Source organism: Paenibacillus gallinarum (assembly GCF_014836635.1).
GTDB classification, from domain to species: domain Bacteria; phylum Bacillota; class Bacilli; order Paenibacillales; family Paenibacillaceae; genus Paenibacillus; species Paenibacillus gallinarum.
On sequence record NZ_JACSQL010000002.1, the window covers coordinates 516544 to 574214 of the forward strand.

Annotated in this window: 60 protein-coding genes (2 of these 60 only partly in view); 54 read left to right on the top strand and 6 right to left on the bottom strand. The window is 41.6% G+C overall.

Annotation, left to right across the window (positions count from 1 at the left end; all coding sequences use genetic code 11):
• Positions 1-886 carry the 3' portion of a Gfo/Idh/MocA family protein gene (locus H9647_RS07490; RefSeq protein ID WP_191799118.1) on the top strand. It extends 65 nt beyond the left edge of the window, so 886 of the gene's 951 nt are visible here — the last part of the coding sequence; the start codon falls outside the window, past its left edge; it ends in the stop codon at positions 884-886.
• Between the two features lie 37 nt (positions 887-923).
• Positions 924-1235, top strand: coding sequence for a hypothetical protein (locus H9647_RS07495; protein ID WP_191799119.1), 312 nt, complete (start codon positions 924-926; stop codon positions 1233-1235).
• Here the strand turns inward: H9647_RS07495 and H9647_RS07500 are convergent.
• A complete protein-coding gene (locus H9647_RS07500) occupies positions 1232-2053 on the bottom strand; it encodes an AraC family transcriptional regulator (protein ID WP_191799120.1) in 822 nt (273 codons plus the stop codon). The two genes, H9647_RS07495 and H9647_RS07500, sit on opposite strands and share 4 nt — an antisense overlap.
• Before the next feature lie 162 nt (positions 2054-2215).
• On the opposite strand from H9647_RS07500, the gene H9647_RS07505 reads away from it, so the two are divergent.
• From H9647_RS07505 to H9647_RS07545, 9 genes are all read left to right on the top strand, one after another.
• The gene (locus tag H9647_RS07505) at positions 2216-3331 is read left to right on the top strand and encodes a Gfo/Idh/MocA family protein (RefSeq protein ID WP_191799453.1); all 1116 of its coding nucleotides are present in this window, start codon (positions 2216-2218) and stop codon (positions 3329-3331) included.
• Between the two features lie 40 nt (positions 3332-3371).
• Entirely contained in the window at positions 3372-4136 is a 765-nt protein-coding gene (locus tag H9647_RS07510; protein ID WP_191799121.1) for a sugar phosphate isomerase/epimerase family protein, read from the top strand.
• Positions 4129-5211 (top strand): Gfo/Idh/MocA family protein, encoded by a 1083-nt coding sequence (locus H9647_RS07515; RefSeq protein WP_191799122.1) that lies wholly within the window; start codon positions 4129-4131, stop codon positions 5209-5211. The genes H9647_RS07510 and H9647_RS07515 overlap by 8 nt, the downstream gene beginning before the upstream one ends.
• A 146-nt stretch (positions 5212-5357) precedes the next feature.
• Complete coding sequence (locus tag H9647_RS07520; protein WP_191799123.1) at positions 5358-6326, top strand: sugar phosphate isomerase/epimerase family protein; 969 nt, start codon at positions 5358-5360, stop codon at positions 6324-6326.
• Positions 6327-6347: 21 nt separating this feature from the next.
• Positions 6348-7076 carry a ThuA domain-containing protein gene (locus H9647_RS07525; protein ID WP_191799124.1) on the top strand — a complete coding sequence of 243 codons (729 nt, stop codon included), beginning with the start codon at positions 6348-6350 and terminating at the stop codon, positions 7074-7076.
• Between the two features lie 315 nt (positions 7077-7391).
• The gene (locus H9647_RS07530) at positions 7392-7709 is read left to right on the top strand and encodes a winged helix-turn-helix transcriptional regulator (RefSeq protein ID WP_191799125.1); all 318 of its coding nucleotides are present in this window, start codon (positions 7392-7394) and stop codon (positions 7707-7709) included.
• Between the two features lie 180 nt (positions 7710-7889).
• Entirely contained in the window at positions 7890-8210 is a 321-nt protein-coding gene (locus tag H9647_RS07535) for a hypothetical protein (protein WP_191799126.1), read from the top strand.
• Positions 8211-8292: 82 nt separating this feature from the next.
• A complete protein-coding gene (locus tag H9647_RS07540; RefSeq protein ID WP_191799127.1) occupies positions 8293-8541 on the top strand; it encodes a hypothetical protein in 249 nt (82 codons plus the stop codon).
• A 178-nt stretch (positions 8542-8719) separates the two neighbouring features.
• Positions 8720-9430 carry a hypothetical protein gene (locus tag H9647_RS07545; protein ID WP_191799128.1) on the top strand — a complete coding sequence of 237 codons (711 nt, stop codon included), beginning with the start codon at positions 8720-8722 and terminating at the stop codon, positions 9428-9430.
• Between the two features lie 78 nt (positions 9431-9508).
• Here H9647_RS07545 and H9647_RS07550 read toward each other — a convergent pair whose 3' ends face one another.
• Complete coding sequence (locus H9647_RS07550; RefSeq protein ID WP_191799129.1) at positions 9509-10228, bottom strand: Crp/Fnr family transcriptional regulator; 720 nt, start codon at positions 10226-10228, stop codon at positions 9509-9511.
• 318 nt (positions 10229-10546) lie between these two features.
• On the opposite strand from H9647_RS07550, the gene adhE reads away from it, so the two are divergent.
• From adhE to H9647_RS07605, 11 genes are all read left to right on the top strand, one after another.
• The gene (adhE, locus tag H9647_RS07555; RefSeq protein ID WP_191799130.1) at positions 10547-13159 is read left to right on the top strand and encodes a bifunctional acetaldehyde-CoA/alcohol dehydrogenase; all 2613 of its coding nucleotides are present in this window, start codon (positions 10547-10549) and stop codon (positions 13157-13159) included.
• Between the two features lie 421 nt (positions 13160-13580).
• Positions 13581-15842 (top strand): formate C-acetyltransferase, encoded by a 2262-nt coding sequence (gene pflB, locus H9647_RS07560; protein WP_191799131.1) that lies wholly within the window; start codon positions 13581-13583, stop codon positions 15840-15842.
• Positions 15843-15891: 49 nt separating this feature from the next.
• Positions 15892-16641 carry a pyruvate formate-lyase-activating protein gene (gene pflA / locus H9647_RS07565; RefSeq protein WP_191799454.1) on the top strand — a complete coding sequence of 250 codons (750 nt, stop codon included), beginning with the start codon at positions 15892-15894 and terminating at the stop codon, positions 16639-16641.
• Positions 16642-17003: 362 nt separating this feature from the next.
• Positions 17004-19256 (top strand): stalk domain-containing protein, encoded by a 2253-nt coding sequence (locus H9647_RS07570; protein ID WP_191799132.1) that lies wholly within the window; start codon positions 17004-17006, stop codon positions 19254-19256.
• A gap of 158 nt (positions 19257-19414) precedes the next feature.
• Positions 19415-19882 carry a Fur family transcriptional regulator gene (locus H9647_RS07575; RefSeq protein ID WP_191799133.1) on the top strand — a complete coding sequence of 156 codons (468 nt, stop codon included), beginning with the start codon at positions 19415-19417 and terminating at the stop codon, positions 19880-19882.
• A gap of 2 nt (positions 19883-19884) precedes the next feature.
• Complete coding sequence (yidD, locus tag H9647_RS07580; protein ID WP_191799134.1) at positions 19885-20118, top strand: membrane protein insertion efficiency factor YidD; 234 nt, start codon at positions 19885-19887, stop codon at positions 20116-20118.
• A 434-nt stretch (positions 20119-20552) separates the two neighbouring features.
• Positions 20553-22553 carry a methionine--tRNA ligase gene (metG, locus tag H9647_RS07585; RefSeq protein WP_191799135.1) on the top strand — a complete coding sequence of 667 codons (2001 nt, stop codon included), beginning with the start codon at positions 20553-20555 and terminating at the stop codon, positions 22551-22553.
• Positions 22554-22782: 229 nt separating this feature from the next.
• The gene (locus tag H9647_RS07590; protein WP_191799136.1) at positions 22783-23838 is read left to right on the top strand and encodes a metal ABC transporter substrate-binding protein; all 1056 of its coding nucleotides are present in this window, start codon (positions 22783-22785) and stop codon (positions 23836-23838) included.
• 58 nt (positions 23839-23896) lie between these two features.
• Positions 23897-24646 carry a metal ABC transporter ATP-binding protein gene (locus H9647_RS07595; protein ID WP_191799137.1) on the top strand — a complete coding sequence of 250 codons (750 nt, stop codon included), beginning with the start codon at positions 23897-23899 and terminating at the stop codon, positions 24644-24646.
• Positions 24647-24667: 21 nt separating this feature from the next.
• Positions 24668-25471 (top strand): metal ABC transporter permease, encoded by an 804-nt coding sequence (locus H9647_RS07600; RefSeq protein ID WP_191799138.1) that lies wholly within the window; start codon positions 24668-24670, stop codon positions 25469-25471.
• Positions 25472-25515: 44 nt separating this feature from the next.
• Complete coding sequence (locus H9647_RS07605; RefSeq protein ID WP_191799139.1) at positions 25516-26229, top strand: cytochrome c biogenesis CcdA family protein; 714 nt, start codon at positions 25516-25518, stop codon at positions 26227-26229.
• A gap of 98 nt (positions 26230-26327) precedes the next feature.
• On the opposite strand, the gene splB is transcribed toward H9647_RS07605, so the two are convergent.
• A complete protein-coding gene (splB, locus tag H9647_RS07610; protein ID WP_191799140.1) occupies positions 26328-27398 on the bottom strand; it encodes a spore photoproduct lyase in 1071 nt (356 codons plus the stop codon).
• 199 nt (positions 27399-27597) lie between these two features.
• Between splB and mntR the strand changes: the two genes are divergently transcribed.
• Together mntR and H9647_RS07620 are read left to right on the top strand one after the other, a co-directional pair.
• On the top strand, positions 27598-28023 hold the full coding sequence (gene mntR, locus H9647_RS07615) for a transcriptional regulator MntR (protein ID WP_160033477.1): 426 nt from the start codon (positions 27598-27600) through the stop codon (positions 28021-28023).
• A 132-nt stretch (positions 28024-28155) separates the two neighbouring features.
• Positions 28156-29736: a family 10 glycosylhydrolase gene (locus tag H9647_RS07620; RefSeq protein ID WP_191799141.1), complete on the top strand. Its 1581-nt coding sequence runs from the start codon at positions 28156-28158 to the stop codon at positions 29734-29736.
• Positions 29737-29833: 97 nt separating this feature from the next.
• On the opposite strand, the gene H9647_RS07625 is transcribed toward H9647_RS07620, so the two are convergent.
• Positions 29834-30169, bottom strand: coding sequence for a hypothetical protein (locus H9647_RS07625; protein WP_191799142.1), 336 nt, complete (start codon positions 30167-30169; stop codon positions 29834-29836).
• 8 nt (positions 30170-30177) lie between these two features.
• Positions 30178-31182 (bottom strand): DUF1385 domain-containing protein, encoded by a 1005-nt coding sequence (locus tag H9647_RS07630; protein WP_191799143.1) that lies wholly within the window; start codon positions 31180-31182, stop codon positions 30178-30180.
• Positions 31183-31334: 152 nt separating this feature from the next.
• On the opposite strand from H9647_RS07630, the gene H9647_RS07635 reads away from it, so the two are divergent.
• The 4 genes from H9647_RS07635 to H9647_RS07650 all read left to right on the top strand — a co-directional run bounded on the left by H9647_RS07635 (position 31335) and on the right by H9647_RS07650 (position 35280).
• The gene (locus H9647_RS07635) at positions 31335-31820 is read left to right on the top strand and encodes a YqhR family membrane protein (RefSeq protein ID WP_318245275.1); all 486 of its coding nucleotides are present in this window, start codon (positions 31335-31337) and stop codon (positions 31818-31820) included.
• Between the two features lie 307 nt (positions 31821-32127).
• A complete protein-coding gene (locus H9647_RS07640) occupies positions 32128-33198 on the top strand; it encodes a M24 family metallopeptidase (protein WP_191799145.1) in 1071 nt (356 codons plus the stop codon).
• A gap of 23 nt (positions 33199-33221) precedes the next feature.
• Positions 33222-33779: an elongation factor P gene (gene efp / locus H9647_RS07645; RefSeq protein ID WP_191799146.1), complete on the top strand. Its 558-nt coding sequence runs from the start codon at positions 33222-33224 to the stop codon at positions 33777-33779.
• Positions 33780-34026: 247 nt separating this feature from the next.
• A complete protein-coding gene (locus H9647_RS07650) occupies positions 34027-35280 on the top strand; it encodes an aspartate kinase (RefSeq protein ID WP_191799147.1) in 1254 nt (417 codons plus the stop codon).
• A 62-nt stretch (positions 35281-35342) separates the two neighbouring features.
• On the opposite strand, the gene H9647_RS07655 is transcribed toward H9647_RS07650, so the two are convergent.
• Positions 35343-36077 carry a 2-phosphosulfolactate phosphatase gene (locus H9647_RS07655; protein ID WP_191799148.1) on the bottom strand — a complete coding sequence of 245 codons (735 nt, stop codon included), beginning with the start codon at positions 36075-36077 and terminating at the stop codon, positions 35343-35345.
• Between the two features lie 174 nt (positions 36078-36251).
• Between H9647_RS07655 and H9647_RS07660 the strand changes: the two genes are divergently transcribed.
• The 26 genes from H9647_RS07660 to spo0A form a co-directional block, all read left to right on the top strand.
• Entirely contained in the window at positions 36252-36515 is a 264-nt protein-coding gene (locus tag H9647_RS07660) for a YqhV family protein (protein WP_404822593.1), read from the top strand.
• Between the two features lie 120 nt (positions 36516-36635).
• Positions 36636-37610: a stage III sporulation protein AA gene (spoIIIAA, locus tag H9647_RS07665; RefSeq protein ID WP_191799149.1), complete on the top strand. Its 975-nt coding sequence runs from the start codon at positions 36636-36638 to the stop codon at positions 37608-37610.
• Positions 37603-38121 (top strand): stage III sporulation protein SpoIIIAB, encoded by a 519-nt coding sequence (gene spoIIIAB, locus H9647_RS07670; RefSeq protein ID WP_191799150.1) that lies wholly within the window; start codon positions 37603-37605, stop codon positions 38119-38121. The genes spoIIIAA and spoIIIAB overlap by 8 nt, the downstream gene beginning before the upstream one ends.
• A 16-nt stretch (positions 38122-38137) precedes the next feature.
• Positions 38138-38341: a stage III sporulation protein AC gene (gene spoIIIAC / locus H9647_RS07675; RefSeq protein ID WP_191799151.1), complete on the top strand. Its 204-nt coding sequence runs from the start codon at positions 38138-38140 to the stop codon at positions 38339-38341.
• A gap of 30 nt (positions 38342-38371) precedes the next feature.
• Entirely contained in the window at positions 38372-38761 is a 390-nt protein-coding gene (gene spoIIIAD, locus H9647_RS07680; RefSeq protein ID WP_191799152.1) for a stage III sporulation protein AD, read from the top strand.
• 23 nt (positions 38762-38784) lie between these two features.
• On the top strand, positions 38785-39975 hold the full coding sequence (spoIIIAE, locus tag H9647_RS07685; RefSeq protein WP_191799153.1) for a stage III sporulation protein AE: 1191 nt from the start codon (positions 38785-38787) through the stop codon (positions 39973-39975).
• 94 nt (positions 39976-40069) lie between these two features.
• Positions 40070-40801 carry a stage III sporulation protein AF gene (gene spoIIIAF, locus H9647_RS07690; protein WP_191799154.1) on the top strand — a complete coding sequence of 244 codons (732 nt, stop codon included), beginning with the start codon at positions 40070-40072 and terminating at the stop codon, positions 40799-40801.
• Positions 40802-40829: 28 nt separating this feature from the next.
• Entirely contained in the window at positions 40830-41471 is a 642-nt protein-coding gene (gene spoIIIAG, locus H9647_RS07695; protein ID WP_191799155.1) for a stage III sporulation protein AG, read from the top strand.
• 65 nt (positions 41472-41536) lie between these two features.
• Complete coding sequence (locus H9647_RS07700) at positions 41537-42247, top strand: SpoIIIAH-like family protein (protein ID WP_191799156.1); 711 nt, start codon at positions 41537-41539, stop codon at positions 42245-42247.
• Between the two features lie 139 nt (positions 42248-42386).
• Entirely contained in the window at positions 42387-42884 is a 498-nt protein-coding gene (gene accB / locus H9647_RS07705) for an acetyl-CoA carboxylase biotin carboxyl carrier protein (protein WP_191799157.1), read from the top strand.
• A 67-nt stretch (positions 42885-42951) separates the two neighbouring features.
• Complete coding sequence (gene accC / locus H9647_RS07710) at positions 42952-44295, top strand: acetyl-CoA carboxylase biotin carboxylase subunit (RefSeq protein WP_191799158.1); 1344 nt, start codon at positions 42952-42954, stop codon at positions 44293-44295.
• Positions 44296-44412: 117 nt separating this feature from the next.
• Positions 44413-44826: an Asp23/Gls24 family envelope stress response protein gene (locus H9647_RS07715; protein ID WP_191799159.1), complete on the top strand. Its 414-nt coding sequence runs from the start codon at positions 44413-44415 to the stop codon at positions 44824-44826.
• Positions 44827-44931: 105 nt separating this feature from the next.
• Positions 44932-45471: an alkaline shock response membrane anchor protein AmaP gene (gene amaP / locus H9647_RS07720; RefSeq protein WP_191799160.1), complete on the top strand. Its 540-nt coding sequence runs from the start codon at positions 44932-44934 to the stop codon at positions 45469-45471.
• A 13-nt stretch (positions 45472-45484) separates the two neighbouring features.
• Positions 45485-45718, top strand: a complete 234-nt coding sequence (locus H9647_RS07725) for a DUF2273 domain-containing protein (protein ID WP_191799161.1) — start codon at positions 45485-45487, stop codon at positions 45716-45718.
• A gap of 145 nt (positions 45719-45863) precedes the next feature.
• Positions 45864-46313 (top strand): transcription antitermination factor NusB, encoded by a 450-nt coding sequence (nusB, locus tag H9647_RS07730; protein ID WP_191799162.1) that lies wholly within the window; start codon positions 45864-45866, stop codon positions 46311-46313.
• Positions 46314-46336: 23 nt separating this feature from the next.
• A complete protein-coding gene (gene folD, locus H9647_RS07735; RefSeq protein ID WP_191799163.1) occupies positions 46337-47194 on the top strand; it encodes a bifunctional methylenetetrahydrofolate dehydrogenase/methenyltetrahydrofolate cyclohydrolase FolD in 858 nt (285 codons plus the stop codon).
• Positions 47195-47208: 14 nt separating this feature from the next.
• The gene (gene xseA / locus H9647_RS07740; RefSeq protein WP_191799164.1) at positions 47209-48570 is read left to right on the top strand and encodes an exodeoxyribonuclease VII large subunit; all 1362 of its coding nucleotides are present in this window, start codon (positions 47209-47211) and stop codon (positions 48568-48570) included.
• Positions 48560-48814: an exodeoxyribonuclease VII small subunit gene (xseB, locus tag H9647_RS07745; protein WP_191799165.1), complete on the top strand. Its 255-nt coding sequence runs from the start codon at positions 48560-48562 to the stop codon at positions 48812-48814. Before xseA ends, xseB begins: the two co-directional genes overlap by 11 nt.
• Complete coding sequence (locus H9647_RS07750; protein ID WP_404822594.1) at positions 48811-49713, top strand: polyprenyl synthetase family protein; 903 nt, start codon at positions 48811-48813, stop codon at positions 49711-49713. Before xseB ends, H9647_RS07750 begins: the two co-directional genes overlap by 4 nt.
• A 127-nt stretch (positions 49714-49840) precedes the next feature.
• Positions 49841-51748 (top strand): 1-deoxy-D-xylulose-5-phosphate synthase, encoded by a 1908-nt coding sequence (dxs, locus tag H9647_RS07755; protein ID WP_191799166.1) that lies wholly within the window; start codon positions 49841-49843, stop codon positions 51746-51748.
• Positions 51749-51784: 36 nt separating this feature from the next.
• The gene (locus H9647_RS07760; RefSeq protein ID WP_191799167.1) at positions 51785-52612 is read left to right on the top strand and encodes a TlyA family RNA methyltransferase; all 828 of its coding nucleotides are present in this window, start codon (positions 51785-51787) and stop codon (positions 52610-52612) included.
• Between the two features lie 106 nt (positions 52613-52718).
• Positions 52719-53201, top strand: coding sequence for a hypothetical protein (locus H9647_RS07765; RefSeq protein WP_191799168.1), 483 nt, complete (start codon positions 52719-52721; stop codon positions 53199-53201).
• A 36-nt stretch (positions 53202-53237) separates the two neighbouring features.
• On the top strand, positions 53238-53687 hold the full coding sequence (gene ahrC / locus H9647_RS07770; RefSeq protein ID WP_160033425.1) for a transcriptional regulator AhrC/ArgR: 450 nt from the start codon (positions 53238-53240) through the stop codon (positions 53685-53687).
• A gap of 155 nt (positions 53688-53842) precedes the next feature.
• Complete coding sequence (recN, locus tag H9647_RS07775) at positions 53843-55582, top strand: DNA repair protein RecN (protein WP_191799169.1); 1740 nt, start codon at positions 53843-53845, stop codon at positions 55580-55582.
• A gap of 100 nt (positions 55583-55682) precedes the next feature.
• Entirely contained in the window at positions 55683-57017 is a 1335-nt protein-coding gene (gene spoIVB, locus H9647_RS07780; protein WP_191799170.1) for a SpoIVB peptidase, read from the top strand.
• Between the two features lie 186 nt (positions 57018-57203).
• Positions 57204-57671 carry the 5' portion of a sporulation transcription factor Spo0A gene (gene spo0A, locus H9647_RS07785; RefSeq protein ID WP_191799171.1) on the top strand. The gene runs 342 nt beyond the window's last position, so the window shows 468 of its 810 coding nt (coding positions 1-468); its start codon is at positions 57204-57206; its stop codon lies beyond the right edge, outside the window.

Sequence of the window (57671 nt, forward strand, 5' to 3'; positions counted from 1 at the left end):
TCTGCCTATATTATCAGTACATCCGAGTGTTGAAATTGTAGGTGTGATGAATCGATCCTTTACCAAAGTTCAAGAAGCAATGCATCTGTACCGGATCCCGAAAGGGACATCTTCAATGAAGGAACTGCTCAGTTGGGAACTGGATGCTGTGTTTATACATAGTTCTACTGAATCGCATTTTGAGATCGTTATGGCTTGTATTGAACAAGGAATTGCTGTTTACGTAGACAAGCCTTTATCCTATCATTTGAATGAATCAATAGAAATGGTTGCTTTTGCGGAATCCATGAATGTTCTTTTGGCTGTAGGCTTTAACCGAAGATTTGCGCCCCTCTATAGAGAGGCAAGGGATTGGATCGCTGAAAAGGGAAGTATCGAAAATATGTCTCTAAGCAAACACCGTAGTAAACAAAGTACGGATTCTGCTCGGATAACCGTATATGATGATTTTATTCATATGATCGATACTTTATTGTGGCTTAGTGGTGAAGATGTTGAATGGATATCGCACGGACTTCATATGAATTCAAGCGGCAGTCTGCTGCAAGGTTATGGTCATATCCGTTTTGGTGAGAAAAAAGAAAATTTCGGAACGATATCTACTCACCGCTTGGCAGGAACTGATCTTGAGAGAGTAGAACTGCACGGGCATAATCGTTCGATCGTGGTTGAACAGATGGAAACTGCGAGAAGATGGGAACCCAATTTCGGTGAAAGCATTCGAACGTTTGGAAGTTGGGATTCCATTCTTGATCGAAGAGGGTTCACTTTTGCAGTACAGCATTTTCTGGATCATATAGGTAAAGAGCCAGAACAGTGCGAACTGCATGCTGCGCATGTACTGGCAAGTCATGAACTGGCAGAACAAATACTAAGCAAAGCGTAACTTCATATTATGGAAGTAAATACAGGAGGAATTTTATATGGATCATAAAACAAGAGAAGAACAAATTATTGAAAGCTACAGACAAGATGAAGATATGATGATTCTGGTGTTTGCACAGTGGTGTGTAAACAACGGACTAAACCCCGAAGAGTTGTATCAACAAGCGTATCCTGATCAAAAACATAACGAGAGACTCCAACATGTGCTAAGTCTTGTTGTTCCTAAGGAAGAAGCAGGAGAAATTCCTGATGATACACTCCTCGGTGTCTTATCTTTATATGGTAATGAAGATCTTGCGATGGTGGTAACTGAGGTTATTGCAAACCAGAAGAACAAACAGAAAAATTAAAGTAGTTGTTCCCGGTGTATGGTGCGAAACTCTCTAGGAGCCATACCATATTTTGAGCGAAATACCCGGTGGAAATAAGTATAGCTGTTAAATCCGCAGGATTCGGCAATATGTTCAAGCGGCATGGGACTAAATATAATGCGTTCCCGGGCCATATTCAGCCGAACATCCATTGTGTACTGCATAATGCTGGTATCAAAAGCTTCTTTAAATAAGTGAACGGCTCTAGAGACACTAATCCCTACACTGGATGCTACATCTTCTAGTTTGAAGAGAGTAGAGGCGTTTTCCACAATATAATTTTTTATCTGAAAGGCAAGATACCCGTTCTGTGTAGATGTAGGCTGCTCTGAGAGAAGTCGATCGATTTCAAGACACAAGATACGCATATAGTAACTTGGGATTTCCGGGTAAGGATTGGCGATCCGCCGCTGTTCAAGTACGATTTGACGGAATAAAGTAAGTAAGTTTTCCGTTAAATCAACCTTAATCAGCGTCGGACGCCTTTTTTTATTCCACCATTCATCAACCCACTGCCCGCTAAAAAAAATGTGATAATCCCCACTTTCTACGAGGACATCTCCTAATTTATTCTCTTCATTGTCGATTTTTAATTCATATGGTTCGGTAGGATGATATAAAAGAAGATCCCCTGATTCAATATACGTTAGTTTACCATTAACTTTTGCACGGCAGCGACCATCCGTTTGCAATCGTAATAAATAATTCTTAACTCCTTCTGGCTGTGAAAAATAGTAAGGTTTACGGTGAAATGAGAAGCCTGCTGTAAGAACCTGGCAGATTTGATCGACTGACATATACGAGATCTCCTTGAATAAAAATTATGACCAGATTGTTCATGTTTTTATCATATACTTCATTTTAATTTAAAACGAAATCGAATACTATAGAACCAGGATTTAATGAGTTATATTTTTCCAAAGGCTACTTACGTCAGAGGAGTGACACAACTCGTGGAAGTGAAAAAAATGAAAGCAGGCATCATCGGGTGTGGTAATATCAGCAGCATCTACCTTACCAACCTGAAGAATAGCCCTGTAATTGAAGTCGTGGCGTTAGCGGATCTGATCATGGAACGCGCCGAGGCGAGGGCAGCTGAATTTAGTATAGAAAACGTTTACACAGTAGATGAGATGCTGAATAATAACGAAATTGAATTGATTTTAAATTTGACGGTACCCGGCAGTCATGCCTTAACCAATATTGCGGCTCTGCAAGGGGGAAAGCATGTTTATGGCGAGAAGCCTTTTGCGATCTCACTTGAAGACGGTCGTAAGGTAATAGAACTTGCGGAAGAAAAGGGGCTCTATGTTGGATGTGCTCCGGATACATTTATGGGTTCTGGTATTCAGACTTCGATTCAAGCTATTCAAAACGGTCTGATCGGCACCCCGGTATCCGCTACTGCATTTTTTATGGGAGGCGGACCTGAATCCTGGCATCCGGATCCAGAATTTTTCTACGCTTACGGCGGTGGACCGATGCTTGATATGGGACCGTACTATTTAACGGCACTCGTCAAATTGCTTGGGCCGATTAGAAGGATTAGCGCTTCTACAGGAATTCAGATTCCAGATCGTGTTATCGGTTCTGGGCCAAAACAAGGGCAGAAGCTTCAGGTACAGACTCCGACGCATTTAGCAGGAACCATTGATTTCATGAATGGAGTTATAGGAACCATGATAGCGAGCTTTGATATTCCTGCGGGATCTAATCTGCCATTGATTGAAATTCATGGTACGGAAGGTACACTGCAAGTTCCAGACCCGAACTTTTTTAATGGAGAAGTCAAACTAAGAAAATATGGATCAGCGGAATGGGTAACGCTCGAACCTGTGTTCGTGAGTGAGCAAAATGAGCGCGGAGCAGGACTGAATCAAATGGTAGAAGCCATTCATAGTCAGACACCTGCCGAAGCAAGCGGGCAGCTTGGTTATCATATTCTTGAAGCAATGCATGCTTTTGAGCGCTCTTCCTTGGAAGGAAGACATGTCCTTTTAGAAAGTGCTTTGCCAGAATCTAAAGTGGATCAGCAAGTAATGAAACTAAACTTTGTAAATGAGATCGTTTCATAGCTTATGTAATAACTAATCCAATCAGCAGAGGTGGCTCCTAATGTTAAAACTCGGGCTTCAATTGTACACACTACGTGATTTATTGGAACAAGATTTCAAAGGAACGTTAGCCAAAGTTGCAGAACTCGGATATCAAGGAGTGGAGTTCCATCATTTTTATGGACACTCAGCGGAAGAAGTTAAGTCATTTCTTGATGAGTTTGGTCTCGAAATGGTAGGTACGCATGTACAGTACGATAGTTTGGTAAACGATTTTGATCAAGTGGTTTCTTATCACAAAGCGATCGGAAATCGCAACATTATCGTACCTCATTTATCTGAAGAACAGCGCAGCGACTGGAGTTCAATCTTTGCGAATCTCAAGGAGATTAGTAATAAATTGAAACAACACGATATGGTGCTTTTATATCATAATCATGATTTTGAACTGACTGAGAAAATTAATGGAAAAACAGCACTGGATACGTTATTCTCTACACTCCCTGAAGAGGTGTTAGCTGAGCTTGATACTTGCTGGATACACTATGCTGGTTACGATCCAGTCGAATATATCGCTGCATATGAAGGACGACTGCCGATTGTTCACTGGAAAGATCTAAAACGTATAGATGGAAGTCCGCTAACTGTCGAGCTTGGTCAAGGTGAAGTAGATATAGCAGCAGTAGGTGATGCAGCTGATAAAGCAGGGGTAGAGTGGATTGTTGTTGAGCAGGACCTTTGTACGAATCCCCCCTTACAAAGCATTGAAACCAGCCTAAATTGGATCAAACAATATGTGAATAACGGAGGAAAAGTAAATGTCTAAAACAGTAAAAGTAGCCATTATCGGTTGCGGAGGTATTGCAAACGGTAAACACATGCCAGCTCTATCTAAACAGAAAAATGCAGAAATGATTGCATTCTGTGACATTGAAAAATCTCGTGCAGAGGAAGCCGCTGAAAAGTTTGGTGTAGAGGGTGCCAAAGTATATACAGATTATAAAGAACTATTAAAAGATCAATCTATTGATATTGTTCATGTTTGTACACCTAACGATTCTCACTCGGTTATTACCGTAGCAGCACTTGAAGCAGATAAACACGTCATGTGTGAAAAGCCAATGGCGAAAACGACAGAACAAGCACAAGAAATGATTGATGCCGCAAAACGTACGGGCAAAAAGCTGTCGATCGCCTATCAAAACCGTTTCCGTAATGATAGTTTGTATCTGAAACAACTCATAGAAGAAGGAGATCTAGGGGATATTTACTATGGTAAAGCGATCGCTCTTCGCCGCCGCGGCGTTCCTACTTGGGGAGTATTCCTGGATGAAGAGAAACAAGGCGGCGGGCCGCTGATTGATATTGGTACACATGCACTCGACTTAACTTTGTGGTTGATGGATAACTATAAGCCGAAGAGTGTGATGGGATCTGTGTTCCATAAACTAAGTAACCGTGAAAATGCGGCGAATGACTTTGGTCCTTGGGATCCAGAAGAATTTAAAGTAGAAGATTCTGCCTTTGGTTTTGTAACCATGGAGAACGGAGCAACAATTCAGGTGGAAGCAAGCTGGGCACTAAATATCGTAGAACAAGGTGAAGCTCAAACCCTTCTGGCGGGTACAGAAGGCGGAGCGGATATGAAAAATGGTCTTCGTTTGAATGGAGAGAAACTAAGCAGATTATATGATCAAAATATTAACCTTAACGCAGGTGGAGTTGCTTTCTTCGAAGGTTCAAGTGAAACAGAGTCGGATCGTGAAGCAAGAATGTGGATCGAAGCTGTTACTGAGGACAAAGAACCGCTGGTAAAACCAGAGCAGGCACTGGTTGTTACTCAAATACTTGAAGCCATTTACGAATCTGCACGTACAGGTAAAGCAGTGTATTTCGACTAATACAAACGAACATAAATGCAATTAATTATTGGGTAATAGAAAGTAGAGCCCGAAGTAAGCAGGTAAGAATCAAGTTACAAGCTCGCTTCGGGTTTTCTATACCCGGCTTAAAACCTACTTAACATAGAACTAGGAGGGAATTTATTATGAAATTAGGCGTATTCGCTGTACTATTTGGTGACAGAAAATTGGAAGAAGCACTCGACTATATCGCTTCTCAGGGACTCGGTGCAATTGAAATCGGCACAGGCGGAAACCCAGGGGATGCACATTGTAAACCAGCAGAACTTCTAGAGAACGAGACGAAATTAAAAGAATTTAAAAAGGCCGTTGAATCTCGCGGTTTAACCATCAGTGCACTAAGCTGTCATGGAAATCCGCTTCATCCTCAAAAAGATATCGCTAAGAAATTTCATGATGATTTTGTGAATTCGGTAAAACTTGCTGAAAAACTCGAAGTACCCGTCGTCAACACCTTCTCTGGATTACCGGGTGATCATGAAGATGCTAAATATCCGAACTGGCCTGTAGCTCCTTGGCCAAATGATTTCCAAGAAGTATTGAAATGGCAGTGGGAGAACAAACTGATACCTTACTGGACGGAATGGGGAAAATTCGCATCCGATCATGATGTTAAAGTTGGTTTAGAACTGCATGGCGGATTTTCAGTACACACACCAGCGACTTTGCTGCGTTTGCGTGAAGCAGCCGGAGAAGCGATCGGAGCAAACCTTGATCCGTCTCACATGTGGTGGCAAGGAATTGATCCTGTAGAGGCGATCAAGATTCTTGGACGCGAGGGCGCGATTCACCATTTCCATGCGAAAGATACAACAATAGATCCAGTAAACGTAAATATGTATGGTCTGACTGATATGCAGTCTTATACGAATATGCAGACTCGTGCTTGGCAGTTCCGTACGGTTGGATACGGTCATGATATAAAAACGTGGGCAGATATCATAAGTGCCCTTAGACTTGTAGGTTACGATTATGTTGTCAGCATTGAGCATGAAGATGGCTTAATGTCTATTGAAGAAGGTTTCTCAAAAGCCGTCCACAATCTCAAACAGGTTCTAATTGAAGAGCCTATTGGCGATATGTGGTGGGTGTAAATATTTTAGGGGGCAATAAACATGGTTAACGTCACGATTTGGAATGAATTTGTCCATGAGAAAATTCATGATGAGGCTAAAGAAGTTTATCCGGAAGGGATTCATAAAGTGCTTGCTGATGGTCTAGCGAGTGAGGGATACGCCATTCGCACGGCTACGCTTGATCAACCTGATCATGGATTATCCGATGAAGTCCTAAATACGACAGATGTACTTATCTGGTGGGGACACATGGCACATGATCGAGTAAATGATCAGGTTGTAAGTAAGGTAGTGAAACGGGTATTAGACGGCATGGGTTTTATCGTACTTCATTCGGGTCATTTCTCTAAGCCTTTTAAAGCCTTGATGGGAACATCTTGCGATCTCAAGTGGCGGGAAGCAAAAGAACAAGAAATTATTTGGTGTGTGAATCCTAATCATCCGATTGCAGAAGGAATTGAAAGTCATATCCTACTGGAACATGAAGAAATGTATGGTGAGTTTTTTGATATTCCAACGCCAGATGAACTTATTTTCCTGAGTAACTTTGCAGGTGGCGAAGTATTTAGAAGTGGATGTACTTTTAAGCGGGGCGAAGGTAAAATCTTTTACTTCCGTCCGGGTCATGAGACATATCCAACCTATTACAATCCGCAAGTGATGAAGGTCATCAGCAATTCCATCAGATGGGCTTATCCTACTCCGCACACTAAACCTGTGTATGGTTACAGCGAACCAGTAAGACCGTTAGGAGATATTCTTGTTTAATACAGTAGTACGATGTTGAACGTATTCCTTACCCGATCCAGCAGTGTTTAACTAAACTATATAGACACTATTTGGAGACGCGGGATACGATCATAAGCTTTGTAGCGCCACGGGTGGAGGGCCGTCTTAGGACGGTCCTTTTTATTGATCACTTCGAAAAGAGTCATCCTATTCCATATTAGGTAATAATTGTAATAGGTTCTTTTCTATCTATTTTTAATATTTCGTTTTCTTTCGGGTTAAAATATGTTAATATGAAATATACTAACTTATAGTAAGTTGTTTTTTCATGGAATTTCTAAAGAGGTGAAAATAATGGAAAATCCACATCTTAAGATGTGTCCAAGGTTCGAAACCGCTTTTTCTTTTTTAGGTAAAAGATGGAACGGACTAATTATTAAAACATTGTTAGACGGGCCTAAACGGTTTAAAGATATTTCCAATCTAATTCCACAGATGAGTGACAAAATGCTATCTGAACGAATGAAAGATTTAGAAGCAGAAGGTATACTAACACGTCATGTTTATCCTGAGACTCCAGTTCGTATTGAATATGAACTTACAGAGAAGGGAAAGGCATTAAATCCAGTCATGTCCCAGATTCAAAACTGGGCTGAAGAATGGATTGACTAGTACAAAGAATGATTTGAAGTAAGACAAAGCACAGTACAATAAGTTTTGCTCCTAAGACTCTTTATTTTCCTAAACCGAAAATAAGGAGTTTTTTTTCAATAGAAGTAGTCCATGCACCTCTAGGCGAATTTTCGAGTATAATTTCGAAGAAGCTAATTATGGCGTAGGGAGGCTGATCACATGAATAAAATGTTTGTGTCCCGTAAAGTGGGTTACCTAAAACACGAAGTTGACGTGCTCGAACGTGCATCCTTACAAGTTCAGTCGATCTATGACAGAGCAGCCACTATGGCTAAACACTATTATTTTTCATTAGACCTCAGTTACCCAACCGCTTTACAGCAGGTTCCACGTACTTATTTTCAAAAATGGATATATACAACAAAGGGATGGAAGTTTATTGGGAGTGAGTATACGCTAGAAAGCACAAAGAATCCCTCTACAATGGCTCCGCTTATTAGTCTATGTTTACAAGCACTGATTTATTTGGTCACAATATGAAGAAATAAGGCTGTTACATCCTTTCCTCGGGGAAGATAGCTTTTATTCAGAAGAGGAACTTGATATTATAGCAGCTTATTTTGTGCCTACTTATTTTTCAGAGAGACCTTTACGTACTTGTGGTAAAGCGTATCGTAAACGAAATCTGTCTATTCCCATTTATCAGGAGAATTTACGTACTTCTTCGCTTGTTTATTCCGGTAAATCTGGAATGATAGAGGAGTGGTTAACGACGGGAGTTTATATATCAGATCGGCAGTTTAAGGGGCTTGAACCTTACATAAAGAATAGGTCTGGAACGCGGATCATTATGCAAGCGGCAGTAGAATAATTTCATTTAAAAATGTGAGCCCTTGATAGGGCTTTTTTTGTCATTAGTTGATCTCAGGGCATAGATAATAGTATGCTAGAGTTATGTGATTGACGGATATTGTCAAATTTTAGCGATCATCAAATGAACCACACAATTGCTCATAGACTGAGGCCAAAAAAAGTAAGGTGGTGTTAGCATGAAAGTGCGAAATCCAATTACATTCCCATCTATCATTCTGCTCATGCTCGTTATGTTGATTTCGGGTTGCAGTACATGGAATGAAGACGTAGGTGGAGCCGAGGAAGGAACACCAGGTGAGGTGAACATGATTGTGGAAGGTGGATCTTTTATACCGTCTATGAATCAATCCTTGCATTTACGTTATGATGAAGGTATGACGGTTTACGAAGCGCTTGATCGTGTAGCGAGTCTATCGAAGGAGTCAAATCAGATTATTTCGGTCGGATCTACTGTACTTGATGATACGTTACAGTGGAAGGTAGAGAAAAACAACAAAGAAATCAGTGCTGATATGTGGGGACAATCCATAAAAGACAAAGATTCACTGAAACTGTCTGTAGTACCTGCTACACCTATAGATATGAGTCAAACAGGTGGTTCAGGTGTTACTCTGGAGTTAAGTGGTGGATCGAATAATCCAGAATTACGATTAACAATGGCCAGGTTGTATGATCCTACGCTCACGGTTAGAGATCTGCTAATGAGTACAGATTATGTGCAGTTGTCCGATAATAAGAAGCATCTTCAATCTATAGATGGTTATACTCCTCGGATTTCAGAGAGATGGATTATGAAGGTGAATAACAAGGAACTTGCTGAACATGGACTTGATATGGTTTTAGATCCAGGCGATGAAGTATGGGTTGAAATTGTAGAGAAAATCTAGTAAAACACAGAATCGTGTAAAGAATGAGTGAAAATTAAAGAAGCCGATTCCTCCCAGAGGAACCGGCTTCTTTCTATTCTAAATACGGCAGATTTCGATGGGGCATTGTTCACATCTGCAAATTTCACGAAGAGAATTTAGTTCTTTAATGATAATGTAGCCACCTTCATAAGCAAGAGAACCTTTTTTTCGAAGCTCCCCGAGCATTCGGTTTACGCTTTCTCTGGTAGCTCCAATCATGTTAGAGAGGTCAGTATGTGTCAATTTCCTACTAATGCGGATACTTCCATCGGCTTGTTGCTCACCGTACGTATTGCCGAGGCGAATCAATGTAGAACATAGAGCTCCTTGCTTACCATACATCATAAGATCACGGAATTTAGTCTGTGTTATACGGTGATAAATTCCCATCCATTTCATAAAGTCAATTGCAAAGTCACCGTATAAACCAATTAACAATTCAAGATCAGCCGTTTCTATAATACCAACTTCACTTTCCTCAAGCACTTCTGCAGAGAAGCTGTGTCGACTTGAAAAGAAGGGGTCTGCATGACCTGTCATATCTCCATCCTGATGGATGTACATGATGAGTTCTTTTCCTTCATCTGTTGATTTAGTGACTTTGATCCGACCCTTCTTTATATAGAAGAGTTTATCTGCTGTATCTCCTTCCCAGAAAAGATGAGACCCTTGGGGGAAAGTTCGATCTTTCATGGAGTCAAAAAGGCGGTTCAAATTTTCCTTGGAAAAACAGTTGGTATTTCCTTCAGTCTTCTCTAATACATTGATATAAGTCATGTTGATTCCCCCTAGCTTTTATCGTAAATAAGTTCCTTAACATGAGAAGAGTAATTTGTTAATGTGATTTAAGTCTTTGAATACCTCAAGTATATACTTATGAATATGATTTTTGGGCCTTGTAGAGAGGGAAACTGTGACGAAATTCTAAACTTTGTGATTCATTTCACTACTGGCAGATAAAGCCTGAAACTTTGTGAACACATTCACATATTATGTGAAAATAATCACAAACTTAATGTTTTTGTTATGATACGATGATCTCGTAGAAAAGAGAGAAACAAAATATATAGACATTTTGGTAGGAGGATGAATCACATGGCTGTTAATAAAGAAGAAGTAACAAAGGAAGTAACTGCCAAGGATTACATTAATGAAATCGTACTAAAAGGAAAAAAAGCTCTCGAATCTTTTATGAAACTTGATCAAGCTGCAATTGACCGAATTGTTCAGGCTATGGCACTTGCTGGGCTGGATCAACACATGCCTTTAGCTAAGATGGCGGTAGAAGAAACTGGTCGCGGTGTTTATGAAGATAAAATTATTAAAAATATTTTCGCTACAGAATATGTCTACAACGGAATCAAATATGATAAGACAGTTGGTGTCATTGAGGACAACGAATATGAAAACTGCCAAAAAATCGCTGAACCTGTTGGCGTGATCATGGGGATCACACCCGTAACGAATCCAACCTCAACAACAATGTTTAAAGCACTGATTGCGATTAAGACTCGTAACCCAATCGTGTTTGGTTTCCATCCTTCCGCGCAAAATTCGAGCCGTGAGGCTGCACGAATCCTAAGAGATGCAGCGATTAAAGAAGGTGCACCAGCAGACTGTATCCAGTGGATTGATGAACCTACCATGGAGAAGACGAATGAACTTATGAATCATCCTGACATTGCGCTGATTCTTGCTACAGGCGGAGGAGCTATGGTAAAAGCTGCATACAGCTGTGGTAAACCTGCACTTGGCGTAGGACCTGGTAATGTTCCTTGCTTCATCGAAAAAACAGCTGACTTGAAACAAGCGGTGAATGATCTAATCCTATCAAAATCTTTTGATCATGGAATGATTTGTGCATCTGAGCAAGCAGTTATTATTGAAGAACCAATTTATAATGAAGCTAAAAAATTGCTAATTGACAATGGATGTTATTTTGTAACGAAAGACGAAATAGCAAAACTTACAGCAGGTACAATTATCGCTGAAAAATGCGCTGTTAATCCAAAAATTGTAGGACAATCCGCAGTGAAGATCGCTCAAATGTGCGGAATTCATGTTCCAGAAGGAACAAAAATCCTGATCGCAGAAATTGATGGTGTTGGACCGAAATTCCCGCTTTCTGCAGAAAAACTCAGCCCAGTACTTGCTTGTTACAAAGTAAAAACAGCTGATCAAGGGATTGAGCGTGCAGCTGAAATCGTTGCTTTTGGCGGAATGGGACACTCATCGGTTATTCATTCCAATAATGATGATGTGATTAATCGTTTTGCAGACCGCTTGCCAACATGCCGTATTCTGGTAAATTCGCCATCAACGCATGGTGCAATTGGTGATATTTATAATTCTAATATTCCTTCCCTTACACTCGGCTGTGGATCGTATGGTCGTAACTCGACTTCTTCTAATGTGACAGCAGTCAATCTAATTAACGTAAAAAGGGTGGCGCGTAGAACGGTGAATATGCAATGGTTTAAAGTTCCGAACAAAGTATACTTTGAAAAAGGCGCTACTCAGTATCTTGCCAAAATGCCGGATATCTCCCGTATTCTTATCGTAACTGATCCAATGATGGTAAAACTGGGCTATGTGGAAAAAGTGGAACATTACCTTCGTCAGCGCCGTGTACCTGTTGCCATTGAAGTGTTCTCTGATGTAGAGCCAGATCCATCGACAACAACGGTAGAACGCGGTACGGAACTTATGAAACAATTCCAACCTGACTGTATTATTGCTCTTGGCGGTGGTTCGCCAATGGATGCTGCCAAAGCAATGTGGCTGTTCTACGAGTACCCAGATACAAGTTTCCACAACTTGAAACAAAAATTCATGGATATCCGTAAACGGATTTACAAATATCCGCGTTTAGGACAAAAAGCACAATTTGTTGCAATCCCAACCACTTCGGGTACGGGTTCTGAAGTAACTTCGTTTGCTGTTATTACGGATAAGAACAATGGCAACACGAAATATCCACTGGCTGATTATGAGCTTACGCCTGATGTAGCAATTGTAGATCCGGAGTTCGTATATAGTTTGCCTAGAACTGCAGTTGCTGATACAGGAATGGATGTACTTACTCATGCGATTGAAGCATATGTATCAGTAATGGCCAATGACTATACAGATGGCCTTGCAATTAAAGCAATTCAGCTTGTATTTGAATATCTCGAAGCATCTGCACTCACTGGGGATAAATTGGCTAGAGAAAAAATGCATAATGCATCGACTATTGCAGGTATGGCGTTTGCGAATGCATTCCTTGGAATCAACCATTCCCTTGCTCATAAATGGGGAGGACAATATCACACTGCTCATGGACGCACGAATGCAATCTTGTTACCACATGTTATTCGTTATAATGCGAAGAAACCAACGAAATTTGCATCTTTCCCTAAATACTCGCACTTTATAGCGGATCAGCGTTATGCTGAAATTGCAAGAATTCTGGGACTGCCTGCAAGCACAACAGAAGAAGGGGTAAACAGCTTGATTCAAGCTATTCGTGATCTAAACAGAAAACTCGGTATTCCTGAGTCTTTCCAAGCGCTTGGTTTTGATGCTAAAGATTTCGAATCGCGTGTGGATTACTTGGCGGATCGCGCATTCGAAGATCAATGTACAACCGCTAATCCGAAGTTACCTCTAGTAACAGAACTGGCTGATGTGTACCGTAACGCTTTCTATGGTAATTTTGATAAATAAGAAATGGTAAAAATAGCCGAGCTGAGAGGGAATAATCCTGGTTAGCTCGGTTTTTTTATAAAAGGGAGGAAGGAGATGAATTAATGACGCTTACCGATCTACCGACCGACTATAACAGAGAAATAAAAATAGAATAACAGTTTAAACCATGTGATTTTTATCACAGAGTAGGTGTGAGATATGTTCTATAATTCAAGGTGTAAAGCAGTTCCATGAAATAGTCGCTTCCCTTGAAAAGTGAAGAGAAGGGGTTATAACAAGCTTGGAAGTGAAAATAGTCACATAGTTAGGCAGCTGTTATAACAGTTTCACAGTTAGTAGGAGTACAGATTTCATGGATTTTGTTCGGACCAGGCCCTTCCTTCACGCCTTGTCCTCTCAATGAGTCCAGATTAAACCATAAATTATTGGAGGGATTACCATGGCGGTAACCGAAAAAGAAGTGCAAAGTGTACAAACCGGTTGGAGAAGCTTTCAAAAAGGCAAATGGACAAAAGAAGTAAATGTAAATGACTTTCTACAAAAAAACTTGAAACCTTATGAAGGAAATGAAAGTTTCCTAGCAGGGGCAACTGAAAATACAAAAGCACTTTGGGAGATCGTAATGGATCTTACCAAAAAAGAAAGAGAAAATGGTGGAGTTCTCGATGTAGATGTAAATACACCTTCTACTATTGTTTCTCACAAACCAGGTTATCTTGATAAAGAGAAAGAACAAATTGTAGGGGTACAAACAGATGCTCCATTCAAACGTTCTATCCAACCTTTCGGCGGCATTCGCATGATGGTAGACGCTTGTAAAGCATATGGCTTTGAACTTCCGCAAGAAATTATTGATATGTTTACGACCATCCGTAAAACGCATAACCAAGGGGTATTTGACGCTTATACCCAAGAAATGAGAAATGCTCGTAAAGCAGGGATTATCACAGGTTTGCCAGATGCTTATGGCCGCGGTCGTATCATTGGTGACTACCGCAGAGCAGCACTTTACGGTGTGGATTTCCTGATTAAAGATAAAAAGAGAGAACTGAATGAACTCGAAGTTGATGTGATTGATGAAGATATCATCCGTCTTCGTGAAGAACTTTCAGAACAAATTCGTGCTTTGCAAGAACTGAAACAACTGGGTGAAATGCACGGTTTCGATATCTCTGGCCCAGCACGTAATGCGAAAGAAGCTTTCCAATGGGTATACTTCGCTTACCTTGCAGCAATTAAAGAACAAAATGGTGCAGCAATGTCTCTTGGACGTGTATCTTCCTTCCTTGATATCTACATTGAACGTGACCTGGAAGAAGGAACACTAACTGAGCAAGAAGCTCAAGAGCTTGTAGACCATTTTGTAATGAAACTCAGAATTGTTAAATTCCTGCGTACACCAGATTACAACGAGCTGTTCAGTGGAGACCCAACATGGGTTACTGAATCCATCGGTGGTATGGGCATGGACGGAAGAACTCGTGTAACGAAAAACAGCTTCCGCTTCCTTCATACTTTGTATAACCTTGGTGCAGCTCCAGAGCCAAACTTAACTGTACTTTGGTCTGAACAACTGCCAGAAGGGTTTAAAAAATATTGTGCGAAAGTTTCCATTGAAACAAGTTCCATTCAATATGAAAATGACGATCTGATGCGTCCAATCTACGGTGACGACTATGGTATTGCATGCTGCGTATCCGCAATGCGTATTGGTAAACAAATGCAATTCTTTGGCGCACGTGCAAACTTAGCAAAAGCACTTCTGTACGCAATCAACGGTGGTGTTGATGAAAAACTGGGTATGCAAGTTGGACCTGAGTACCCTGCAATTACATCTGAAGTATTGAACTATGACGAAGTTATGAAACGCTTCAAACCAATGATGGAATGGCTCGCTAAACTCTACATGAACACACTGAATGTGATTCACTATATGCATGATAAATACAGCTACGAGCGTATTGAAATGGCGCTGCATGATCGCGACGTTCTGCGCACGATGGCTTGCGGTATTGCTGGACTTTCGGTTGCTGCTGACTCCCTGAGCGCAATTAAATACGCTAAGGTTCGTCCAATCCGTGACGAGCGCGGTATTGCTGTTGATTTTGAAATCGAAGGCGACTTCCCTTGCTATGGTAACAATGATGATCGTGTAGACCAAATCGCTGTTGAGCTGGTTGAATCGTTCATGACCATGATTCGTAAACACAAAGCTTATCGCAATGCAGTACCTACACAATCCATTCTTACCATTACTTCTAACGTTGTATATGGTAAGAAAACAGGAACTACGCCAGATGGACGTAAAGCAGGCGAACCATTTGCACCAGGTGCGAACCCAATGCATGGACGTGATAAAAAAGGTGCACTTGCAAGTCTTAGCTCAGTAGCAAAACTGCCATATGAGCATAGCTTAGATGGAATCTCTAATACGTTCTCTATTGTTCCAAAAGCGCTGGGTAAAGAAGAAGACAACCAAAAAACAAACCTAACTTCCATGATGGACGGTTATTTTGGAAGTGGAGCGCATCACTTGAACGTTAACGTATTTAACCGCGAACAATTGATTGACGCAATGGAACACCCAGAAGATTATCCGCAGCTTACAGTTCGTGTATCCGGTTATGCGGTTAACTTCATCAAACTGACGAAAGAACAACAACTTGATGTTATTAACCGTACGTTCCACGGCAGCATGTAAGTAACTAGAAAAGTACGCACAAGCGGGTGCGTGGAAGGATGATGAAATGATGATAAAAGGACATATTCATTCATTGGAAACTTTCGGCACTGTCGATGGGCCAGGCATCCGCTTTGTGCTCTTTATGCAAGGTTGCCATCTCAAATGTCAGTATTGCCATAACCCTGATACTTGGGCACTTGACGGTGGAAAGACGATGACACTGGAAGAAGTTCTAAGTGAAATTGAGCCTTACTTGAATTACTACAAAAGTTCTGGTGGCGGTCTGACAGTCTCTGGTGGAGAACCAACGCTTCAAGCAGGATTTGTAGCAAGACTTTTCCAAGAAGTGAAAAAACGTTGGGGTCTTCATACCACACTGGATAGTAACGGATTCAATGATATGAACCGCATAGAAGAACTAATTGAGGCAACGGACTTGGTTCTTCTTGATTTAAAGCATATCAATGATGAAAAGCATAAAGTATTAACTGGAAAATCCAATGAACGGATGCTGGAGACAGCTCGCTGGTTATCGGATCATGGTAAGAAAATGTGGATTAGACATGTATATGTACCTGGTATTCATGATGATGAAGAAGATTTGCGTAACTTAGGACGATTTATCGGGACACTGAAAGGCGTCGAAAAGTTCGAAATTCTGCCTTATCACCAAATGGGTATTTATAAATGGGAACTTCTAGGTAAGGAATACCCGCTAGAAGGAGTACCATCTCCTACACAGGAAGAAGTGGATCGTGCATACCGACTCATTGAAGAAGGACGTATGGAATCACAGAACCTTCAATTTTCTTACTAATAAACGTTAGATATGTTATAAGAGAGATCTTTCTACGAATTAGCGTAGGGAGATCTCTTTTTTTTGTTATTCGAAGATTTTATCCGTCCACTTCAAAACCTCATCTTTAGTAGATTTCTTCCATAACAAAGGGGTGAGACTACCTGCTGCTTCCCCAAATTTCTGCTGGTTAGTTTACGTACTGACAAAGAAACATTTTCTGAAAGCGTATAACAGCATTTCTTTGATGCCGAATAACTGTCAAAGGATGCTGTTTTTTGTTGTTTCTCGTAAAGTAGAGAGCAACTTTTCAGGACTAGGTGCGTCTAATACAATGACATGATAAGGAATTTATACAAAATAGATACAGAGGGAGTCGGAGAATGAAATTCAAGAAATTAACGTTGCTCACCATATTAGCTCTATTCTCACAAGTGGTACCAGCATACACAGCAAGCGCAGAAATGGCCACGAATGAACCTGTTTCAAGTACGATTGTTCAGGAAGAATCACAGCTTGAAGAAACAGCTAACGAAGAAGTGAAAGTGGAAGGAAAAACGGATGTATCTGGTGTAACAGAACAAAAAGAAGACACCATTAATGGAACTCCAGAAGCCACTACAGAGGAAGCTACTGTTATCACAGGAGGAACGGTTACGGGTACTGTAGAAGATGTTACATCAAATTCAGAGGATCATAAGACTCCTGTTCAGACAGAAGAAAATCCAGTGGTTCCCGAAGCTCCAGAAGTTCCAGAGGTACAGCCGCTTAGCAGCAGCAGTCAGTTGATCCTCTATTATAATAGTAAAAAAATGGTCCAAGACGGTGTGACTTATTATGCGCCGCAACCGATGCAAGTGAAAAACGGTGTATCTTATGTACCGATTCGCGCCTTGGTTGATCGGGTCGGATTCCGGGTTTCATATAACAACACCACAAAAGAAACGAGTATCATTCAAGGTGATAATGAACTGAAGTTTAAAACGAACAGTAATAAATACAAGGTCAACGGAGTTTCGAAAACGATGAAAGGAACCTCCTATCAGACTCAAAATACCTTTATGGTGCCTCTAACAGCGATCACAGGAGCACTAGGGATCAAGTATAGTGTAGTTAATAAAAGCATCGTTATGAATTTATCTACAAAACCAATTGCGAGCTTCAGCATATCACCTTCTGAAGTGTATGCAGGACAAGCTGTTACATACAAGGCAGATGGGTTTTCTCCAAAAGGCCTGTCCATCATAAATGAACGTTGGGAAGGGAACAAAGACGTATTTGATGCTCCAGGGAAATATACGATCAAATACTATGTACAAGACTCTAGTGGTTCTTGGAGTGATCCTTATTCAATTACGGTCAATGTCCTGCGTCCTAATCAGCCGCCGGTAGCTTTGTTTGTAACGGATAAAGAAGAATATAAAATGGGCGAACTCATTACGTACACAGATCAAAGTTCAGATGATGAAGCCATTGTGAAAACAGAATGGAATAATAATGCACTTGCCTTTTTTACGCCAGGTCCAAAAACAATCAGCCTGACAGTGAAGGATAATAAAGGATTAACAAATACCTACCAAAAAACGATTATCATTACGAATGAAACACTCTATTCGGTAACCGAATTTAATCAGTTATTTACGCCCATCGGTGAAAAGTTCTCCTTTGACGGATCTGTTGTACCTACGTGGGCAAAAGTGAATTATTCGTATACGGATCATCCGAGCACGTTACTTCGTAGTAACAGCCCGGAAACGGTGTATAAGGAAGGTATCGTATACAAAGATACCGCGGTAGGTAACACACGTTTCTTAATTCATCATATGAATAATACGGGTAAAAGAGTGAAAATGTACGTTGTAGCGACAAACAAAAACTCTGCAACAGCAACCCTTCGTACAGAGAATCTGGGATTTGCTGGACCTACGAACATTGCACAAGCAGCAGGAAAAAAAGCGGTTGAGCGTTACTTTACCACGATTCAGGATGATTCAAAACGTACAACGACTACATTAAAACCAGGGGAAAGCAAGCTAATCCTGACGGATATGAGCAAAACAAGCATGAAGCAGCATGAGATCGTTTCTTTACTATCCGATGTGTATAGTGATTATCCGATTGAATATAACGTTGTTATTATTGACGAAAATCTAAATCCGCTGAAGGTACTTTATAGACTTCCTATTCTTGATCGGGATGGAGTGCATAATCGGGGTACCTATCCAAATGCCACTCGGGAGATTACTTACAGCGACCGACTTGGAGAAAAGCCAGAACGACTCGTGATAGGGGATAATAAGGATGACCCGAATCTAACGGGAATGGACCCGATGATCGGTGTGGAAGCTTCTAACTCTGGTAACTTTGGGGTCCTCTATAAAATAACGCTGGAGCGTGTCGCACCTAATACTTTGATCTCCTTTAATCCAAGAGGAGGCACGTATACGGGTTACGCCATGGTAAATGGAGAGATAACTCCTCTTTATTCAGATGGCGCGGTTAGAGCTCCTAATGAACAGGCCGTATTATATCGTACGGGAGAATATGAACGTAAGGTAGAAATTTTACTCACAGCAGCACCGGCAAGCAGCCTTCCCGTTAACTTGCTGATTGCACCTTTACCAAGCAAAAATTAAGCATTAACAGAATAGCAGGATGGAACAGGACTCATTAATTCATAAAGAGTCCTGTTTTATGTAGCGACAAAAGGTAATTCTATGTTCGTTGACGCGGTACTTCATTTCAGGCATTATAGATATATAGACAGATTTGGTATGACGGGAGGGTAAAAGTCATGCTGTCAACGAATCAGATTATCGAAGCCATGTCTAGCCAAGGACTTCGTATTACGGATCAACGTAAGACGCTCGCTAGACTTTTTGCTGAAACAGAAGGTTATTTGTCACCAAAGGATGTATACGAATATATGGGCCGGACATACAGCGGGCTCAGTTTTGATACGGTTTATCGAAATCTTAGAGTCATGCAGGAACTAGGTGTGCTTGAACAGGTCATCTTTGAGGATGGAGTGAAATTCAAGGCTTCTTGCAGCTCGGGACATCATCATCATCATCTGATCTGCCTTCAGTGTCAAAAGACGCTTCCTATTGAGTTTTGTCCAATGCAGCTTACGGATACGCCAGATCAATTCCAAGTGGTGGAGCATAAGTTTGAAATCTTTGGTTATTGTAAAGACTGTCAATCATCTGGCAAAGTATCGCCTAAGACAGATCAGAATCAAGCTTCTTCAAAGGGTCAGTAAAGATGAAGGTTACTCGTACGATTGCAAAAGCACCCGTTACATTTTACCGGAAATTTATATCACCACTGAAACCACCGAGCTGCCGATTTTATCCGACTTGTTCGGCTTATGCACTAGAAGCGATCGAAGTTCATGGTGCGGTAAAAGGTTCATTGCTCTCCGCTAAACGAATTATGAAATGTCATCCGTTACATCCGGGGGGCGTGGATTTGGTTCCACCAAAAAAAGGAAGTTAGAATTCTTCCACATCATAGGCTTAAAGGCATGTGATAACCTTGACATGGATTGCGTTCGTTTAGTATTATTTTGATAAATTCATATGTTTCTTATGAAGGGATAAGTACAGTTACCATCTGCAGTACAGAGAGCCGGGGAAGCTGCAAACCGGTCTGTGGATCACTGGAAAATGGTCCTGGAGGAACCACTTTCGAGCCGTCTTCTATATACAAAGGAAGAGGTAAGGGAGTGGCGTGTTCCAGCGTTAATGGGTCCGGTTGATGAACACAACATAACCGGTTGAGCCTGTGATCCGTGAGGATCCAGGGAATTTGGGTGGTACCACGTGAGAATAACAGACTCTCGTCCCATATGGGATGAGGGTCTTTTTGTATTGTCTTCTGGTATTTTCGCAGAATGACAGGGCAACAATTATTTTACTGGAGGTATAATAATGACGGAGAAAAAAACATTTTACATCACAACGCCAATCTACTACCCAAGTGATAAACTTCACATTGGGCATGCTTACACAACGGTAGCAGGGGATGCGATTTCAAGGTACAAAAGACTAAGAGGTTACGACGTACGTTATTTGACAGGTACGGATGAACATGGACAAAAAATTGAACAAAAAGCACAAGCAGCGGGTAAAACGCCGATTGAATTCGTAGACGAAATTGTTGCAGGTATCCAGGATCTATGGAAGAAACTCGATATTTCTAACGATGACTTTATCCGTACAAGTGAAAAAAGACATACAAAGGTTGTTCAAGATGTATTTGAACGTTTGGTAGCGCAAGGTGATATTTATAAAGGGGAATATGAAGGATGGTACAGTATTCCTGATGAAACGTATTACACAGAAACCCAACTCGTGGATACAGTCAAAGATGATCAAGGTAATATCATTGGGGGAAAAAGCCCAGATAGTGGACATCCTGTAGAACTTGTAAAAGAAGAATGCTATTTCTTCAAAATGAGCAAATATGCAGATCGTCTTTTAGCGTTTTACGAACAAAATCCAGAATTCATTCAGCCGAAGTCTCGTAAAAATGAGATGATAAACAACTTTATCAAACCAGGTCTTGAAGATTTGGCTGTCTCTCGTACAAGTTATGATTGGGGAGTAAAAGTGAAAAGCGATCCGAAACACGTTATATATGTGTGGATTGATGCGCTGCTTAACTATATTACTGCACTCGGATATGGTACCGATGATACAGCACTCTATGATAAATTCTGGCCTGCTGATGTTCATCTCATGAGTAAGGAGATTGTACGCTTCCATACGATTTATTGGCCGATTATGCTGATGGCTCTGGATCTTCCATTGCCGAAGAAAGTCTTTGCTCATGGCTGGCTGCTTATGAAAGACGGTAAAATGTCCAAATCTAAAGGGAATGTAGTAGATCCCGTTACTTTGATCGATCGTTATGGCCTGGATTCCTTGCGTTACTATCTGCTTCGCGAAGTTCCATTTGGTTCAGATGGTACCTTCACGCCTGAAAGTTTTGTAGAACGTGTAAACTCCGATTTGGCGAACGATCTAGGTAACCTATTGAATCGAACTGTAGCGATGGTTCATAAATATTTCGATGGAAAAACGCCGGGATACCGCTCAGGAGTGACGCCATTTGATGCATCATTGGAAGAATTGGCACTTACGACGGTACAAAAAGTAGAAGAAGCCATGGAGAATTTAGAATTCTCCGTAGCGCTTACTTCTATTGGACAATTTATTAGCCGTTGCAATAAATATATCGATGAGACTCAGCCTTGGGTTCTGGCGAAAGATGAAGCGAAAAGAGAAGAGCTGGCTTCCGTTATGGCTCACCTTGTAGAATCTCTTCGCGTGGCGTCCATTTTACTGCAGCCGTTCTTAACGCAAGCACCGCGTAAAATTTGGGAGCAACTCAATATTGAAGAGGGCGAACTGACTGCTTGGGACAGCACAAAACAAGCAGGACTTATCTCGGAAGGCAATGAGCTTCGTAAAGGAGAGCCGATTTTCCCTAGACTGGATGTAGAGCAGGAAGTAGCGTATATCGCGAATGCGATGTCAGGTGGATCCAAACCAGAAGCTGCGAAAGAAACTGAAGCCAAGGAAGTTCCTGCACCGGAAGGTTTACCTGAGATTGGAATTGAGGATTTTGCTAAAGTAGAACTTCGCGTAGCACAAGTTATTGCTTGTGAGCCGGTCAAAAAAGCGGATAAACTGCTGAAACTGCAACTTGATCTTGGTTACGAACAACGCCAGGTTGTATCTGGTATTGCTAAGTTCTATACTCCTGAGGAAATGGTTGGCCGTAAGGTAATATGTGTAACGAACCTAAAACCAGTAAAACTTCGGGGTGAATTATCACAAGGGATGATTTTGGCTGCGTCTCATGGGGATCAGCTGACCCTTGCTACCGTTCCAGATAATTTGCCGAACGGGGCTATTGTGAAGTAAGTTTTTTATACAGGCTTATAAACATATAAAAAAGAGCATACTCGTAGGATGAAGGACATATGTCATTTCAGAATACGATATGCGGATAAGGCGTCCTTTCGGGGGCGCTTTTTTCCATTTGAAAAAGTATTGACATCCAAAAGGCGGATACCTATACTACTATTTAGTAGTAATCGTTACGATTACGATTAAATATAGAATAAAACAATGTAAATATGGAGTGGATGAAATGAAAAACAGACTTACGAATTCAGCAAGAAGGTCACGGGTTTTTATGACCATTACCTTATGCAGTATCATGATGCTGATTATATCCGCATGCGGAAGCAATTCGAGTGATTCTTCACAAGGAAAAATTTCAGAGGACAAATTTAATGTAGTCACTAGTTTTTATCCGATTTATGAGTTTACAAAGGCGATTGGCGGAGATGATGTTAATGTGATTAATCTGCTGCCAACGGGTGTTGAACCACATGACTGGACACCGCGAAGTCAAGATATCGTAAATACATCCAAAGCTGGTTTGTTCTTATATAATGGTGCAGGGCTTGAAGCATGGGTTCCTAATTTTCTAAAAGGTTTAGATAAAGACTCCAATGTTAAAGCAGTGGAAGTGAGTACAGGCATTAATCTTATCGATTCGGAAGAGGAAGACCATACACATGAAGATGAAGCGCACGATGATCATGCTCATGAAGGCGAAGAACACGACGATCATGCGCATGAAAGTGAAGTTCAAGAAGACGATGGACATAATCATGGTTCCATTGATCCTCATACTTGGGTAAGTCCGAAGTCAGCGCTTGTTATGGCAGAGAACATCAAAAACAGTCTTGTTGAAGCGGACCCAGAACATAAAGCGGGCTATGAAGAGCGCTATGGTGAACTTAAACAGCAACTGGTAGATCTCGATGCGAAATTTACAGAACAACTTTCTAACGTATCGCAAAAAGAAATTGTGGTCTCTCACCAGGCATTTGGATATTTAGCACGTGATTATGGATTGACACAGCACTCAATTATGGGTCTTTCACCTGATGCAGAACCAACAGGTCAAGATATTGTGAAACTTGCTAATCTGGTGAAGGAAGAAGGAATCCGCTACATTTTCTTTGAAGAGTTAGTCTCTGATAAACTAGCCAAGACCCTTGCATCTGAGGCTGGTGTAGAAACGATGGTTCTTAACCCGGTAGAGGGACTTACACAAGAACAATTGGAGAATGGAGATAATTACTTTACCCTGATGGAGAAAAATTTGCAAAATCTCGTAACAGCTTTACAATAGAATGTGATCATACTTGATAACTTTATCAAGGTTAGCTTAAGAAGAAGGAAGGAAGACCATGCAAAAAGCTATTAATTTATGTCATGATCCGGTTCTTGAAATAAAGAATCTCTGTTTTTCATACGGTGAGCAGCAGGTCATCGAAAATCTGAACCTTACGGTGAAGGAAAGAGATTTTGTTGGCGTCATTGGATCAAACGGAGCGGGAAAAACGACGCTCATGCGCATGCTGGTCGGATTGTTACCTCCAGGTGATGGAGAGATTCGGTTGTTCGGTCAACCCATCGCTAAATTTAAGGACTGGGAACGGATCGGATATGTACCGCAAAAGAACGCTTTTAATCCGCTCTTTCCAGCAACGGTTCGGGAAGTTGTTCTTTCCGGGCTTTATAATAACAAACATATTCTCCGTAAAATGACGAAAAAGCATAAGCAGCAATGTGATGATGCTCTTGAAGTGATGCGGATCCAGGATTTGGCGGATAAAAGAATAGGACAGCTATCCGGAGGCCAGCAGCAGCGTGCATTCTTGGCCCGGGCGCTGATCAATCATCCTGACCTGCTGATTTTAGATGAACCTACGGTAGGTATTGATGCTGAGACACAGGCAAGTTTCTTTGAACTGATTACTCACATGCATAAACATCATCATATGACATTCCTGATGGTATCGCATGATATTGAGATGATCAAAGGATACCTTGGAAACGAACCTCAGCAGGTGAACGGTAAAATCAATTTTTACGTTCGTCATTCCCATGATCTGGAGAACTGTGTTCAGACAGATTTGCAACATTCGGTGTTATAGGGGTCAAAGGAGTCGTGAAGATTGGAAATTTTAACGAGTGATTTTTTTCAGCGGGCACTAGTCGGGGGGATTCTTATCGGAGTCACCGCACCGCTGATTGGTTTGTTCTTAGTATTGCGTAGACTCTCCATGATTGGGGATACATTGTCTCACGTTACGATTGCAGGTGTGGCTTTTGGTTTCCTGATCGGGGTGTATCCAATTGCGGCAGGACTGGTCTTCGCTGTAATTGCATCGTTTGGAATTGAGAAATTACGAAAAGCTTATAAGAGTTATGCGGAATTATCTATTGCGATTATTATGTCAGGCGGGGTAGCACTGGCTTCCTTGTTTTTCACATTAGGCAGGGGTTATAACGCGGATGTGATGAGTTATTTATTCGGCAGCATTTACACACTAGATCGTACGGATCTAATGGTTGTGGGTGTTGTTACTGCAATAGTCATCTTGGTGGTCGCTTTATTTCACAAGGAATTTTTTCTGCTCAGCTTTGAAGAGGATGCAGCAGCCGTTACGGGCCTTCCTGTGAAAATTCTAAATATGCTGCTTACTATTATGACGGCACTGGTTATCAGTACAGCCATTAAAATTGTTGGGGCGCTGCTCGTATCTGCTTTATTAACGATTCCGGTAGCGATTAGTTTGCTCCTAGCAAAAAGTTTCCGGACATCCATTATTTTATCGGTTATCATCTCAGAGATTGCCGTAATAGCAGGGCTTGTCATCGCAGGGATATGGAATCTGGCACCAGGAGCAACCATTGTATTATTGCTGATTGGATTGCTTATCGTCATTATGCTTGGGAAAAAAGGGATTCGGGCTTAAGATTTGCTTGTTCGAATCCCTAACTCATGAGGAGGCGTTCCTTAATGCCTGATGTAAACGTGTGGCTTGCTTTTGGGGCAGGTATAGCTTCGTTTCTGTCCCCATGCAGCTTGCCGCTGTATCCTTCGTATTTGTCTTACATAACCGGTTTGTCTATACAGCAGCTGAAGAATGAGCAAAATAAGAGAGAAATCCGTTTACGAACCTTAAGTCACACCCTTGCTTTTATCCTAGGTTTTTCCGTTGTGTTCTATACTTTGGGGTTTGGAGCAGGAGTGTTTGGAGAGTTTTTTCATGAGTATAAAGATTTGATTCGAATGTTATCGGCTGTACTCATCATCGTCATGGGACTCATGTTAATTGGGCTTTTTCAGCCTCAGTTTCTAATGAGGGAACGTAAGATGGAGATGAAGTGGAAACCGGCGGGATATCTCGGATCTTTTATTTTTGGTATTGGGTTCTCTGCCGGTTGGTCTCCTTGCATCGGGCCAATACTTACCGCAATTATCGCTATGGCAGCAACGGAGCCAGGCGCTTGGATCGGTTTGATTACAGGTTATACGGCAGGATTTGCAGTCCCATTTTTCGTTCTTGCTTTCTTTGTAGGTACGACAAGATGGATTACGAAGTACTCTGGTGTTTTAATGAAAGTCGGAGGCAGTATTATGATCCTGATGGGAATTTTACTCTTTACTGATCGAATGACCCAGATTACGATTTGGCTGCAGCGAATTACTCCTGATTGGATGATAATTTAGAATCATTGCGTTTGAATTTAAAGAGGTGCTTCCCTATAGCCGTCAGTTTTGACGGAGTATAGGAAAGCACCTTTTTATTATATATAAATGAAAAGTGCTTACGTGAAATATTCGATTCTTGATTCAGGGAAATATTCGAAAATCCGTTCCGTAATAAATTCGCGTAACGCTTGTTGTTGATCTTTTGGATACACATATTTATACTGCCCATATTTGCCCCATTTAGTTTCCCGTTTGGCAATATCCATTTCCAGCTTGGATTTTGGATAACGTTGTTCAATTAAATTTTTAGCTGTTTTCGTGAAACGATGCTGAATCATTTCAAAGGTTAAATCTTTGGTAGCATCTTTAGGCAGGGTTTTCGCTAATCGTTTTAAAAGATCGCCGTATCCTTCTTCCCAACCCTCATGCCATATAATGGGGGCGATAATAAACCCTAATGGATAGCCCGCATGTGCAATTTTTCCGGCAGCTTCGATTCTTTCCTCGAAACGAGAGGTAGCAGGCTCAAAGTTTTTAATGACATAATCTGCGTTAACGCTAAACCGAATGCGAGTATTTCCATTGTGCTTCAAGGAAAGCAGAGGTTCTACATGATGGTATTTGGTTACAAATCGCAATCTGCCGAACTCTTCATCAGCCATAAAGGTAATCAGGTCGGCTAAGTTCCCTGTAATATGCTCTAGACCTACAGGATCTGAGGTACAGGCAGCTTCAAACCGAGTTATCTCTGGCTTGCGTTCTTCAATATAATCCTTCGCTGCTTGAAGAATATCACCGGTATTCACATACACGCGGACATAGGGTTTTGCCCCGAGTGTGGTTTGTAAGTAACAATAATGACAATGGCCCATACAGCCAGTAGAGATGGGGATTGCGTATTCTGCCGATGGCTTGGATTGATCAAATTTTAATGTTCTGCGGATTCCGACCACGAGTGTTCGCTTGGCGATCCGATACTTCTCTAAATCCGTTTCTCCAGGCAAATTCGTGATTCGGTTATGGGAAGTAGTCATATGATATTCGATGTTTTTTTCTTTTACCCATTCCAGAATACGTTGTCCTTTTGGATAATCGAGCGAACTGGGTTCAAAATAAACAAGATCAGGGACAAAAGCTTTAGTGGGCCTAACTTTGCGTTCAGGTCTTTCTAAGACTAGAGTCGGCATGAAAAAGCTCCTCTCACATTGTAATTCACTATGTATTTTGCCTTGACAACCTTATTCTTAAGCATGGAAACATTACGAATTAAACGGGATGCTATGCTCTTCAGGACTTGCAAATCACATTGGATAACATGTATCATAACAAGAGCAAACTTACTCGGCCGCAAGGACGCTAGTTCATTAATGAAATGAGGTTAGGCACATGCCAACGCCCAGTATGGAAGATTATTTGGAGCGAATTTATAAGTTGATCGATGAAAAAGGGTATGCGCGTGTATCCGATATTGCGGAAGGACTCGAAGTACATCCATCCTCAGTAACGAAAATGATACAGAAGCTGGATAAAGATGAGTATTTAATCTATGAGAAGTATCGAGGACTGATCCTTACCCCAAAAGGTAAAAAAATCGGAAAAAGACTGATGGATCGCCATGAGCTGCTTGAAGAGTTTTTGACCATTATCGGGGTACAGGACGAGAATATATACAGAGACGTGGAAGGGATTGAGCATCACCTTAGTTGGGATTCCATAACTTGTATTGAGACTCTCGTGGAGTACTTCCGCCGTGATGATGCAAGGCTGCAGGATCTTCGAAACGTCCATAAGGAACTAACAAACGAATCTTAAAGAAAAAACACCATTCTAGTTACATAGGATGGTGTTTTTCTATTCAGTCGCAACTTTCAGCATATAAAAACGTCTATAACTATAACAAATGGGTTATTTTTCTAAATTTATATGTTTGGAGGACAACGTTTTATGAGGAAAGTTAAAGAGTGCCTTGCTTTGTTACTGGTTGTATTACTTGTACTGCAAGGAGCCCCGAATATCTCGGCGGCAAGTTCGAGTGAAATTACGATTTATTTGGATGGAAGTCAGCTTAAGACGGATGTAGCCCCTTATTTGAAACCGAAAGATAATGTAACGATGGTTCCGCTGCGAGTAATCAGTGAGGGGATCGGCGCTTCAACTAAATGGAATCAATCTACGAGAACTGTAAACATTCAAGGGCTATATACTTCTATTTCCTTAACGAATGGTAAGACAACCGGGATTGTTGATGGGAAGTCCGTAAATTTAACAACATCAGTAGAAATTATTAGAGGCCGAGTTATGGTTCCTTTACGGTTTGTAAGCGAGCATCTAGGCTTACAAGTGACTTGGAATCAATCGGCTAAAACGATTAAACTGACTACAACAAATTTATGGCCTGCAGACCCTGAGATTCCCATTGTGCCAGGTGAACCAAGTTCGGAAATAAGAGGGGCCTGGATATCTACGATTAATGGAGACTGGCCTAAAACGGGCTCTACTAAAAATATCGAAAAACAAAAGCAAGATTTTATCAAAGAATTAGATTCTCTTGAGTCTATGGGGATTAACAGCGTATATGTGCAGCTTCGCGGAGCATCCGATGCTATATATCCATCGGCTCTGGTTCCATGGAATAAAGTACTGACCGGGACACAAGGGCTGGATCCAGGATATGATCCCGTTGCGTTCATGGTTGAGGAAGTACATAAACGAGGAATGGAATTCCATGCTTGGTTTAATCCGTTTCGTGCAAATACCACAACGAACACAAGTACGCTAGCAGCAAACCATGTCATAAAACAGCACCCGGAATGGATCGTAACCGCTAAAAACCAAATGTATATTAACCCAGGTATCCCAGAGGCAAGACAACATATCATTGATACAATTATAGAAGTGGTAAATAACTATGATATTGATGGAGTTCATCTTGACGATTACTTCTACCCATCAAACACGACGTTTAATGACAATGTTGCTTATAAGCAATATAACGCCGGCAAATTCAAGAATATAGATGACTGGAGAAGAGATAACATCAATCGTTTTGTTCAAAGTTTAGGACAAAGCGTTAAACAGTCTAAGCCGTCAGTAGAGTACGGTATCAGTCCTTTTGGTGTATGGAGAAACATAGCGAAAGATCCTACAGGGTCTAATACCAAAGCAAGTGCCGCGTATGACGATATGTATGCTGATGTTAGAACATGGATAAAAGAAGGCTGGATCGATTATGTGGCTCCGCAGATCTATTGGAGTATGTCGTTTACTGCTGCCAGATACGATGTGCTGGTAGATTGGTGGGCTAACGAAGTGAAGGGAACAGACGTTGATCTTATTATCGGTCATTCTCCTTATAAGCTGGGAACTGCAGAAGTTGGCTGGCAGACATCACAAGAGATCATCAATCAGCTGAAATACAATGAACAGTATGATGATATCACAGGATCTATATTTTTCAGTAGTCAGTATCTCACCAAAAATCCGCTTGGATTAATTCAAGCGTTAACCTCATACTATACGAAATAAAAAATGAGATAGATCGGAATTTATTCCTTATAATTATAATTATAAAAGTATACAAAAGAACCCCGTAGATTAAGGTCTGCGGGGTTCTTTGTGATCTTTAATGGTATTTAGGAAGATCAGGATCATCTTTATCTCTCTTATTTCCTTCGATTACGTGGAATGGGTAATCTTTTCTTTTTTTTGTTGTCGTTGATTTTGCTCCATTTTTGGATTGACCAAGCTTTGCCATTGTTGCAGCAGACGGTTTGACTTTCGGGTATTTCTTCCTGCTGTTAGCATAACCAGCTGGTGGCTTCAGATAAAACCACAACATCAAACCGACTAGAATGATAGGAAGTATGAGTTGATTCCAGGCACCGCTCGCTGCAAATACAATGAACTGAAAAATGGCTAAAGCCATAACCGAAAAGAAAATAACACCGTGTTTCAACATCTTCCATCTCATCCTTTCACAGGATCCAGATTTCCGCTTGCATAAGATACGTTTACAGTAGCATTCTCGAGTTCTGCATCAAGTTCACGCATCCGATTGAAGGAAGCAATAGACACCTCTACCTGATCATCTGTAGGTTCTTTTGTAGTTAGCAGCTGAAGCCACAGACCAGGGTATCCAAGATAACGGAGGACAGGAACATCACGAACTGCGTTCGTAAACTTTAGAACTTCGAAAGACAACCCTAGCACGACCGGTAAGAGCATCAGACGCTGACCTACACGTTCCCACACATTATCATATGGGAAAGGGATGGAGAATAAAGAATAGACCAGTACCCCAACAATAACACTTAGAACAAGAAAACTGCTGCCACAGCGATAGTGAAGACGGCTGAACTTTTGTACATTTGCAGGCGTTAGCTCTACCCCTGCTTCATAAGCACTGATTACTTTATGCTCTGCTCCATGATATTGGAACAGTCTCTTAATCGTCGGTGTAAGCGATATGACATACAAGTATAAAAATACTAGCAATATTTTAATAATACCTTCAATAAAGGTGTGACTAAATTTACTTAACCCTGTGTTACCAAATAAAAAATCTTCGATAAATACAGGCACAGCGGTGAGAACGACTTTGCCAAATACAAAGGACAGTACACCGACAGCGGCTACTCCAATGACCATGGACAGGCTCCAGCCAGAATTTTCACTATCCTTCTGTTCTTGTCGTTCTTCTTCTGTCAGTTCATCGTCTGCATAAGCATCAGCAGAAAAGTTTAAATGCTTGGTTCCTTTGGCACTCGAGTCAATTAGACTAACAATCCCGCGTAAAAAAGGGATTTTTCTTAGTTTTTTAACCCAGGATTTATCTTGTTTTGGGACTTCTAAAAAAGCGATTTCCTGGTTTTTTCGTCTTACTGCTGTAACATTTACATGCTTCCCGCCAAACATTACGCCTTCTATGACTGCTTGGCCGCCGTAAGCTACTGGTTTTGATTCTTGAGGCAAAAGTTTCACCTTCCTATTCTCTTCATTACCTCTATTGTATCTTTTTTAGCCAGCAATTTCTAGTTTTGAGTAACGATTTGGAATTTGCACATACTACATGCTATAGCATGAATTTACATGATGATATTTTAATAATAAGGAGACGATTTGGAGTGAACCATCAGCAGAAAAGAATAAAACGAACAAACCCGCTGCTTTTCGGTTTGGAAATTGGATTTTTTGCCGGATTATTTTGGGGAGGAATTCAGTGGGTTTTCTATATTTTTCATTTTACAGTGATTCCGACCGGATTTATTGCGGAACCTTTTTTCAAACACTCTTTTATTTATTCGGCACCCGGGCAATGGCTAGGGTGGGCATTTTTTATCGGATTTTCGATCCTTGCCACCTTACTTTACATATTTACTTTGCGTAAACTAAGAGGTCCAATTCCTGGATTACTATACGGTATCGTCTGGTGGTTTCTCATTTTCATATGGCCCGGTCCAATCTTCGGTATGGTGAAACCAATTACAGAGGTGACGTGGGACACGATCTATGCAGAATTTTGTTTGTTTTTATTGTGGGGATTGTTTATTGGTTATTCTATAGCTGTCGAGTATACCAACGAACGGAAACGAGAGCCAGAAATGGTATAAGGCTGCAATCAAAAAAACTTCTCAATCCCGCGCTCATTGTGTTAAAATAGCAAATGGTTATCGGCAGGGAAGGTAGTACACAAGGATAAAGCGGTATTTCGGTTTGTGAGCTACACGTACTGCAGACTTTCATGAACGTACCATCGTTTTTTGCGCACGTTATGATGGCACCAGAAACCATAGCCCTATTTGCTGGATTCATTCTACAGCTTTACATCTGATCTACAGGCCATGATATACGATCTGGAGATTCATGAAGAGAGTGTGATAAGGAACTGGCTTGAAGGCGAAGAAAGAAGGTATAATCATGGAGAACAACCGCGTGTTGAAACTACGTAAGGCTATGAAAGAACAAGGACTGGAAGCTATTTTGGTGACGAGCCCGATTAACAGACGGTATATTACCGGCTTCACTGGTTCAGCAGGTTACGTACTCGTAACGCTCCAAAAGGCGTATTTGCTTACTGATTTTCGTTATATGACACAGGCTCCGCAACAAGCTAAAGAATTTACTGTTCTTGAACATGCTGCGAAACCGATGGAAACAGTAAAAGAATTACTGAGTGAAGAAGGAATTCAGTCACTGGGATTTGAGAAGGATTTGATTACGTTCGCAACGTATGAGGCGTACACAGATCAACTGAAACCTGTGAAACTGGTTCCGGTGAGCGGACTTGTTGAAAAACTTCGGTTATATAAAGATGAGAACGAGATTGCGATCATGCAGCGTGCTGCTGATTTGGCGGATGCTGCTTTTGCTCATATCCTGACAGTTGTAAAACCTGGCATGACAGAACGCGAAGCAGACCTTGAACTTGAATTCTTTATGCGCAAGCATGGCGCAACATCTTCTTCCTTTGATACGATTGTAGCTTCTGGGATCCGTTCAGCAATGCCCCACGGCGTTGCCAGCAATAAGGTAATTGAGAAAGGTGATTTTATCACTTTTGATTTTGGTGCACTTTTAGATGGTTACTGTTCAGACTTGACACGTACAATTACTGTGGGGACACCAGCAGCCAAATTGCTTGAGATTTACGATATCGTACTTGAAGCTCAATTACATACTTTGGAACATTTGAAGCCGGGTATGACAGGACGGGAAGCAGATGCGCTCGCAAGAGACATAATTACGAAATATGGATATGGCGACCATTTTGGTCACAGCACGGGACATGGCCTCGGTATGGAAGTTCATGAGTCACCTCGTTTATCCAAACATAGTGATGATATTCTCGAACCAGGAATGGTCGTTACCGTAGAGCCAGGTATCTACCTTGCTGACATTGGAGGCGTTCGAATTGAAGATGATGTCGTAATGACTGAATCTGGAATTTCTATTTTGACGCATTCAAAGAAAGAATTAATAACGTTGTAATTATAATTAGGAGGGGTTTTTTAGTGATTTCAGTTAATGATTTTAAAACAGGTTTGACCGTTGAAGTTGACGGTGACATTTTTACAGTTCTTGATTTCCAACACGTAAAGCCAGGTAAAGGAGCAGCATTTGTTCGTTCTAAGCTTAAAAACCTTCGTAATGGTAACACAGTAGAAAAAACATTCCGTGCTGGTGAAACGATCGGTCGTGCACAAATCGACAACCGTGGTGTTTCTTATCTGTATGCAAGTGCAGATGAGCATACTTTTATGGATAACGAAACTTACGATCAATTCACACTCACTAGTGATCAATTGAAATGGGAACTTAACTTCCTTAAAGAAAACATGAATGTAAACATTATCAGCTACAAAGGTGAAATTCTTGGAATTAACCTGCCGAACTCTGTAGAATTGAAAGTTATTGAGACAGAGCCAGGAATTAAAGGAAACACAGCAACAGGTGCTACTAAAAATGCAAAAGTAGAAACAGGTCTGAATGTACAAGTGCCTTTGTTCATTAATGAAGGCGATGTTCTGATCATTGATACTCGTGAAGGTAAATACAGTTCCCGCGCATAATAAAGACGACGTTCTTTTCTAGAGATACGTTCATATACAAAGTCCTCTGCTAATCAGCAGGGGACTTTGTTGTGTTTTGAGGAGAATAGAGGAGCTTATAGAGACTTCTTCAGTGATTTACAGTAAAAAAGGGTTACCAGTTTCCAAATTTCGTATTATACTGTTTAAAAGTAAGGTAAGTGTAAGCCAGCTTATCGCCTATATATAATGATGTTTTATACTTGTAAGGGTAGGGAGTGAGTTTAGTTTGTCTTTGTTTGTAATGAAATTCGGAGGAAGTTCCGTAGGTGATACGGAACGAATGCAGCGAGTAGCAAAACGCGTAGCCCAGAAACAAGATGAAGGACATCAATGTGTCGTTGTCGTCTCCGCTATGGGGGATACAACAGACGAACTCATTGACCAGGCAAAAATATTAAACGATAAGCTTCCTGCACGGGAAATGGATATGCTGCTCACAACGGGTGAGCAAATTTCGATTGCTTTATTATCAATGGCAATCCAGAGCTTAGGACGTGAAACCGTCTCCTATACAGGATGGCAAGCGGGATTCCGGACTGAGCCAGTTCATGGAAAAGCACGAATTACGGATATACAGCCAGAACGAGTATTACGATCCTTGAAAGAAGGTAAAATTGTAATCGTTGCCGGATTCCAAGGTATATCCGAAGAGGGAGAAATTACGACACTCGGACGCGGCGGGTCTGATACGACAGCAGTTGCACTTGCAGCTGCGATCAAAGCCGACGCTTGCGAAATATATACAGATGTTGACGGGGTTTATTCTACTGACCCGCGAATCGTCAAGGTTGCTCGAAAACTGAGTGAAATCTCGTATGATGAAATGCTGGAACTTGCTCACCTAGGTACAGCTGTATTGCACCCGCGTGCAGTCGAATATGCGAAACATTCGAAAGTACCTTTAGTGGTTCGATCCAGCTTTACTTATAATGAAGGAACGGTAGTGAAGGAGGAAGCAGCATTGGAACAAGGCGTAGTGGTAAGCGGTATTGCCTACGATAAAAATGTAGCGCGTATCAGTATTTTGGGAGTTGAAGATATTCCGGGCGTGCTTGCAGGTATGTTTGGTGCGTTAGCAAAAGAACAAATCGATGTTGATATTATCGTACAAAGCGGTATCAGTGATGGCAAAGCGGACTTCTCCTTTACTGTTAATTTAGATGATAGACAGCGTGCTATTGATGTCATTCAAGGAATGGAAAGCATTCTACCTTTTCGTGAAATAACGTCAGAGGATGGACTTGTGAAAATATCAATTGTTGGTGCAGGCATGGTCAGCCATCCAGGGGTTGCTGCTCAAATGTTTGATGTCATTTCAAGCCAAGGTGTCAATATCAAAATGGTAAGCACATCAGAGATTAAAGTTTCTTGTGTGGTTGAAGGTACAAAGCTGAATGAAGTTATTCGTGCGCTCCATACAGCTTATAACCTCGATGCAGAAGTTCAAGCTTTTGTAGGTGGACCACAAGATCGAAGATAATTAAGGTATTACATCAAAAAAGAGGCTTACACGACAAATAACGTGTAAGCCTCTTTTTTATCTTAAACTAATTTTTGCTCTTGTGATTTCCATGGGATTAAAAGATGATCTTCCATAAAAGGAACAATTGTAAAAGCATTCTTTGTTAAGCAATAATCTACATCTTTTTCATGTCCCTGTTTCGTTAATCTCTTCGCCTCACTGCTCTCTTTCAGCTTATCTCTAAGGTCTGACTCACAGCCAAGATAGGCTTGATGGACAACCAATCCTAAATCATTAAGACGCACAGGCTGCACAGCTGATTGTTTTATATATTGAATGAGCATTCCAGCGCAAAGTGCATCCTCCATAGTTAACCTGTCCTGTTGACCCGCACATAAAATAGCGATATCCAGATCAACCTCTGTTAGCACCTCTGCACAAGCTTTTGCGTTCAAAAAAGCTGCTGTGAATATATAGGAAGCTTTTCCTGCTTTAATTAAAGCTCTAGTACCGCTGGTAGTGGTCATAATTCCTTTTCGTCCTTCTACTAATTCTTTTGTATATTCCAAAGGTGAGTTCCCCGCATCAAATCCAGCTATTTTCTTACAGAATCGTTCGCCGCCTAGAAACATACCTTCAAGCCCAAGTTGTTTGGCTTGTGGCACCGTTTCTACGGGCGTAATGCAGATTGCTCCTTGTGCTAGTGCAGTAACAATGGTACTCGTTGTTCGGAATACATCGATAACCACTGCGCTGCGGTGAATCACATCTTCTGTGCGTATTTCACTGGCACTGGCAACAACATCGATACGCATAGGTGTACCTCCCTAACTTGTTTTTGCACTGTTTCTCTACATGATTCAACCTATCTATTCTTACTATATGCAACAGGAGAAGGGCAGGTGCCTACCTCTTTTTTTTCTGTGGATATAAATAGACTAGTTTTGGCATATGTTCTAAGACAACTTGCTTCAGGGAGGAACTCTACATTGGACAAATATGTATTGTCGATGGCTATTTTACGTATTTTTTCAGGATCTGCTGAATTGATTGCTGCCCTGCTTATGCTGAGGTTTAATCAGGTCGAGAAAGCACTTGCCGTGAATTCCGCCCTTGCATTTGTTGGCCCGATGATCCTTATCTTAACGACAACCATTGGTTTGGTAGGGATGGCAGACAAGCTTTCTATTGGTAAATTGGCGTGGGTATTTATGGGAGTTACTTGTCTCTTAATTGGTATTTTAAAAAAATGATAGATTCCCGTCATAAAAAACGTGTACAGGCATAAATATGGGGTATGACCAACAAAAACGGGCCCCCGGAAAGGGCCTTGGAAAAAGCCCTGATCATCTAGGGAATGGGGGTGCCGGATAATGAAATGGCTTGAGTTGTTTCCTGAGTCGCTAAAAATACTGCTGATGCATCTTCCTAGACCACTTCTAGAATCGTTAGAGGAAGTTCGGATTCGTGAGGGAAGGCCTCTCGAAATTAACACAAATGGAGAGCATTATTTTGTAACCCGGCTTTCTATGCCCTCAAAAATACAGTCAGAAGCGTATTGTCCATCTAGGGAGGATACTCACCGATTTCTTGAAGTAATTAGTAATCATTCGCTGTACACCATGGAAGAAGAACTTCGCAAAGGTTTCATAACGATCCCAGGTGGTCATCGAATTGGACTTGCTGGAAGAACGGTACTTAAAAACGGAAAAGTAGAACATTTACGAGATATTAGCGGATTTAATGTTCGAATAGCCAAGGAGATAAACGGCGCAGCGGATCAGATTATTCCACATCTTGTAGACCACCGAACTTCTCGAATCAAACATACGCTCATTGTTTCTTCTCCGCAGCAAGGGAAAACGACACTGCTTCGAGATATAGCCAGACAAATCAGTCATGGAAGCGAGAAAAGAAGAAGTTTTAAAGTGAGTATTGTGGACGAACGTTCCGAAATTGCCGGGAGTTATAAAGGCGTTCCTACCTTCGATGTTGGACCAAGAACAGACGTGATGGATGCTTGTCCGAAAGCAGAAGGGATGATGATGCTGCTGAGATCCATGTCACCCGAAGTACTGATTGTAGATGAGATCGGCAGAGAAGAAGATGCAGAAGCGATAAAAGAAGCACTGAATGCCGGTATTTCCGTCATTGCGAGCGCACATGCCAGGGATATGGCTGATCTGAGCAGACGTCCATTTATTAAGGATCTAATTCAGGAAGAATTGTTTCAGCTGTACGTTATGATTGATCGCTTCGGTAAAAAAGTGACGTACAAACTGGCAGATAATAAAAACAGAACCATACAGCAGCAAGGCATTACGAACGTAGGTGGTGCTCATGCTTAAACTGATAGGTGCTCTGATGATCCTGCTTTCAGGAACTCTTCTAGGCATGTATCAAGCCAATCTTTTTGCTTCCAGACCCAAGCAGATTAGAGAGCTTGTTCTTATCTTCCAGCGTCTGCTGACGGAAATTAATTATAGTTATAGTCCGCTTGCCGATGCCCTGCAAAAGATAGGATCGCAAGCGAGTAAACCACTTGGACGTCTTTTCATAGCGACTGCAGAGCATATGAACTCTCCCAAAGGGCATTCGGCTAACGAAAGCTTTCACTATGCGATAGACAAATACTGGAGCCAGACAGCTATGAAACAACCAGAGAAAGACGTGATACTTCAGCTGAGTTTAAGTCTTGGGACAAGCGACAGAGAGGAACAAAATAAACACATTACGCTTGCCATCCAGCAATTAAATCATGAAGAAATCACGGCGCGGGAGGATCAACTGAAGTATGAAAAGATGAGCCGCAGTCTTGGTCTTCTGGTCGGGGCGCTGATCGTCATCCTGATCTTATAGTGAGGTGCCAGAGTAGATGAATTTAGAAGTGAATGCGATTTTTCAAATCGCAGGTATCGGCATTATTATCGCCATGATTCATACGGTACTAAAGCAAATGGGAAAAGAAGATATGGCGCACTGGGTAACGTTAATTGGCTTTGTGGTGGTCTTATTCATGGTGATACGAATGCTCGACAACTTGCTGCAGGAGATTAAATCTATTTTCCTTTTTCATTAAATAGAGCCTTATCTAAACAGGTGATTAGAAATGGAAATCATTCAAATCGTAGGACTTGGACTCATAGCGACCATCCTGATTCTGATAGTCAAAGAACAAAAGCCGCTGTTTGCGTTTCTGATTGCAACGACAGCAGGGATCCTAATCTTCATGTTTGTTATCGGCAAAATTGGTGCTGTGCTTCAGGTACTCGAGAGGATGGCCCAATCCTCGGGAATGGATGAGATCCATCTAAAAACAATACTGAAAATCATCGGTATTGCCTACATCGCAGAGTTTGGCGCACAAATTGTACGGGATGCGGGACAAGACAGCATTGCATCCAAAATTGAACTTGCCGGCAAAGTGCTGATTCTGGTACTGGCTGTACCCATTATCAGCATTATTATCGAAACAGTGCTGAAGCTGCTGCCGGTATAAAGAGGTGGAGGAAGTAAGATGTGATGAAAAATTCCAGTGGTTCCCGCAATCAGATTGTGATTGTCACACTGATGTTGTGTTTTTTCTTTGCACTTGCAAACCAGGTTTTTGCGGACTCCCCTGTAACCGACTGGGCAAACAAGCAAGTTGAACAGCTACCGACAGAGCAGGTGGAACGGTACTGGCAGTCTCTCATTGATGAATACGGAGGATTTTTCCCTGAAGGCAAGTTGCCCTCTTTTATGGACATGCTGATGCCCGGCGGAGAAGGACTAAGTATCAAAAATATGTTTGGAGCGATAGGTCAGTATTTGTTACATGAAGTTCTCTTTAATGCAAAACTTCTCGTTACGATCATTATGCTAAACATCTTGAGTATGATTCTGGAAACACTTCAGACTGCCTTCGAAAAAAGTACGATCAGTAAAGTGGCTTACGCCATTTGTTATATGGTGATTATCGTAATTTCGATTAACAGCTTCAGTGTCGCTATTGGTTATGCCGAAGATGCGATCGATCGCATGATTGATTTTATGCTCGCTATGATTCCCCTGCTGTTTGCCTTACTTGCATCTATGGGGAACATCGTTACTGTCAGTGTCACACATCCGCTTATCGTATTCATGATTCACACGATCGGCGTACTGATCTATAAGATCGTATTTCCGCTCTTGTTCTTTTCAGCCGTTCTGCATTTAGTCAGTTCTTTAACGGACAAGTATAAGCTGACTCAGCTTGCAAACCTGCTTAGACTGATTGGAATTGGAGTGCTTGGAGTCGTACTAACCATTTTTCTAGGCGTTATCTCTGTGCAAGGGGCTACAAGCTCGGTTACAGATGGAGTTACGATTCGGGCAGCAAAGTATGTATCAGGCAATTTTGTTCCCGTCGTCGGCAAAGTTCTCGCAGATGCAACCGATACCGTTATTACGGCATCGCTGCTAGTTAAAAATTCGATTGGACTAGCGGGAGTCATTATTATTTTGTTCTTGTGTGCATTCCCAGCTCTAAAAATTTTGACTCTCGCTTTTATATATAATCTCGCGGCAGCCTTAATGCAGCCCCTCGGCGATACACCGATCGTAGGATGTCTGCAGGCGATTGGCAAAAGTCTTATCTATGTCTTCGCAGCGCTTGCAGCGGTCAGTCTTATGTTCTTTCTTGCGATAACGATCATGCTGACAGCTGGAAATATGACAGTAATGTTGAGGTGATCCAAATGAAGAAAATGACGAATCACAGGTACCCTTCGGTCAGAGGTCCTAATACGAAGAGGATGTAAAAACGTACAGCACGGAGGTGGATGCAGTGGAATGGCTGAGCGGATGGTTACGAGAACTCATACTGGTCGTTTTACTGGCTACCTTTGTGGATATGCTGCTTCCGAATCGCTCCATGGAGCGGTATGTCAAGCTTGTACTGAGTTTACTTATTTTGCTGACGTTAATCACCCCTTTAATCAATCTACTAAGCAGTGAACCCGATGCAAGACTTAAAGAAGCGCTTAGAGACTGGACTAAAGATGGGGCACAGATACAGGCGATGACGCTAGACGACATCCTAGATGAAGGGGAAAAGCTCCATAAGCAACAAGATCTAAAGGCTAAGGAATGGGCGGCTAAAGAAGTAGCAAATCAAATCAAAGAGCAGATCGAACGAGAAACGGAGCTTCCGGTTGAATCGGTCAGCGTTATCCTCGGAACCGAGAAAAAAACGGAGAAAAGTGCTGAACTAACCTCCATCACCCGTGTGAAAGTCACGATGGGACAAAGTAATAAAGATAGACAGTTAACGAGGAACCTAGAAAATGGACCCATTGAAATTACTCCTGTGGATCAGAATCCCATTTCAGTCCAAATATCTGATCCTGCAAAAGAAGAGGATGCACCTGAAGAGAAGCAATATGATTCAGGAGAAGAGGCAGTCTCTGTTATGACAGGAACAGAAGCAGATCAAATCACTTCTTTGATTGAAGGACAGTGGAAGGTCGATGCCAAACATATCTTTATTTTGAAGCCTGAGAGCAGCGGGGAACTGTAAACCTAATAAACCGAAAGGAGCAGCTGAAATGGGGAAACTGAGAAACAGTTTGAATAAATGGATAGGATCTTCTGAAGAAGGATCAACGAAACGAACGCAAACCTTTCGGTGGTTAATTATTGTAGGCTTAATCGGTGTGGCTATTATCATCATTAGTTCATTCATTAATGTGAAAGAGATTGATACAGAAAACGTGGGGAGAGAACCGCCGCTGGACAATAGTGTACAATCTGCTTTTGGTTCTACGGAAGGTGAGATGACTCCTTTTGATACCACCGAGCACGCTTTTGAATCCAAAATTAAAGGGATACTCGAACAAATTGTAGGCGTTGGAACGGTGGATGTCATGGTTACCATTGATTCTACAGAGGAGATTGTGGTCGAGAGAAACCGGCAGGATACACAGCAAAATACAGAGGAAACAGACGCAAATGGTGGGAAACGCAGTATAACTCAGTACACAAGAGATGGGGAAATTGTAACCTATGATATTTCAGGAGACCAAACTCCCATCATTACCAAGAAGATTAAACCTCAAATCCGCGGTGTACTCGTCGTTGCAAAAGGGGCAGAGAATAAAATTGTTAAAGATCTCATTACAGAAGCTGTCGAAAAAGGATTAAACGTCGAATCCTATCGAATATCGGTTGTACCAAGGAAACAAGAGTAGATGTATGCACCTTACCTTTAGGTGGGAGATTTAAAAACTTAAATCATTTTGGGAGGAATAAAACAATGACTAACAAAAGACAAACGATATGGCTCGTGTCCATGCTGAGTCTAATGGTCGTACTTTCTGCTTACTATCTATTCACAGAAGATACGGGGACATCTAGCCAGGTAGCAGAAACACAGCAAATCAAAGGTACGCCTAGCGATGCACAGGAAGCTTCCGCAACGAATCCGCTGGATGGACTTGTTGTAAACGAAGTTGTTACAGAAGGTCTGGTAACAGGGGAACAAACGGATGAGACCGGTGCTCCGGTTGCTCCTGATGCAGTCAAAGAAGAAGAAGTAACCTCAGAAAAAACGGATGCGGCAAAGACAGATGAAGAAGTATTGAAAGAAATGGAAGCTCAAAACACGTCCGCTTCTGCTGCTAACATATTTGAAAATTATCAATGGGAGCGTACCGCTGAGAATTCAAGAATAGAAAGTGAACTGCTTGCAACAGCAGGCGACAACAGTAAAACACCAGAAGAGAATGCAAAAGCAGTGGAGCAATTGCGTATACTAGAAGAGAAGAATTCAAAAATTACGGGGATTGAAGAGCAACTTTCTCAGCAATATACAAATGCAATTGTAGAAGAAGATAACGATCAATATAAAGTGGTCGTGATCAGCGAAAAACTGGAAGCGAAAGATGCGGTTACCATCGTTGATATGGTCATTAATGAGCTTGATGTAACACAAGATAAAGTTCGAGTACAGTATGTAAAAGAATAAACAGCGTGCTCACTTTTAGGGAAGAGCCTCGGGACAACGTTTCCGGGCTCTTTCCATTTTTAATGATTGTGATATAATACATAACGTTATCACTGTCCGAGTGAAGATGGCAGTATGCCGAAGGAGTGAACTATAATTCATGTTTAAATTAAATGAAATTAAAGAATTAATAAAGCTGATTGATGAAACTTCTGTACAAGAGGTTGAGATTGAAAACGAAGGTTCCAAACTGACAATACGCAAGCCAGGTCCGACTGAATATGTACAAGCACCAGTAAACGTAAGTACATATCCGCCTGCAACTCAGATGATGCAGCCAAATTATACACCTGCAAGCAACATGCCTGGAAATCAAGCAGCGCCTGTTCAGGAATCACCGGAGAAGACGGAGTCAAATTTACATAAGATTGTTTCGCCTATGGTGGGTACATTTTATTCCTCACCGTCGCCAGAAGCAGCAGCCTTTGTAAGTCCAGGCAGCAAAGTGACGGAGAAAACAACCGTATGTATTGTAGAAGCAATGAAACTCATGAACGAGATTGAAGCTGACGTTAAAGGCGAGATCGTTGAGATCCTCGTACAAAATGGTCAACTCGTTGAATACGGTCAACCTTTGTTCTTGGTTAAATCGGAGTAATCTCCTATTGGTGAACCACTCTGTAGTACGGTTTCATTAGAGTAAAGCTCCAAAGGAGGATATATAAATGAATTTTCAAAAAATATTGATTGCTAACCGCGGTGAGATTGCCGTTCGGATTATTCGTGCCTGTAAAGAACTTGGCATCTCAACGGTAGCTGTCTATTCAGAGGCAGACCGAGATGCGCTGCATGTACGTCTTGCAGATGAGGCGTATTGCATCGGACCTGTTCTTTCAAAAGAGAGTTATCTTAATATTACAAATATTATGAGTGTTGCAACCCTAACAGAATGTGATGCAATTCACCCTGGCTATGGTTTTTTAGCTGAGAATGCTGATTTTGCAGAAATTTGTGAGTCTTGCAATATTTCGTTTATTGGCCCATCAGCAGAGGCTATTACCAAAATGGGAGACAAAGCGGTTGCAAAACAAACGATGAGAGATGCAGGAGTACCTGTTATTCCGGGATCTGATGGACTGGTTGAAGATTTAGACCAAGCAGTTATGATTGCCCGCGATATCGGCTATCCTATTATTATTAAAGCTACCGCAGGCGGTGGAGGTAAAGGGATTCGCATCGCAGAGGATGAGGAATCTCTTGTCAAACAAATTACAGCGGCTCAGCAGGAAGCACAAAAAGCTTTCGGAAATGCCGGCGTTTATCTCGAAAAATTCTTAACAGGTATGAAACACGTAGAGATTCAGATCATTGCAGACAAGCATGGTAATGCGGTTCATTTAGGGGAAAGAGACTGCTCCATTCAGCGCAGAAGACAAAAGCTGATTGAAGAAGCACCGTGTCCGATCCTAAGCGAAGAAACGCGTCAAAGTATGGGAGATGCTGCAGTACGTGCTGCACTGGCTGTAAACTATTCTGGAGCGGGAACTCTTGAATTTTTGCTTAGCCCAGACGGGGATTTTTACTTCATGGAAATGAATACCAGAATTCAGGTAGAACATCCTGTTACAGAAATGGTTACAGGCGTCGATCTGATCAAAGAAATGATTTCTGTAATTGAAGGGAATCCGTTGTCCTTTACCCAGGAAGACATCGTGATTAACGGTTGGTCTATTGAATGCCGAATTAATGCAGAAGATCCTAGCCGTAATTTTATGCCTGCTCCAGGTAAAATCAATTTCTATTTGCCTCCTGGAGGCCCAGGCGTAAGAGTAGACAGTGCTGCGTACCAAGGTTATAACATCCCGCCATATTATGACTCTATGATTGCAAAACTAATTGTATGGGCTCCTACACGGGATGAAGCGATTAACAAAATGAGACGTGCGCTTTCTGAGTTTGCGGTAGAAGGTATTCCTACTACGATCCCATTCCATATGAGATTGCTTGAGCATCCGGTGTTTGGCAAAGGTGATTTTGATATTAAATTTTTGGAAGAAAACGAGATTTAAATGTCATAATAAGCTTGTTTGTCATAATGTCCAGCGAATGCTATAGTATGAATAATAAGTACGCGTGTCTTCTTGTGGACGTGAGGAAACTTAAACTTTGAGAGGTGTGTTGATATCATGAGCACATTGCCGACGGAATTCGAAAGAACAGAGATTGGTGAAATTCAGATTGCGCCAGAAGTGATTGAAGTAATCGCAGGTCTTGCAACCGTTGAAGTCAGCGGTGTAGCAGGAATGAGCGGTGGATTCGCTGGTGGCTTTGCTGAACTGCTTGGTCGTAAAAATTTGTCCAAGGGTGTAAAAGTCGAGGTTGGTCAACGCGAGGCTGCAGTTGACGTTTCTGTTATCATCGAATATGGAAATCGTATTCCTGATGTAGCTTCTTCCATCCAACAAAATGTGAAACGCTCCATTGAAAACATGACAGGTTTAACTGTTGTGGAAGTCAATGTGCAGGTACATGATGTTCAGTTCAAAACGGCTGAACGTATGGATGACCAGACTGAGCTGACTCCACAGCGTGTGAAATAAAATAATTGACCTAAACCCCCGGTGATCGCACCAGGGGTTTAGTCCTTCCTTTTTGACTGGATGTAAAGCTTTTTTTATTTGTTGATTGAGGAGGTTATTCTGTTCGTGGCTAAAATACTGGACAGGCTTTTGCTGTTTATCTACAGTTTAAGTGTTGGCATTATATCTGTACTGATAATCCTCCTTTTAAGCGGTCTTACTCCTGATATTGTTCCGAGTCAGTATAATGAAATGACGACTATTATTGTTATTTCGGTTGCCGCTGTTCTGTTTTTACTTAGTATGCGGTTCTTCTATATTTCTGTTCGCAGAGACCAAGGTTCGCTGCCATCTGTTGATCAGCGGACGGAGTATGGCGATGTCCAGATTTCGATGGAAACGATTGAAAATCTTTGTCTGAAGGCTTCATCTAAATTCCGAAGTGTTCGTGATGTAAAGTCTCGTATCCATGTTACGGAAGCGGGTCTTGAGATTACAATTCGTGCGATCGTTGACGGAGAAAGTTCGATTCCGCAGCTGACAACAGAATTACAGAAAGCAATTCATGACTATGTACAAGAAATTACAGGAATCCCGGTATCTCATGTATCGGTATATATTGCTAATCTTGTGCAATCACCGAACTATAAGAGCCGAGTAGAATAGAGGTGACTCACGGATGCCGTGGAAAGAAATCTGGGAGAGTCATAGAGGTCGGATTACTGGAATTGCCGGAGGATTATTTTTCGGTATTGTTTATTTGATGTTTGGTTTTTGGGATATGTTGTTCTTTGCACTCGTGGTGTTTATCGGATATACGCTTGGCAGAAGAAGTGATGAGAGATTACCCCTTGTTTTTCCTTGGAGAAACTGGATGGGGTATCTATCTGAACGCTGGCGTCCATTCAAATAAGACCTGTGATATGCTATTTTTGCCAAAAAGAGCTGCAGTTTCTTCATGTCCATTTTTGGGAAAAAATCAGCATGCCATAGGTTTTTTTTGTGTGAAGAATAAGGATAATAGGTTATGTATATGAGAAAGAAGCAGGAGGCAGGAAATGAAAAGACGTTTGGCGAGGGAATTTGTAGTACAAAGTCTGTATTCAATGGAAATGAACGCTGTGGAGGCTGAGCAAGCAGTAAATATGCTCTTTCAGGAAGCAGCGGAAGAGAATGAAGGGGAAGTTGAAGTTAAGAGTGAAGATGCAATGCGTGCATACGTACTTGAGCATGTTCGCGGGGTATGGGAAACTAAAGATGCACTCGACAAACTTCTTGTCGATTATCTGAAAGGCTGGCAAGTAAGCCGTCTATCCAGAGTCGATCGTCAAATTTTGAGATTGGCAGCTTATGAGATGTTGTATCGTGAAGATGTACCTGCAAAAGTATCTGTTAACGAGGCGATCGAGTTGTCCAAACATTTTGGTACAGTGGAATCCGGTAAGTTCGTTAATGGTGTACTTGGAAAAATGATTCAGGATATTGATACTTTGAAATCAAACCTCTAGTCAAATCAAGGGAGAGAAGAGACATGACGGCAACGATTATTAGCGGAAAACAAGTATCTGAAGAAATTCGTAGAGGAATAACAGAAGAAGTGACACAGCTGAAAGAACAGGGCGTTGTTCCAGGGCTTGCTGTAGTTCTTGTTGGAGAAGACCCAGCTTCACAAGTTTATGTACGCAATAAGGAAAAAGCGTGTCATGATCTTGGTTTCTATTCTGAAGTACACCGCCTTTCTGCAGATACGTCTGAAGAAGAGCTTCTTGCACTAGTTGATCGTTTGAACCGTCAGATGAGTATTAATGGAATTTTGGTGCAATTGCCTCTACCGGGGCATATTGACGAGAAGAAAGTGATAAATGCAATTTCCGTGGACAAAGATGTAGATGGATTCCATCCTATAAATGTTGGTAATTTAGTGATTGGAGACGACAGTTTGCTTCCTTGTACACCGGCAGGAGTTATTGAACTTATCAAGCGTACCGGGCTAGAAATTAGCGGGAAACATGCCGTTGTTATTGGTCGCAGTAACATTGTAGGTAAACCGGTATCTCTGCTTCTACAACGCGAAAATGCTACAGTGACCATGTGTCATTCACGTACAGCGAATATGCAGGAGCTTGCAAAGCAAGCAGATATCCTTGTTGTAGCAATTGGCCGTGCTAACTTCATTGACGCAAGTTATATTAAAGAAGGCGCAGTTGTCATCGACGTAGGCATGAATCGTCTAGAGACTGGAAAACTTGCAGGCGATGTTGATTTTGAAAGTGCAAAAGAAATATCGGGTGCGATTACCCCTGTTCCTGGTGGAGTGGGACCGATGACAATTACGATGCTCATGCAAAATACGCTGCTTTCCGCAAAACGTGCTCATGGTCTGAATTAAAAAGGGGTGTTCTGATGGCAGAACAGCGGATTTACTCTATAAAAGATATCAATCGTTATATTCGAATGAAGATGGATTCAGATAACCTGTTGTCTAGTGTATGGATCCGCGGGGAAATATCGAATTTTACGCATCATTCGAGCGGTCATATGTACTTTACCCTGAAAGATGAAGGAAGCCGAATTAAGTCGATTATGTTTGCAACACATAATCGGCGTCTTCCCTTCATTCCGAAGGAAGGAGCGAGAGTCATCGCTCAAGGAAATATCACCGTATTTGAACGAGATGGACAATATCAATTTTATGCAACCCAAATGCAGCCTGACGGTATCGGCAGTCTGTATTTGGCTTATGAACAATTAAAAAAGAAACTAGAACAAGAAGGCCTGTTTGCTGCGCAGCGCAAACGTCCTTTGCCACGATATCCAAAAACGATTGGCGTAATCACCTCACCGACTGGTGCAGCAGTGAGAGATATTATTACCACCATCACTCGCCGCTATCCACTTGCTGAGGTTATTTTATATCCTGTGGTTGTACAAGGTAAGGCTGCTGCGGCATCGATCGTAAGAGCGCTTCGCGCGGTGAATCAAATGGAAGAGGCAGATGTGGTTATTGTAGGCCGCGGAGGCGGCTCTTTAGAGGAACTGTGGGCGTTTAATGAGGAGATCGTCGCAAGAGCGATTACGGAGTCTGAAATTCCTGTCATCTCAGCGGTAGGTCATGAAACCGATTTTACAATTGCTGATTTTGCCGCAGATGTTCGTGCAGCTACCCCAACAGCGGCGGCAGAACTTGCCGTTCCGCACCAATTGGAACTGAAGGACCAAGTTGACGTTATGAAGCGCAGATTGAAGCAAAGTTTGATGACGAGAGCAAGACATGGAAGGGAACGCCTGAATCAGTTATCCCGTTCATCTGTGTTAGTGAACCCAAGCCGTTCTCTAATTCAGCACACAGAGCGATTAGATCAGCTGACCATGAGACTTTCGCGATCTACAGATTCTAAGCTGCGTTTTGCACGTGAAAAACAAGAACGGATGAAGATCTCTTTGTCCAGATTTAATCCATCAGATCAAGTTGCCGCAGCTCAGAAGCAGGTTATACAAAACCGGAGACAGCTCGAAGCTGCAATGCGAATTCAAATAAAAGAAACACGTCAGAAGCTAGGATCAAATCTTAGGCATCTGGACGCATTAAGTCCTTTGAAGGTAATGTCGAGAGGCTATAGCCTTGTCTATAATGAGGACGAAAAACAGCTTGTGAAATCAACCAACGATGTATTACCAGGTGATGTAATTAAGATCAAGCTGAGTGATGGCGGACTCTCCTGTCAAGTGTGGGAAATAAAGGAGGATAATAAGGATGACAAATGAAGCGGAACTCAGTTTTGAAGCAGCGATGGCTGAACTCGAATTAGTGGTTAACCAGCTCGAACGAGGGGATGTTCCTTTGGAACAAGCGATCGAGCTATTCCAACGTGGAATGAAGCTGTCTCAGCTCTGTAATCATAAGCTTGAGCAAGTAGAACGCAAAATTGAGATTATAGTAGAAGAAGATGGAGCTTACCGCAAACAAGCATTTGGAGGCATGGAAGAAGAGGGCGGTGTCTCTCTGTGACGAGACCTTCTGTAGAGCTCTATATCCAGAACATCGCTGACATACTCATGAATGAACTTGAACATGTTATACCGGCGAATTGGGATGTACCAACTCATTTAAAAGAATCGATGATGTACTCGCTTATGGCGGGCGGAAAAAGACTACGCCCTGTCCTCGTGCTTGCAGCTACAGAAGCCTTTGGAGTAGATCGTAAAGCGGCATTACCGGTAGCGGCTGCCGTAGAGATGGTGCATACCTATTCACTTATCCATGATGATCTTCCGGCTATGGATAATGATGATTATCGCAGAGGAAGACTCACGAATCATAAAGTGTACGGAGAAGCTATGGCAATTCTCGCTGGAGATGCGCTGTTAACGCATGCTTTTTACAGTATTATTCAATCTGGTAGAAAGTATGGCATCCCTGCGGATCGTTTGCTTGATATCGTTGAAGATTTATCTGAATATGCGGGTGCACGCGGAATGGTCGGCGGTCAGGTTGCGGATATGGAAGGTGAGCAAGGAATGACCTCTATGTCTCAACTAGAATATATCCATCTTCACAAAACAGGAGATTTAATGATTTTTTCGCTTGTAGCGGGAGGTCGTATCGCGGGAGCAAACGAAGAACAACTTCAAGCTTTACGTATTTTTGGACGAGATTTGGGGCTTGCTTTTCAGATACAGGACGATATTCTTGATCTGATCGGTGATGAACAGAAACTTGGAAAGAAAACACAGAGTGATGTTGCCCAGCAGAAGGTAACTTATCCTTACTTTATTGGGATGGAAGAATCTGTAGCTGAAGTGAAACGCCTTACACAATCGGCTAAGGATGCACTTATTCAAGGGGAAATTCCTGACCCAGCACGTCTATTTGAAATAGCAGATTATCTCATGAAACGGGATCATTAATCTGAAAACCGCCTAAAATCATGATCGGAAAATGACGAAATTTATGATTTAGGTTGTGATGTGATATAATGGGGACTATGTTTGGAGATACTTATCAAAAATTTATGAAGGAAAGCGGGGATTTCACGTGCTGCTTCCACAAATTAAGGAACCTAACGATCTGAAATCATTGTCTGTGGATGAACTAGTCTCTCTATCTGAAGAAATACGTCAATTTCTCATTGAGAAGCTATCGTACACAGGGGGGCATCTGGCGCCGAATTTGGGAGTGGTAGAGCTCACGGTTGCCCTGCATTACTGCTATAACAGTCCAAAAGATAAAATGATATATGATGTTGGTCATCAATCTTATGTTCATAAGGTACTTACAGGGCGTATGGACCGCTTTGATACGCTTCGCAAATATAAGGGAATGTCTGGATTTGTGAAACGAAATGAAAGTGAGCATGACGTCTGGGAAGCCGGTCACAGCAGTACTTCACTGTCAGCTGCCATGGGGATGGCTTATGCCCGGGATCTAAAAGGCGAAGACAACAAGGTCATTGCGATTATTGGTGACGGCGCATTAACAGGCGGTATGGCTTTTGAAGCACTGAATCACATCGGTCATGAACAGAAAAAAATGATGGTTATTCTAAATGATAATGAAATGTCTATTGCACCTAATGTCGGGGCTATGCATAATTATTTGAGTAAAATTCGTTCGGATCGTCATTATTTGAAAGCTAAAGATGAAGTCGAATATTTATTAAATAAAATTCCTGCTATTGGCGGAAGATTAGCTAAATCCGCTGGATGGCTGAAAGACAGTTTTAAATATATGATGGTACCAGGTGTTCTTTTTGAAGAACTTGGTTTTACTTATCTTGGACCTGTTGATGGTCATGATTTGCCGAAACTGATTGAAACATTTAAACAAGCAGATAATGTAAATGGTCCGGTTCTTGTTCATGCAGTAACAACCAAAGGTAAAGGTTATAAACCGGCAGAAGCCGATTCTGTTAAATGGCATGGTATTTCCCCGTATAAGATTGAATCAGGACAAGTACTGAAATCAGTGGGAAATCCGATGTATACCGATATATTTGGTCAAACCTTAATTGAACTTGCAAAACAGGATGATCGAATTGTTGCTGTCACTCCTGCTATGCCGGGTGGTTCAGGCCTCATTCCATTTAGTAAAGAGTTTCCTGACCGGATGGTCGATGTAGGAATTGCAGAACAGCATGCGGCAACAATGTGTGCATCACTTGCTATGGAAGGTCTTAAACCCGTATTTGCTGTTTATTCAACCTTCATGCAAAGAGCATATGATCAAATCGTACATGATATCTGCCGGCATAATGCTAATGTCATGTTTGCTATTGACCGTGCAGGTTTCGTAGGACCTGATGGGGAAACTCACCAAGGTGTCTATGATGTGGCGTTCATGCGTCATATTCCAAATATTGTGATCATGATGCCTAAGGATGAGAATGAACTTAGACATATGATGAAGACGGCACTCGAATATAATGATGGACCGATTGCTTACCGCTATCCTAGGCTCAATGTTGTCGGTGTTCCGATGGATCAGGAACTGAAGACGATTCCAATTGGTTCCTGGGAGACACTAAGACAAGGTGAGAAATACAGCATTATTTCTGCTGGCCCAATGATCCAGGTGGCGGAAGAAGCTGCAGAAATGCTGAAACGCGATGGTATGCAGGTAAGTGTAATTAATGCCCGATTCTTCAAACCACTGGATCATGAACTCTTAATGGAGCTTGCTCAGAATGATACGAAGATGATTGTACTTGAAGAAGCTTGTGAAGCAGGCAGTCTCGGAAGCAGCATACTTGAATTTTTCTCTGAAAAAGGAATGTATGAAGCAAAAGTTCATCTTATGGGGATTCCAGATTTGTTTGTTGAACACGGCAGTGTGAAGGAACAACGGGAAGAGGTCGGTCTTACGGCAGAATCAGTGTGTGAGGAAATGCGCAAGCTAAAGTTGCAATATGCTTATGATCTTCCAAAAACAAGTCTGCCTTCCTGAGCCCATCACTTAAATATTTTGGAACAGGAGAAACTCATGTCAGTCCCTAAAGAACGAATTGATATATTATTGGTAGAACAAGGGTTTTATGCAAGCCGTGAAAAAGCAAAAGCCGCCATTATGGCGGGGCTTGTTCTGGCTGATGAAGAACGGATTGAGAAGCCAGGAATGAAAGTTCCTAGAGAGTCCGTTTTAAAGGTAAAAGGTGCAGTACATCCTTATGTGGGCCGCGGAGGTTTGAAGCTGGAAAAAGCGATCAAACACTTCCATCTGAACATGGAAGGAAGAACGATGCTCGATATTGGTTCGTCCACTGGCGGATTCACCGATTGTGCTCTGCAGCACGGCGCTGCTCATGTGTATGCAATTGACGTAGGTTATAATCAGCTGGACTGGTCATTACGTAATGATCCGCGCGTAACGGTGATGGAAAGAACCAATTTCAGATATGTAACTCCTGAAGATCTTGCAGGACCTGTACCTGATGTAGCGAGTATTGATGTATCTTTTATTTCCTTAAAAATCATTCTTCCTCCGCTGCTGAATCTGCTTAAGCAACCCGCAGATATTGCTGCGCTGATCAAGCCTCAGTTTGAGGCTGGCCGTGAGAAGGTTCCTAAAACAGGTGTTATACGAGAGCCTAAAGTGCATGCAGAAGTGCTGCATTCCATTATTGCATATGGGAAGGAACTCGGCCTTGAACTCCAAGATCTCACCTTCTCTCCAATTACAGGAGGCGAAGGAAATATTGAGTTTCTTGCACACTGGAGATTAAATCCTCCTGAGATGAGGACAGAATCATCCATAGATACAGATGCTTTGATTCAGTCTATCGTGAAACAAGCATCGAATACATTTACCTGAAACTCATCTTCGGATGAGTTTCTTTTACTGAAAAGGGATACTCACCGGCTATCCACTACAGGAAATTGAACTTAAGTTCACGAATATTTTCTGTAGAGGTGGTTGCATGGAAGGTCAATATGACAAAGTGGTTATCGTATTTTTTGGTTTAACCGTGTTGATCTGGATATTATATGGTGTACGTAAATGGCTTCAAGACCCTGCGCCTGAACATATGCCTGATCTTGTGTTAAACGAAGAAATTCAGGAACATCCGGCTCTTCGTATTTTAGAGAGAGAAGGATATGAAGTTATTGGTGGGAAATTAAAGGTTCCGCTCTCTTTTCAGGTGAATCAAAATACGCTCTACAGCAGATTATTTATTGATTATGTAGCCGAGAAGGAAGACGAGGTTTATATCGTAAAAACATCCCGAAGCCGGATGCCTGTTGAATGGACTGGGTCAGGGATTAGAGATCGAATGCTTCTGTATCTTTTGCTCTATCCAACTTGTGATGGTCTTCTTTATGTGGATACAGATGAAGATACAGTCAAGCGTATATCATTACTGGATGAAGATGATTATTTGTATGATCCAGGCGATGAGTAAAAATGAATAATAATTGCACGACAATTGGAGGCATGTATGAAAGGGCAACGACATATTAAAATTCGCGAAATCATCAGTCAAAATGATATCGAAACACAGGACGAGTTGGTGGAAGCACTGCGTAAGTCTGGATATCAGGTAACGCAAGCTACCGTCTCAAGAGATATTAAAGAACTTCTTCTTATAAAGGTGCCTACAGAAGATGGCAGGTATAAATACTCTTTACCGACAGATCAAAGGTATAACCCGGGACAAAAATTAAAACGGGCTTTAGTCGATAATTTTCTTAGTATCGATCACACTACGAATCTTGTGGTTATGAAGTTCCTTCCAGGTACAGCAAATTCCGTAGCAGCGCTCCTTGATAACATTGAATGGCCGGAAATTATGGGAACAATCAGCGGTGATGATACCATCCTTGTGATTTGCCGAACCGAAGAAAACAGTAAGTCATTCATTAATCAAATCATGGGATACATTTCGTAAAATATAATAAAAAAGTGAGCGAACATACGTTTCTTTTTCGAAGAAAATAGTGTAAAGTATAAACGAAGATGAAAAAAGCAAACGGACGTTCCCTAAGGTTTTTTTTTGGGGATGTAATTACACGTAATTTACGTGATCATCGGAGGTGCAATGCTGTGCTTTCTACACTATCTATTCGCAATTTAGCAGTTGTTGAAGCTGTGGATGTCCATTTCCATGCGGGATTTCATGTACTTACCGGGGAAACGGGCGCAGGTAAATCAATTATTATAGATGCACTTGGTCTTATTGCTGGAGGCAGAGGATCAGCTGATCTCATACGATATGGCTGTGATAAAGCGGAAATGGAAGCGATGTTTGAACTTCCAGGATCTCACCCCGTATGGCAGACATTAGCGGGGCTTGGTATCCAGGCTAAACCAGACGAGCATTTGATTATACGTCGAGAACTCATTTCCACGGGGAAAAGTGTATCTCGAATCAATGGACAACTAGTTAACTTGACCATGTTACGTGAGGTTGGAGAACAGCTTATTAATATCCATGGACAACATGAACACCAAAGTTTATTGCGGGCAGAGAAGCACTTAGGTCTGCTCGATACATATGGAGAAAGTATCATTGGTCCGATAAAGCTGAAATATACAGAGCAATATAAAGCATTTGTGAAAGTAGAAAAAGAAGTTCGTCAGCTTCAAGAGTCAAGCCAAAAAGCATATCAATTACTTGATATGTACCGGTTTCAGTTAGAAGAAATTGCTGCCGCTAACCTTGTACCGGGTGAGGATGAATTACTGCATGAAGAAAAGGTCAAACTATCCCATAGCGAAAAAATGATGGATTCCGTTGCAGGAGCTTATGATATTCTCCAAGGTTCTCAGGGGCTAGAGGCGGTTAGTTACGCGATCTCTAAGCTTGAAGACATAAGCGGATATGATCAAAGAGGGATTAAACCTATTTTAGAACAGCTTCAGTCTGCTTTTTATCAATTAGAAGATGCTGCTTTTCAGCTTCGCGGGTATCGTGATGATATTGAATTTAACCCAGCGAGACTTGGTGAAGTGGAAGAACGACTGAATATGATTACCGGTCTAAAGCGTAAATATGGAGACAATGTGGAAGCTATTCTCAAATATTATGCCCAAATCGAACGGGAAACGGATCAACTTGAAAATAAAGATGAGCGCATGGAAAAATTACTCGCCGAACGTGATCGTTACTTGGCAGAATTACTCATCACAGCAGAAAAAATGAGTCTAGCTCGTAAGAAATGTGCAGAAGAATTATCAGAAAAAGTGGAACGAGAACTAAAGGATCTACAGATGGAACGAACATCCATGAAGGCTCAGATTTCTGTTGTAGAAGACCCTCGCGGAGTGGAATGGAATGGCCAGCGGATTCGGATTACGAAACAAGGAATTGACAGTGTAGAATTTCTGATATCGGCAAATCCCGGTGAACCCCTTAGGCCCCTAGGCAAGATCGCTTCGGGTGGTGAGATGTCGCGGATTATGCTTGCCCTAAAAAGCATTTTTGCTAGACATGATCAAATCCCTGTATTGATCTTTGATGAAGTCGATACCGGAGTAAGCGGAAGAGCAGCTCAATCCATTGCAGAAAAATTATTTCTTCTATCCTCCACTTGTCAGGTCTTTTCAATTACACATTTACCACAAGTGGCTTGTATGGCAGATCATCAATATCTAATTGAGAAAAAAGTGCACGATGAACGGACAATGACACAGGTCGAAGAACTTTCTGAAGAGGGACGAATTATGGAACTTGCAAGAATGCTTGGCGGTGTTGAAATTACAGAAAAAACAAGACATCATGCACAAGAAATGCTTAAACTTGCGGAAGCCAAAAAAGGGGCTGAAGTACTTACGGAGCAATGATTGACAGTAATAAAAGACCAAGTCCAAGGTTATGTTATAGTTACGCAATTGGCGACCACCTTTCGTCAAGCGAACGAAGCAAAGGGAGTGTGACAGCCACTTGAAGCTTAACCTTGGAAAGAAACTTATTGGACTTATTGTTGTCTTATCTATCTGTCTGTTCGGACAGACCCTATTGCCCGTGTTTAGTTATGCCTCATTGCCAAATGAGCTTCGTTTATTAGCTGGACGGGAGACACACCTCGAAGTATCTGCGCCTGTGGATGCGACCGTCTCTGATCAATCAGAGGTACTGCAAGTAAAGACAGAAACCTCCTCTAAACTTTCGGTTTCTTCCAGGCAACATTCCATTCATCTGAACCCTCAACAAGAGGGAACGACGAAACTTACATGGAAGTTGTTTGGTAAAATCCCGCTTAAAACGACAGATGTGGTTGTCGTACCTGATTTAAAGGTAGTACCTGGGGGACAAACGATTGGAGTTAAGGTAAAGTCAGCTGGTATTCTGGTTGTAGGACATCACCAGGTACACGTTAAGAGTAAGGATCCTGTATCACCAGGGGAAGAGGCAGGAATCAAACTGGGTGACTTATTGACTCATATGAATGGCGAGGCGATCACGGGAGTGAATGCTGTTGCTGATACCGTTCTTGAATCAGGAAAGATGAAGAAACCCATTGATATTACCTTATCTCGCCAAGGGAAGGTCATCAAGACAAAGTTAACTCCTGTTTTTGATGAAGAAGATCAGGTTTGGCGTCTTGGCCTTTACATCCGGGACTCAGCCGCGGGTGTGGGTACTTTAACTTTCTACGCACCAGATCAAGGAGTGTATGGAGCTTTAGGCCATGTGATCACTGACATGAATACGCAAACGCCAATTGTGGTTGGCAGTGGCGAGATTGTTCAGTCTAATGTTACTTCCATCGCAAAGAGCGAATCTGGCGATCCGGGTGAGAAACGAGCTATTTTTACTAAAGAAAGCAGAATCCTTGGAAATATCGAAAGAAATACTCCCTTTGGAATTTTTGGAAAAATGCCTGTTAATCCAGAACACAGTTTATATCAAAAGCCAATTCCTGTCGCATTTGCACATGAAGTGAAAGAAGGACCTGCTGAAATTTTAACGGTTCTTGAAGGACAAAAAGTGGAACGATTCACGGTTGATGTCGTTCATGTCTCACCTCAAGAAAATGCAGCTACAAAAGGACTTGTTATTCGAATTACCGATAAACGTCTCATTGATAAGACCGGTGGTATTGTGCAGGGTATGAGCGGCAGCCCAATTATCCAGAATGGCAAACTTATTGGAGCTGTAACCCATGTTTTTGTGAATGATCCTAAATCGGGTTATGGATGTTTCATTGAATGGATGTTAGAAGATGCTGGCGTAGTAATCCCTAATAAGCAAACAATGAATCTTAAGGCGAGTTAGCCTTAAGATTTTTTGTCGAATACATAAGAAGAAAATCATAAAATGAAATAAAATACAATATTATAAATCAATGGCTAAAAAAAATAAAGAAAATATTTTTCGACAGAAGGATTTTCCTTTTCTATGTCGAAAATCTTAAGCTGTAAGGGAATGAGAATCAACAATTGTCTAAGGGAGGAAAAACATTTGCAAAATATTGAAATATTATTGGCTGATGATAACCGGGAGTTCACTAATTTACTAGCTGAATATATATCTAATCAAGAGGACATGGAAGTAACAGGCATCGCTTATAACGGTGAGGAGGTACTTCAGATCATTCAAGAAGCAAAATCTGTACCAGACGTATTAATTCTTGATATCATCATGCCTCATCTTGACGGTCTAGGGGTGCTTGAACGCTTGCGTGAAATGAATTTGTCTCCACAGCCCAAGGTCATCATGTTGACTGCTTTTGGCCAAGAGAATATAACTCAGCGTGCTGTACAGTTAGGAGCTTCTTATTATATTTTGAAGCCGTTTGATATGGAAGTCCTTGCAAATCGAGTAAGGCAGCTATTTGGTGCACAAGCAATCGCAAGTAATGGTTCTCAAATGATATCCTCCTCCCACAAATCAAATGTTGTACCTATCGGAAAATCAAGAAATTTGGAT

What these genes read in the sequence shown, in the direction of transcription:
- folD (WP_191799163.1), top strand. Translation starts at nt 46,337, where the DNA reads ATGACGGCAACGATTATTAGCGGAAAACAAGTATCTGAAGAAATTCGT.
- H9647_RS07575 (WP_191799133.1), top strand. Translation starts at nt 19,415, where the DNA reads ATGCTGTCAACGAATCAGATTATCGAAGCCATGTCTAGCCAAGGACTT.
- H9647_RS07570 (WP_191799132.1), top strand. Translation starts at nt 17,004, where the DNA reads ATGAAATTCAAGAAATTAACGTTGCTCACCATATTAGCTCTATTCTCA.
- spoIIIAA (WP_191799149.1), top strand. Translation starts at nt 36,636, where the DNA reads ATGAAATGGCTTGAGTTGTTTCCTGAGTCGCTAAAAATACTGCTGATG.
- H9647_RS07700 (WP_191799156.1), top strand. Translation starts at nt 41,537, where the DNA reads ATGACTAACAAAAGACAAACGATATGGCTCGTGTCCATGCTGAGTCTA.
- H9647_RS07495 (WP_191799119.1), top strand. Translation starts at nt 924, where the DNA reads ATGGATCATAAAACAAGAGAAGAACAAATTATTGAAAGCTACAGACAA.
- ahrC (WP_160033425.1), top strand. Translation starts at nt 53,238, where the DNA reads ATGAAAGGGCAACGACATATTAAAATTCGCGAAATCATCAGTCAAAAT.
- mntR (WP_160033477.1), top strand. Translation starts at nt 27,598, where the DNA reads ATGCCAACGCCCAGTATGGAAGATTATTTGGAGCGAATTTATAAGTTG.
- spoIIIAG (WP_191799155.1), top strand. Translation starts at nt 40,830, where the DNA reads ATGGGGAAACTGAGAAACAGTTTGAATAAATGGATAGGATCTTCTGAA.
- accB (WP_191799157.1), top strand. Translation starts at nt 42,387, where the DNA reads ATGTTTAAATTAAATGAAATTAAAGAATTAATAAAGCTGATTGATGAA.
- metG (WP_191799135.1), top strand. Translation starts at nt 20,553, where the DNA reads ATGACGGAGAAAAAAACATTTTACATCACAACGCCAATCTACTACCCA.
- spoIIIAC (WP_191799151.1), top strand. Translation starts at nt 38,138, where the DNA reads ATGAATTTAGAAGTGAATGCGATTTTTCAAATCGCAGGTATCGGCATT.
- H9647_RS07515 (WP_191799122.1), top strand. Translation starts at nt 4,129, where the DNA reads ATGTCTAAAACAGTAAAAGTAGCCATTATCGGTTGCGGAGGTATTGCA.
- H9647_RS07655 (WP_191799148.1), bottom strand. Translation starts at nt 36,077, where the DNA reads ATGCGTATCGATGTTGTTGCCAGTGCCAGTGAAATACGCACAGAAGAT.
- xseA (WP_191799164.1), top strand. Translation starts at nt 47,209, where the DNA reads ATGGCAGAACAGCGGATTTACTCTATAAAAGATATCAATCGTTATATT.
- spoIIIAE (WP_191799153.1), top strand. Translation starts at nt 38,785, where the DNA reads ATGAAAAATTCCAGTGGTTCCCGCAATCAGATTGTGATTGTCACACTG.
- spoIIIAB (WP_191799150.1), top strand. Translation starts at nt 37,603, where the DNA reads ATGCTTAAACTGATAGGTGCTCTGATGATCCTGCTTTCAGGAACTCTT.
- pflA (WP_191799454.1), top strand. Translation starts at nt 15,892, where the DNA reads ATGATAAAAGGACATATTCATTCATTGGAAACTTTCGGCACTGTCGAT.
- H9647_RS07525 (WP_191799124.1), top strand. Translation starts at nt 6,348, where the DNA reads ATGGTTAACGTCACGATTTGGAATGAATTTGTCCATGAGAAAATTCAT.
- pflB (WP_191799131.1), top strand. Translation starts at nt 13,581, where the DNA reads ATGGCGGTAACCGAAAAAGAAGTGCAAAGTGTACAAACCGGTTGGAGA.
- nusB (WP_191799162.1), top strand. Translation starts at nt 45,864, where the DNA reads ATGAAAAGACGTTTGGCGAGGGAATTTGTAGTACAAAGTCTGTATTCA.
- H9647_RS07715 (WP_191799159.1), top strand. Translation starts at nt 44,413, where the DNA reads ATGAGCACATTGCCGACGGAATTCGAAAGAACAGAGATTGGTGAAATT.
- H9647_RS07500 (WP_191799120.1), bottom strand. Translation starts at nt 2,053, where the DNA reads ATGTCAGTCGATCAAATCTGCCAGGTTCTTACAGCAGGCTTCTCATTT.
- H9647_RS07550 (WP_191799129.1), bottom strand. Translation starts at nt 10,228, where the DNA reads ATGACTTATATCAATGTATTAGAGAAGACTGAAGGAAATACCAACTGT.
- H9647_RS07520 (WP_191799123.1), top strand. Translation starts at nt 5,358, where the DNA reads ATGAAATTAGGCGTATTCGCTGTACTATTTGGTGACAGAAAATTGGAA.
- yidD (WP_191799134.1), top strand. Translation starts at nt 19,885, where the DNA reads ATGAAGGTTACTCGTACGATTGCAAAAGCACCCGTTACATTTTACCGG.
- spoIIIAD (WP_191799152.1), top strand. Translation starts at nt 38,372, where the DNA reads ATGGAAATCATTCAAATCGTAGGACTTGGACTCATAGCGACCATCCTG.
- H9647_RS07535 (WP_191799126.1), top strand. Translation starts at nt 7,890, where the DNA reads ATGAATAAAATGTTTGTGTCCCGTAAAGTGGGTTACCTAAAACACGAA.
- splB (WP_191799140.1), bottom strand. Translation starts at nt 27,398, where the DNA reads ATGCCGACTCTAGTCTTAGAAAGACCTGAACGCAAAGTTAGGCCCACT.
- xseB (WP_191799165.1), top strand. Translation starts at nt 48,560, where the DNA reads ATGACAAATGAAGCGGAACTCAGTTTTGAAGCAGCGATGGCTGAACTC.
- H9647_RS07725 (WP_191799161.1), top strand. Translation starts at nt 45,485, where the DNA reads ATGCCGTGGAAAGAAATCTGGGAGAGTCATAGAGGTCGGATTACTGGA.
- H9647_RS07625 (WP_191799142.1), bottom strand. Translation starts at nt 30,169, where the DNA reads ATGTTGAAACACGGTGTTATTTTCTTTTCGGTTATGGCTTTAGCCATT.
- H9647_RS07590 (WP_191799136.1), top strand. Translation starts at nt 22,783, where the DNA reads ATGAAAAACAGACTTACGAATTCAGCAAGAAGGTCACGGGTTTTTATG.
- H9647_RS07640 (WP_191799145.1), top strand. Translation starts at nt 32,128, where the DNA reads ATGGAGAACAACCGCGTGTTGAAACTACGTAAGGCTATGAAAGAACAA.
- accC (WP_191799158.1), top strand. Translation starts at nt 42,952, where the DNA reads ATGAATTTTCAAAAAATATTGATTGCTAACCGCGGTGAGATTGCCGTT.
- adhE (WP_191799130.1), top strand. Translation starts at nt 10,547, where the DNA reads ATGGCTGTTAATAAAGAAGAAGTAACAAAGGAAGTAACTGCCAAGGAT.
- H9647_RS07530 (WP_191799125.1), top strand. Translation starts at nt 7,392, where the DNA reads ATGGAAAATCCACATCTTAAGATGTGTCCAAGGTTCGAAACCGCTTTT.
- H9647_RS07760 (WP_191799167.1), top strand. Translation starts at nt 51,785, where the DNA reads ATGTCAGTCCCTAAAGAACGAATTGATATATTATTGGTAGAACAAGGG.
- H9647_RS07545 (WP_191799128.1), top strand. Translation starts at nt 8,720, where the DNA reads ATGAAAGTGCGAAATCCAATTACATTCCCATCTATCATTCTGCTCATG.
- H9647_RS07765 (WP_191799168.1), top strand. Translation starts at nt 52,719, where the DNA reads ATGGAAGGTCAATATGACAAAGTGGTTATCGTATTTTTTGGTTTAACC.
- H9647_RS07605 (WP_191799139.1), top strand. Translation starts at nt 25,516, where the DNA reads ATGCCTGATGTAAACGTGTGGCTTGCTTTTGGGGCAGGTATAGCTTCG.
- H9647_RS07595 (WP_191799137.1), top strand. Translation starts at nt 23,897, where the DNA reads ATGCAAAAAGCTATTAATTTATGTCATGATCCGGTTCTTGAAATAAAG.
- H9647_RS07510 (WP_191799121.1), top strand. Translation starts at nt 3,372, where the DNA reads ATGTTAAAACTCGGGCTTCAATTGTACACACTACGTGATTTATTGGAA.
- H9647_RS07620 (WP_191799141.1), top strand. Translation starts at nt 28,156, where the DNA reads ATGAGGAAAGTTAAAGAGTGCCTTGCTTTGTTACTGGTTGTATTACTT.